Source organism: Candidatus Hydrogenedentota bacterium (assembly GCA_019695095.1).
Lineage (GTDB): Bacteria > Hydrogenedentota > Hydrogenedentia > Hydrogenedentales > SLHB01 > JAIBAQ01.
Genome location: JAIBAQ010000025.1, coordinates 1 through 46,579, shown reverse-complemented (window position 1 = coordinate 46,579; position 46,579 = coordinate 1). Strand labels below are relative to the sequence as shown.

40 protein-coding genes are annotated in these 46,579 nt (G+C 58.1%); 29 read left to right on the top strand and 11 right to left on the bottom strand.

The window, feature by feature from the left end; translation table 11 throughout:
• The first annotated feature begins 558 nt into the window (after positions 1–558).
• The 3 genes from K1Y02_06645 to K1Y02_06635 all read left to right on the top strand — a co-directional run bounded on the left by K1Y02_06645 (position 559) and on the right by K1Y02_06635 (position 6,490).
• Complete coding sequence (locus tag K1Y02_06645; GenBank protein MBX7256023.1) at positions 559–1,803, top strand: hypothetical protein; 1,245 nt, start codon at positions 559–561, stop codon at positions 1,801–1,803.
• A gap of 172 nt (positions 1,804–1,975) precedes the next feature.
• A complete protein-coding gene (locus K1Y02_06640) occupies positions 1,976–3,337 on the top strand; it encodes a right-handed parallel beta-helix repeat-containing protein (protein ID MBX7256022.1) in 1,362 nt (453 codons plus the stop codon).
• 108 nt (positions 3,338–3,445) lie between these two features.
• Positions 3,446–6,490 carry a sigma-70 family RNA polymerase sigma factor gene (locus tag K1Y02_06635; protein MBX7256021.1) on the top strand — a complete coding sequence of 1,015 codons (3,045 nt, stop codon included), beginning with the start codon at positions 3,446–3,448 and terminating at the stop codon, positions 6,488–6,490.
• Between the two features lie 60 nt (positions 6,491–6,550).
• On the opposite strand, the gene K1Y02_06630 is transcribed toward K1Y02_06635, so the two are convergent.
• Positions 6,551–7,030, bottom strand: a complete 480-nt coding sequence (locus K1Y02_06630) for a CoA-binding protein (protein ID MBX7256020.1) — start codon at positions 7,028–7,030, stop codon at positions 6,551–6,553.
• 536 nt (positions 7,031–7,566) lie between these two features.
• Between K1Y02_06630 and K1Y02_06625 the strand changes: the two genes are divergently transcribed.
• The 20 genes from K1Y02_06625 to K1Y02_06530 all read left to right on the top strand — a co-directional run bounded on the left by K1Y02_06625 (position 7,567) and on the right by K1Y02_06530 (position 28,724).
• Complete coding sequence (locus K1Y02_06625; protein ID MBX7256019.1) at positions 7,567–8,457, top strand: prepilin-type N-terminal cleavage/methylation domain-containing protein; 891 nt, start codon at positions 7,567–7,569, stop codon at positions 8,455–8,457.
• Between the two features lie 166 nt (positions 8,458–8,623).
• Positions 8,624–8,839, top strand: coding sequence for a hypothetical protein (locus K1Y02_06620; protein ID MBX7256018.1), 216 nt, complete (start codon positions 8,624–8,626; stop codon positions 8,837–8,839).
• A 1,281-nt stretch (positions 8,840–10,120) separates the two neighbouring features.
• Positions 10,121–12,253 (top strand): glycoside hydrolase family 32 protein, encoded by a 2,133-nt coding sequence (locus tag K1Y02_06615; protein MBX7256017.1) that lies wholly within the window; start codon positions 10,121–10,123, stop codon positions 12,251–12,253.
• Positions 12,254–12,377: 124 nt separating this feature from the next.
• The gene (locus K1Y02_06610; GenBank protein ID MBX7256016.1) at positions 12,378–13,430 is read left to right on the top strand and encodes a C-terminal binding protein; all 1,053 of its coding nucleotides are present in this window, start codon (positions 12,378–12,380) and stop codon (positions 13,428–13,430) included.
• A 23-nt stretch (positions 13,431–13,453) separates the two neighbouring features.
• Positions 13,454–14,461 (top strand): LacI family transcriptional regulator, encoded by a 1,008-nt coding sequence (locus K1Y02_06605; GenBank protein MBX7256015.1) that lies wholly within the window; start codon positions 13,454–13,456, stop codon positions 14,459–14,461.
• Positions 14,462–14,519: 58 nt separating this feature from the next.
• Positions 14,520–15,350, top strand: coding sequence for a glucose 1-dehydrogenase (locus K1Y02_06600; GenBank protein ID MBX7256014.1), 831 nt, complete (start codon positions 14,520–14,522; stop codon positions 15,348–15,350).
• 60 nt (positions 15,351–15,410) lie between these two features.
• Positions 15,411–16,796, top strand: coding sequence for a sugar porter family MFS transporter (locus K1Y02_06595; protein ID MBX7256013.1), 1,386 nt, complete (start codon positions 15,411–15,413; stop codon positions 16,794–16,796).
• A gap of 20 nt (positions 16,797–16,816) precedes the next feature.
• Positions 16,817–18,001 carry a hypothetical protein gene (locus K1Y02_06590; protein MBX7256012.1) on the top strand — a complete coding sequence of 395 codons (1,185 nt, stop codon included), beginning with the start codon at positions 16,817–16,819 and terminating at the stop codon, positions 17,999–18,001.
• A gap of 20 nt (positions 18,002–18,021) precedes the next feature.
• Positions 18,022–19,050 carry a sugar kinase gene (locus K1Y02_06585; GenBank protein MBX7256011.1) on the top strand — a complete coding sequence of 343 codons (1,029 nt, stop codon included), beginning with the start codon at positions 18,022–18,024 and terminating at the stop codon, positions 19,048–19,050.
• Positions 19,051–19,065: 15 nt separating this feature from the next.
• Positions 19,066–19,731 (top strand): bifunctional 4-hydroxy-2-oxoglutarate aldolase/2-dehydro-3-deoxy-phosphogluconate aldolase, encoded by a 666-nt coding sequence (locus tag K1Y02_06580; protein ID MBX7256010.1) that lies wholly within the window; start codon positions 19,066–19,068, stop codon positions 19,729–19,731.
• The gene (locus tag K1Y02_06575; GenBank protein ID MBX7256009.1) at positions 19,728–20,900 is read left to right on the top strand and encodes a hypothetical protein; all 1,173 of its coding nucleotides are present in this window, start codon (positions 19,728–19,730) and stop codon (positions 20,898–20,900) included. Before K1Y02_06580 ends, K1Y02_06575 begins: the two co-directional genes overlap by 4 nt.
• Before the next feature lie 17 nt (positions 20,901–20,917).
• Positions 20,918–21,931 carry an Ldh family oxidoreductase gene (locus K1Y02_06570; GenBank protein MBX7256008.1) on the top strand — a complete coding sequence of 338 codons (1,014 nt, stop codon included), beginning with the start codon at positions 20,918–20,920 and terminating at the stop codon, positions 21,929–21,931.
• Between the two features lie 43 nt (positions 21,932–21,974).
• Positions 21,975–22,931 (top strand): C-terminal binding protein, encoded by a 957-nt coding sequence (locus tag K1Y02_06565; GenBank protein MBX7256007.1) that lies wholly within the window; start codon positions 21,975–21,977, stop codon positions 22,929–22,931.
• Positions 22,932–22,967: 36 nt separating this feature from the next.
• Positions 22,968–23,765, top strand: coding sequence for a fumarylacetoacetate hydrolase family protein (locus tag K1Y02_06560; protein MBX7256006.1), 798 nt, complete (start codon positions 22,968–22,970; stop codon positions 23,763–23,765).
• A 14-nt stretch (positions 23,766–23,779) separates the two neighbouring features.
• On the top strand, positions 23,780–24,583 hold the full coding sequence (locus K1Y02_06555; GenBank protein ID MBX7256005.1) for an MBL fold metallo-hydrolase: 804 nt from the start codon (positions 23,780–23,782) through the stop codon (positions 24,581–24,583).
• 11 nt (positions 24,584–24,594) lie between these two features.
• Positions 24,595–25,575 (top strand): alpha-ketoacid dehydrogenase subunit beta, encoded by a 981-nt coding sequence (locus tag K1Y02_06550; GenBank protein MBX7256004.1) that lies wholly within the window; start codon positions 24,595–24,597, stop codon positions 25,573–25,575.
• Between the two features lie 19 nt (positions 25,576–25,594).
• The gene (locus K1Y02_06545) at positions 25,595–26,551 is read left to right on the top strand and encodes a thiamine pyrophosphate-dependent dehydrogenase E1 component subunit alpha (GenBank protein ID MBX7256003.1); all 957 of its coding nucleotides are present in this window, start codon (positions 25,595–25,597) and stop codon (positions 26,549–26,551) included.
• 16 nt (positions 26,552–26,567) lie between these two features.
• Entirely contained in the window at positions 26,568–26,858 is a 291-nt protein-coding gene (locus K1Y02_06540; protein MBX7256002.1) for a hypothetical protein, read from the top strand.
• Positions 26,859–26,870: 12 nt separating this feature from the next.
• Positions 26,871–27,650, top strand: a complete 780-nt coding sequence (locus tag K1Y02_06535) for an SDR family oxidoreductase (protein MBX7256001.1) — start codon at positions 26,871–26,873, stop codon at positions 27,648–27,650.
• A 174-nt stretch (positions 27,651–27,824) separates the two neighbouring features.
• A complete protein-coding gene (locus K1Y02_06530) occupies positions 27,825–28,724 on the top strand; it encodes an alpha/beta hydrolase (protein ID MBX7256000.1) in 900 nt (299 codons plus the stop codon).
• Between the two features lie 21 nt (positions 28,725–28,745).
• Here the strand turns inward: K1Y02_06530 and K1Y02_06525 are convergent, their stop codons facing one another.
• Positions 28,746–30,128 (bottom strand): hypothetical protein, encoded by a 1,383-nt coding sequence (locus K1Y02_06525; GenBank protein MBX7255999.1) that lies wholly within the window; start codon positions 30,126–30,128, stop codon positions 28,746–28,748.
• 343 nt (positions 30,129–30,471) lie between these two features.
• On the opposite strand from K1Y02_06525, the gene K1Y02_06520 reads away from it, so the two are divergent.
• From K1Y02_06520 to K1Y02_06510, 3 genes are read left to right on the top strand one after another with little or no spacing between them, the layout of a single operon-like run.
• Positions 30,472–31,584 carry a glycoside hydrolase gene (locus tag K1Y02_06520; GenBank protein MBX7255998.1) on the top strand — a complete coding sequence of 371 codons (1,113 nt, stop codon included), beginning with the start codon at positions 30,472–30,474 and terminating at the stop codon, positions 31,582–31,584.
• A gap of 27 nt (positions 31,585–31,611) precedes the next feature.
• A complete protein-coding gene (locus K1Y02_06515; protein MBX7255997.1) occupies positions 31,612–32,043 on the top strand; it encodes a hypothetical protein in 432 nt (143 codons plus the stop codon).
• A complete protein-coding gene (locus tag K1Y02_06510) occupies positions 32,040–32,594 on the top strand; it encodes a hypothetical protein (GenBank protein MBX7255996.1) in 555 nt (184 codons plus the stop codon). Before K1Y02_06515 ends, K1Y02_06510 begins: the two co-directional genes overlap by 4 nt.
• Here the strand turns inward: K1Y02_06510 and K1Y02_06505 are convergent.
• Positions 32,584–34,086, bottom strand: a complete 1,503-nt coding sequence (locus K1Y02_06505) for a sodium/solute symporter (GenBank protein MBX7255995.1) — start codon at positions 34,084–34,086, stop codon at positions 32,584–32,586. The two genes, K1Y02_06510 and K1Y02_06505, sit on opposite strands and share 11 nt — an antisense overlap.
• 61 nt (positions 34,087–34,147) lie before the next feature.
• On the opposite strand from K1Y02_06505, the gene K1Y02_06500 reads away from it, so the two are divergent.
• Both K1Y02_06500 and K1Y02_06495 read left to right on the top strand, forming a co-directional pair.
• Positions 34,148–35,092: an aldo/keto reductase gene (locus tag K1Y02_06500; GenBank protein ID MBX7255994.1), complete on the top strand. Its 945-nt coding sequence runs from the start codon at positions 34,148–34,150 to the stop codon at positions 35,090–35,092.
• A gap of 37 nt (positions 35,093–35,129) precedes the next feature.
• A complete protein-coding gene (locus K1Y02_06495; GenBank protein MBX7255993.1) occupies positions 35,130–36,140 on the top strand; it encodes a Gfo/Idh/MocA family oxidoreductase in 1,011 nt (336 codons plus the stop codon).
• 5 nt (positions 36,141–36,145) lie between these two features.
• Here K1Y02_06495 and K1Y02_06490 read toward each other — a convergent pair whose 3' ends face one another.
• The 3 genes from K1Y02_06490 to K1Y02_06480 form a co-directional block, all read right to left on the bottom strand.
• Positions 36,146–36,931, bottom strand: a complete 786-nt coding sequence (locus K1Y02_06490) for an SDR family oxidoreductase (GenBank protein ID MBX7255992.1) — start codon at positions 36,929–36,931, stop codon at positions 36,146–36,148.
• Between the two features lie 50 nt (positions 36,932–36,981).
• Complete coding sequence (locus tag K1Y02_06485) at positions 36,982–37,896, bottom strand: Gfo/Idh/MocA family oxidoreductase (protein MBX7255991.1); 915 nt, start codon at positions 37,894–37,896, stop codon at positions 36,982–36,984.
• Positions 37,897–37,962: 66 nt separating this feature from the next.
• On the bottom strand, positions 37,963–39,300 hold the full coding sequence (locus K1Y02_06480; protein ID MBX7255990.1) for an aminotransferase class III-fold pyridoxal phosphate-dependent enzyme: 1,338 nt from the start codon (positions 39,298–39,300) through the stop codon (positions 37,963–37,965).
• Positions 39,301–39,455: 155 nt separating this feature from the next.
• On the opposite strand from K1Y02_06480, the gene K1Y02_06475 reads away from it, so the two are divergent.
• Positions 39,456–40,868, top strand: coding sequence for a hypothetical protein (locus K1Y02_06475; GenBank protein ID MBX7255989.1), 1,413 nt, complete (start codon positions 39,456–39,458; stop codon positions 40,866–40,868).
• Between the two features lie 45 nt (positions 40,869–40,913).
• On the opposite strand, the gene K1Y02_06470 is transcribed toward K1Y02_06475, so the two are convergent.
• The 5 genes from K1Y02_06470 to K1Y02_06450 all read right to left on the bottom strand — a co-directional run bounded on the left by K1Y02_06470 (position 40,914) and on the right by K1Y02_06450 (position 46,495).
• Positions 40,914–41,951 (bottom strand): Gfo/Idh/MocA family oxidoreductase, encoded by a 1,038-nt coding sequence (locus K1Y02_06470; protein ID MBX7255988.1) that lies wholly within the window; start codon positions 41,949–41,951, stop codon positions 40,914–40,916.
• 14 nt (positions 41,952–41,965) lie between these two features.
• Positions 41,966–43,240, bottom strand: coding sequence for a DegT/DnrJ/EryC1/StrS family aminotransferase (locus K1Y02_06465; protein ID MBX7255987.1), 1,275 nt, complete (start codon positions 43,238–43,240; stop codon positions 41,966–41,968).
• 33 nt (positions 43,241–43,273) lie between these two features.
• Positions 43,274–44,158, bottom strand: coding sequence for a dihydrodipicolinate synthase family protein (locus K1Y02_06460; GenBank protein MBX7255986.1), 885 nt, complete (start codon positions 44,156–44,158; stop codon positions 43,274–43,276).
• 181 nt (positions 44,159–44,339) lie between these two features.
• Positions 44,340–46,220 carry a cation acetate symporter gene (locus K1Y02_06455; GenBank protein ID MBX7255985.1) on the bottom strand — a complete coding sequence of 627 codons (1,881 nt, stop codon included), beginning with the start codon at positions 46,218–46,220 and terminating at the stop codon, positions 44,340–44,342.
• Positions 46,220–46,495 (bottom strand): DUF485 domain-containing protein, encoded by a 276-nt coding sequence (locus K1Y02_06450; GenBank protein MBX7255984.1) that lies wholly within the window; start codon positions 46,493–46,495, stop codon positions 46,220–46,222. Before K1Y02_06450 ends, K1Y02_06455 begins: the two co-directional genes overlap by 1 nt.
• Positions 46,496–46,579 lie beyond the last annotated feature (84 nt).

Here is a 46,579-nt window from a genome sequence, read left to right as displayed (position 1 = left end):
CGCTACTTGGACTACACCCAAATCCCGGAAGGCCACGCTCCTGGCGCGTTGACGCCCTACGACCGGCATCCTACTGCACAGTTGCATGAAGCGGTAGCGAAACGAATCGTGGAGGATCTGAAAATCGCGCATCAAGAATCGCCTACGGCCAACGCAGAGTGACCTTGATGAAGCAACGTCCGTGACGAATCGCGAATTGGCAAGTCGGTACGCAATTGAAGTAGTATCCCGCCGCGCACGAGAGGGGATCGTGTCAAGAAGTTGCAGAGCTGCTGGCTAGCCGGCGAATGGGGGCTATTTCACCAGAATTGACGACGGGGATTAAGACACGCTACTGAACTACGGCGTTGTTCCAAGCGGCCAGGCCGCGCAAGGCCATACTTCAGCTATTCGTGTTTGAATCGCGTGGACCTTCGCGAATGGATCGGACCAATACCGATTTTCTGCGGAAGGACATTCGTTCGTTGTATCAATCCCCGAGCCACTTCCCCCGTCGATGGCTTCTGCCTGCACGGATCCGCATTCCAAAGGAAATGCGGAAAGAAGGAAGTACGGCTAATGAAATCCCATTCTCTATTTCCATTCGCCGCAGTCACCACGCTCGCCATTACCCTCCTCTGTGTCGCGGCGCCGGCCCTTGAAGGTACCTTTGCGATCGGAGCCGGGCCAACCCACACGGCCTGGGTCGGCGCCGGAGTCTCTGAGCCGCGCGACGGCCTTTGGACAGCGTTGAACCCAGCAGCGATTGTCGACCTAAACCGTCGCCTGGACCTCTCGATTGCCGGTATCCTTACGGACATAACCATGTACCCGCGCGGCATTGGCGCTAACCCGCTGCACCGCGAGATTCCCGACGAAGACCTCTACGGCACTGGCACCGCGTCGCTCGTTGTGCCCACGCAATGCGGCACGTGGAGTGTCGCCTTCTGGACACCCTCAGGTGTGGGCGTCACATTTCCGCACTCGCGAAACCTGTTCTCCATGCTGCTCGGAAACCGCGACCGGCGACTCACATACGAACACGCACGTCTCGGCGCGGCCTACGCCTACGAGTTCGACAACGGCTGGGCATTGGGCATCGAAGCGCATGCCAGTATCTCGCGATTCAGGACCGATCATCTCACGTTGAAACTTACATCGGCTCAAGCGGACTATGACTATGATGAGGCGCTGGGCGGAGGTTTAGGCATTGGAGTGTACAAGACGTGGGAGAAACTCAGTTTTGGCGCTTCGTACCACAGCCGCGAGTGGGTCGACGAATTCAACGAGTACGACGACCTGCTGAAACACAGCGTCGATCTGCCTCAGTACTTTCAGACCGGTATCGGCTATGAAGTCGCGCCGTGGTTGACAATCATCGCCGATTACAAATGGATTGACTGGTCAGGCGTATCACAGCACGGCGATGCGCCCATGGGCGACGCCGCCGAACTGCTGTCGATGAATCCTGTCGCGGGCGGCTTTGGACGCGAAGATCAACACATCGTGAAACTCGCCTTCGAAAGCCCTCTCAACGGCAAATGGATCGTGCGCGGCGGCTATTCGCGCGCCCTGACCGACGTGATTCCGGACGATCAAGTGTTTCTGAATTCTCTCGTGCCCACCCTGACCCGCGACCACTTCGCACTCGGCGCCGCGTACAAAGTCAATGATCGATGGGAGATCCAAGCTACGTGGCTCCACGCCGTCGACCGCGAAATGGAAGAGAACGGCCGGGGCGACTTGCTTTCGAAACTGGGCAAGGGAAGCCGGATTGAATCTGGATCGGACGAAATTCTGCTCGGCTGCTCGTATACGTTCTAGCGCATTTTCGCGTTCTACAGTTTCGACTCAGAACCCTTCCGACATTTCATGAAGTGATATAGCCCTCTAGTCGCGTTTGTCGTCTCCGGATGCGTAGAATACGCAATCGCGATTGGCGGCGTATCCCCTTGATGGCGTGCGCGGTCGAGAGTACTTGGACAGGGGTCGTCGCATGGATCGTTGGACCACAGAAGCCCACCACAGACCGCGTCGCCGTCTTCGTGAGTTCGCTTTAGGACTGGCGCTCTTGGCAGTAACCTCTGCGTGTCCACCAAGCGAGTACGGGCAAGCGCCGTTCGACGACGTTCGCGACTATTCCAAAGACCTACCCGTCTTCCCCGGCGCAGAAGGCTTCGGCGCGACCACTCCGGCGGGACGCGGCGGCCTGCTTATCCGTGTCACCACGCTCGCTCCCGATGGCCCCGGCTCGCTACGAGAAGCTCTTGATTATGCAGGCCCGCGTGCGGTCATTTTCGAGGTGTCGGGAATCATCGAACTTGATTCTCCGCTCGTCATACGAGAGCCATTCGCAACCATCTCGGGACAGACGGCGCCGTCGCCCGGAATCACGCTGTCTGGGGCGGGTCTCATCGTCCAGACACACGACGTCTTGATGCAACACCTTCGCATCCGTGTCGGCGACAATCCGGATAGTCAAGCGGGCGACCAACGGGATGCCCTTGGATTGATAGGCGCGCCCGAGGGAACGCCGGAAGTCTTCAACGTTGTGGTTGACCATTGTTCGCTGAGCTGGGCCACCGACGAAAACGTTAGCACGTGGTATCACGGCGTCCACGATGTCACATTTCGACACTGCATCATCTCCGAGGGTCTCTCGCATTCCCTCCACCCCGAAGGGGAACACTCGAAAGGGATGCTCATCGGCGATCACAGCCGGCGAATTGCAGCCATTGGGAACCTCTTTGCCCACAACACGGAGCGTAACCCGCTGATCAAGGGCGATGTCAGCGCCCTGATTGCAAACAACCTCATATTCAACCCAAAACGCTTCGCGATACACCTCAGCGATCCCGAGAACTCGGGAGTATCGATGGCCACCATCATCGGCAATGTCCTGGTCCGAGGTAAGGACTCTAATCCCGGCATGGGGATAATTAACCTCCTCCTTTCCGCAAAGCCGGGCACGGTCGTATATGCCCGCGACAACGCCGTGCGCAAATCAGGCCCCCTCTCACCTGTTGCTCCGCTGGGAAATGACGACGCCATTCCCGTTTTACTATCCCCGCTAACACTCCAACCCACGAACGCGGTCACAAGTTGGGTCCTGGAACATGCGGGAGCGCGGCCTACAGACCGCGACAGTGTTGATGCCCGCGTTGTGAAAGATGTAAGTGACGGTATGGGGCGAATCATCGACAGCCCAACTGACGTGGGCGGCTTGCCCCCAACCACACCTGCTAGCCGCACGCTGTCCCCGCCCGCGAATCCGAATGCCGATGATGACTCCGACGGCTACACCAACCTTGAGGAATGGCTGCACGCTTTTTCGACTCCCCTCGACCCCATGCCGTGACCGTCCGCACGTCGTCTATTGCGCCCGTCGCATTCCCCATTGCGGTTTTCCCGGGTTGTGCCGACTGTAATGCGAACTGAATAATGCAGAGCATGGGGAGAGCTACTAATGGACAGGTCGGACGCCGTACTTCTTGAACAATGGCAACGTCACCGCGACGCGGACGCGTTTGCAGAATTGGTACAACGGCACCTTGGCATGGTGGTTGCCAGTTGCAGGCGTATTGTGGGCGATCCATCACTGGCGGAAGATGTTGCACAAGAGTGTTTCGTCGCGCTCATGAAAAGCCGCGAGTCGGTGCGCGTATCGCTCGGAGCATGGCTGCACAAAGTGGCCGTTCATCGCAGCATCGACTGCTTACGCAGCGATATCCGACGCCGGAAGCGCGAAGTCAGCTATGCCAACGACGCGCCTGCCGAGACCAGTTCCGACGCGTCGCACAGGGAAATCCTGTCCGCGGTGGATGAAGCCATCATCGAATTGCCGGAACACGTGCGCATTGTCGTGGTCGGGCGCTTCTTGGAGAATCGCACGCATGCAGACTTGGCGCGGCAACTAAACATGTCGGAGGCCAACGTTCGTTTTCGTGTCGATAAAGGCGTCAATCAGATTCGCGCCGCCCTGCGCAAGAAGGGAGTACTCACTTCGGCAACCGTCTTGGTCACAGTGTTGAGCCATCCGGCGGAGGCCGCTCCGGTTGAATTGGCGGGATCTCTCTGCAAGCTGGCAGCCTCGGGGACCATTACCGCGCCGCTCGCCGCGGGCATCGCTTCCAGTGCCTTCGTTAAGTTGGCCGCGTCGCTGCTTGTTCTCACCGCAGTCGGGGCGGGGTACTGGGCAACTGTCCACAACGACTCCGTACCCAATGCGGTGCGCGCAAACGTTGCACCCAGCCAGTCCACGGATACATCCCTACCGAAGCGCGCGGAAAACAACAGATCCTCAGATGCAGAACCTCGCAATGACGCCGCGGATTCAAAAGCAGCGATGCCAGATGCGAGCACCGTGGTTTCACAGCCTTTCTGCATCACGGGCCGTATCACCGATGCAGACACAGGGGAAGCCATTGAAGGGGTCAACGTCTACGTCTATCAGTCCATGTATAGCGACGCAATTGGTCAAAACATACTCAGCGATGCAAACGGCGTTTACCGAGTGGCTCCTCTTCCTGACGGCCAGTACATGCTCTCCCTGGGAGGGTTAGAACGTTACCCTGATGACAAAGATCGAATTCGCACCAGCGTGACGGTACAAAACGGCAAACCTGCAACTGGAATCGACTTCATTCTCCATAAGGGCCTGCCCGTGGCAGGAACGGTTCTGGACACATCGGGCAACCCCGTCGCTGAGGCCAAGGTGGCGGCAAGATCTGCGGATTCCAACTCTTTCAATACCATCACTGCTCAATCGGAATCAGACGGAAAATTCCTGCTGTACGCCCCCACCTCTATGGACCGCGTCAGCCTTCAAGCGCGAAATGCAACGATGGAAAGCACTCTTCAAGAAAGTATCGTCTTGGGAAAGGACGGTGTTAACGACCTCGTCTTGAAACTCGACCAACCCAAGAGCGCGTCGCTGAGTGGCAGAGTAATCGACGGGAACAGTGACCCCATACAAGGGGCGCAGTTGTACCTGCTGCGCAAAGACGAAAGCGTATTCGGCGTAGAGGAATCCGCAAGCACAGACACCAAAGGGCAGTTCCGATTCGCCAATCTCCCCCCAACGGAATTCGCCGTAGTCGTAACACCGCAATCTGCGAACGGATTCAGCACGAACGAGGAATACCTCCGGGTGAAACTGCTCCCCGGTGAGAACCGATCCGGCATCGAAATCACGTATGGCGAAAGTGGCGGCCTTTCCATAGAAGGCCGTGTTGTGGACAAGAACAAGCAGCCGGTCGTAGGTGCGCGGGTGTCGTGCATTGCGGCAAACGCGGAAACGGTATACTCGGACTCGCAAGGCAAATTCCGGATTACAGGGCTCGACGATCGCGAGTATCAAGTCTCAATCGAACGTGAAGGCTTCTCACAAACGCGAGAGACTGTCGATGCCGGCGCGACCGGCATAGAAATTGTCCTGCGAGGACATGGCCAACTTCAGGGCCGCGTGGTCGCCGAGGACACGGGGGCTCCGATTCAGGCCTTTTCACTGGGGTACTTGCTCGGACAGTCGCAGACTCTCAATGAGATGATGTTTTCGTGTGTGCAACCCTATCAGAGTGTGGACGGTACATTCTCGCAGGACCACGTCTCATCAGAGACAATTACGGTCGTCGCATTGGCACCGGGATACGCCCCCGTGTGGCAATACGTCGATATAGGGGAAGGTTCTCCCACGGAAATCGAACTCCGCCTAAAACCAAGTCCACGCGTTTCTGGTATCGTCGTGAACGAAGCGGGTGAACCTATCGACGGAGCCTACGTGTATTACGTCTCGGATGTGTCCGCCGATCGCATGGACCGCGCGGCAGCCGCGCGCACCGATGCGCAAGGCCGGTTCACGGTGGATAGCCTGCCTATCGACATCACTCGCCTCTATGCCTACCAAGCGGGATATGGTGTCGGCGAGTCTGCGCTAACTGGACAGAATCGTATCGTCCTCCCCGCGCAATCCACTATTGACGGAATCGTACATCAAGACGGAACAATTCTGGATCTCGTGGTGGACCTCCGTTACCCCGGTAACCGGACGCTGCCGCGTATGCGTCAAAACGTCTCGAAGTCAGGAAAGTTCCGGTTGGTGGGACTCTCAGCCGGTCCCGTCGAACTGTGCGTGCTTCCCAATCGAGGTGAGTCTCATCGACTCATAAAGAACTTCGAACTGAAGGCTGGTGATTCACTTTCGATGGAATTCACGTACACACGCGGCACGGGCTCTCTGGACGGCCATATTCTCAATGAAGGGGAACCCGTCGCCAATACCTACGTGAGACTCGTGCACGCATCCGCCGATTACACGGAGCAACTGAGCGGTACAACAGATGTAAACGGCAGTTTCCACTTTGACCGCGTATGGGCTGGCGAGAGCATGCTCATGGTCTACCGCGAGAACTCAGACAATCCCTATGAACCCAACTGGCACGAAGTCCCTTTCACGCTCCAAGAAGGCCAGGCCGTCAGTCAGGATATCGATCTTTCTACATCTAAATCGTAGTGGAGGTATCTGGATGACGGGTGTTGCGCCCCATTTCTTCAACGGCGGCGAATGATGTCTTCACTTGGGAAGGCTGCCGGTAGCGCGTAGCAACCAACGGCCACACTTGTGCGCCACATCCACCGGCTCAACAAACATCATAGGACACGCCCCGCGAATCACTTTTATCCCGCGCTCTTCACAAAACCGGACTGCTTCTTCGGAGACGCTCGTACCCAGCATTCTGAACGACTGATGCATCCACAACAGATCAATCCCGAGTTCCGCGCACTGCCTGGCCACAGACATTGTGGCCTCCGGTTGCGTAACCGTTACAACCGCTTCGGGCAATTCGGGAATCGACTTGAGGTCCGGGTAGCACACCTCCCCCTCCACCACTTCCGATTTCGGATTCACGGCGGACACCACATATCCCGAATCACTCAGCTTTCGATAGATTGCATTTGCCGGACTTCCCTTGCTATCACGCGAAACACCCGCAACCGCAATCCGCTTCCGCGAAAGGAATTCACGTATCAGCGGAGGCACCAAAGCTTGCATCAGCTAGTCTCCCCTTTACCGACCTCATGTTGCACCCGTTGCCCCCCCAGACAGTGTGGTTCCACATCACAAAAAAGTTCAAGCGGGAGGACCTCATTGCATACGGCAACCCTTATCTACCGACCGATTCCGTGATACAAAACGATGACGTTAATACGGAATCCGACACGACAAGGATGTCCAACAAAAAAAAGACAACGATAGACAGGCAATGCCAGGCACTTTTGCGTTTTGAGGAGACTTTTCGTCTAAGATCGCGCAAATCTAACCATTCGTAAATTATTATGCAACAATGATTTGTTTAGTTATAAGGAATAAGAAACCTTGCTCAGAGACGGTATTGACAGATTTCAGACGATCTGGTATAAATGTGTTACGACAACGATGTCATACCGGCGAAATCCCCTAACCGGTTGGGGGTACTCACCGATTGACCTCCGAGTCAGACCTCTCAAGAGACGGTCGCGCTGAAGGCGTTCCACTCTTGAGTATGCGTTGTGGTTGCGGAGTCATCATTGAAAAGAAAGGGAGATGTCATGAAGAAGAGAGGTTTCACGCTCATCGAATTGTTGGTCGTGATCGCCATCATCGGTATCCTGGCGGCAATTCTGCTTCCGGCGCTGGCCCGCGCCCGCGAAGCCGCCCGCCGCGCAAGCTGCGCAAACAACTTGAAGCAATGGGGCCTGATTTTCAAGATGTACGCCAACGAGTCCAAAGGCGAGAAATGGCCATTCGCCACTATCTACTGGGACTCGTCAAATGGACAGAGCAAGGATTCGAAATACATCCCGATGGGTGTGTATCCCGAATACCTTACCGACCCCAACATCCTCATTTGTCCGTCCGATGCTCAGGCGAGCGTTGACGATCTAAAGGATGCGAACGGGAACTATTGCTTCACGACGACCTGCACAGATTTCTCCGAAGGCGATACTCAGAGCTACTTCTACATCGGTTACATGCTGGACAAGATTGGCGCAAATGATCCCACCCTGGCAGCCGTATATCCTGGTGTGAGTTCCCAATTTGCCGCAATGTTCCTCACGGTCGATGATATTACAAGCACGACCTGGGTTTCGGCAGAAGCTATGTGGGGCGACCTCGAGCAGGATCTCGACCTGACCAGCGTTCCCACGGTCGTCGCCCTGAACGCCGTGGTCGGTAACGGCGGTGGCACAACCATCTACCGCTTGCGCGAGGGTGTCGAACGTTTCCTGATCAGCGACATCAACAATCCTGCCGCATCGGCAAGCGCCCAGAGCGAGAATTTCGTCATGTGCGATCGCATCTCCAACGAAATCGCCGATTACAACCACGTCCCCGGTGGCGGCAACGCCCTGTATATGGATGGTCACGTCGCGTTCCAGAAGTATCCCGGCGACGAAGGCCCATTCAGCAAGCCTGTCGGCCTGTTCTTCTCCATATAATCAAAGGCCCCGCTTGCGCGCAAGGTGTCACATGACGCCGGGCGTGTGAAGCGGCAAGCTAGACAGATTCAAAGAGCGATGCTCCCCCCGGCAACAGCCGGGGGGAGCATTAATTGTTTGGCGTAAGCCCCCGGCAGTGACGGGGCAAGGGGGGCGCCCCGGAAGAATGGTCACTCGCGCAAGCCGTCCGGGCGACGCAACCGGCGCAAACGTCAGTGGACATGGTTCTAGCCCTCGTATGAAACGCCCCGTATACATGCGCGAGTTCGTTGCACTCGGTCGAGGCAAGACGGGGATGCGGCGGATGGAGGGCGTGGCGGATTCGCAGGAGTTGCGGAAAGGTGGGTATGCCACACCGCAGCGGTTGAGGGACGGCGCGTGAAGGACAGACAACCACTTGTCATTCTGAGCGTAGCGAAGAATCTGGCTTGAACACAGTAGAAAGTGGAGTGCAGCTCCCGGTGGTTGGCGTAGTGCGTTAGTTGCCAGGTCCTTCGCTTCGCTCCTAAGAAACGGATCGTGTAAGTTGCTTTCGCCCTTACAGGGCTCACGTTGATTGGGGGCTGTAACCTGGGGTTTCGATTTACGTCGTTGCCGCGAATCTCACCCCAAGCTAGAGTCTGCCGTGCCTACGGCACTCAAGAGAAGAGGCCGTCCGCTTGGCTTCTGTTTCTACCACTGATATGCCACACCGCAGCGGTTGAGGAACGGCGCTTGAGAGACAGACAACCATTTGTCATTCTGAGCGTAGCGAAGAATCTGGCTTGAACAAAGCAGAAGGTGAACGCAGCACCGGATGGTTGGTGCAGTGAGTTTATTGCCAGATCCTTCGCTTCGCTCCTGAGAAACAAGCCGAGTCTCTTGCATGTGGTGCTCCTTCAGAGCGGCTATTAGGGTGGGCTGCTGACCTGGGGCGGCGTCCTCCTTCGCCCCTCGACTGCGTCTTGGGGCTTCGGAGGACTCTGCCCCAGGCTATTATGTTCTGCGCCGTGCGGCGCGCAAGAGGAACAGACGGTGTGAGTAGTGAACGAGATCACATGTTGTCCGATGCCGAGTCAGGGCCGACTCCCTGCCCGTCGTTTCTATCACCAAAACCCGCGCTCGCGCGGTTCCCCCGCTCAGGATGACAAGAGGGGATGCTGGCAGGTTGTTCCGCTCAGGATACCCAAGTGGGTCGCGCTACGAATACACGTCGCGGCGAGTTGCGTCCACCTCATACTTCTATTTTCCCGCCTTTCGCAGTCCGCAAGTCCCTCGTTTCGCGAGGTTGGTGTCGCTATCGTGGCATGCCCACCGCTGCGGAGAGTGCAACGGATTTGCGCATATAGATAGGAACGCATGGCTGGGAGACCCTGCCACAACATTTGGCGGTCGTTAGGAGTGGTCCGCCGCGGCGGACCAGGAGACTCTGCCACAACATGGGAAGTCATACGCGTCTGGTTGATCCTCTTATCGGCGTTAATCGGTGTTCATCTGTGGTTGAGTCAATTTGGTTGCGGTCATGCCGCGCTGTGCGTCCCTTGTGTTCTTTTGCGGCAGGTCCCTGCATTGCGTTTCGTGCCTTCGCCCTGTACCTTCTTATTGGTAATTGCGGACACGCGGGATCGGGGGACACAGTCAACGCGTCCGTTTGTCCAATCGAGCACGGTAGGGGAGGATACGTATGTTTCGGGCATGGATTGGGGCGATGGTGGTTGGGGTGCTGGCGTGTCTGCCTTCGTTTGCGGACTCGACGGTCCTGGCGGATTTTGAGGACACCGATTACGGCGCGTGGAAAGTGACCGGCGACGCCTTCGGCACGCACCCGGCGCGCGGAACGCTCCAGGGCCAGATGGACGTGACCGGTTTCAAAGGCAAAGCCCTCGTGAATTCCTTCCACAACGGCGACGGCGCTACCGGCACGCTTACCTCTCCCGAGTTCGTTATCGACAAGCCCTGCATCAGCTTCCTTATCGGCGGCGGCAAGTACCCCGGCGAAACCTGCATGGACTTGTTGATCGACGGTAAACAAGTTCGCACCTCGACAGGTCCGAACGATGTGCCTGGCGGTTCGGAACGGCTCCGTTGGCAGTCGTGGGACGTTCGCGAATTCGCCGGAAAGAAGGCCACAATCCAAATCGTAGACAAGCGTACTGGTGGTTGGGGGCATATCAACGTGGATCAGATCGTGTTGGGGGACGAACCGATGAATAGCGAGCAGCGGCGTAGTATCCAGATCGACAAGCCTTTTCTGAATCTGCCGATTAAGAATGGGGCTTCGAAATCGCTGTTGCGCGTTCTGCGCGGTGACGAGATTTTGCGCGAGTACGACATCGAGTTGACCGATTCGACTCCGGACTTTTGGGTAGCCATCGACATGACGGCGTTCAAAGGCGATACGCTGACCCTGTGGGCCGACGGTTTGGAGACCGACGCAGCCCTCAAACAGGCCACACTCGCGGAATCGCTTATAGGCGGAGAAAACCTGTACCAGGAGAGACTCCGTCCGCAATTCCACTTCTCGCCACAGCGCGGATGGAACAACGATCCGAACGGACTCGTCTACTACAAGGGCGAGTATCATCTGTTCTTTCAGCACAATCCCGTTGGTTGGAACTGGGGAAACATGACGTGGGGTCACGCGGTCAGCAAGGACCTTGTGCACTGGACCGAGTTAGGCGATGCCATTCACCCCGATAAACTTGGGACCATCTTCTCTGGTTCCGCCGTCATTGATGAGGCCAACACGACGGGATTCAAGACTGGCGACGAGTCTCCGATTGTGTGTGTCTACACGTCGGCAGGCGGAACGGGCCGGTGGTCGGAAGACCAACCGTTTACGCAGTCGCTCGCGTACAGCAACGACCGCGGCCGCTCCTGGACCAAGTATTCGGGCAACCCGGTGCAGGCGCATATCAACGGCGGCAACCGCGACCCGAAAGCGTTTTGGTATGCGCCGGGCAATTGCTGGGTGATCGTGCTCTATCTCGACGACAAGCGCATGGCCATCTTCAATTCGCCGGATTTGAAACAGTGGACACAGCAAAGCGAGTTGACGTGTTTCCACGAGTGCCCCGAACTCTTCGAACTGCCCGTCGACGGCGATGCCAACAACAAGAAATGGGTGCTCTACGGCGCGTCAGGCGAGTACTACATCGGCACGTTCGACGGCAAGACCTACACGCCCGAAACACAAATACTGCCCTTCCAGTTCGGCAACTGCTTCTACGCGTCGCAGACCTATAACAACATCCCTGTCGAGGATGGCCGCCGCATCCAGATTGCTTGGGGCACCATCGGCGACCAGTCGATGCCCTTCAATCAAATGATGGATTTCCCCGTCGAACTGACCCTTCGTACGACGTCTGACGGCGTGCGGATGTGCGCGTGGCCCGTTCGCGAGATCGAGTCGCTCTACGCAAACAAGAAGGAATGGAAAGACGTTGCGCTTTCCGCGAACTTGCTCGAAGGAGTCCAGGGCGACTGCTTCGACATTGAGGCCGTTCTTGTTCCCGGCGACGCGAAAGAGGTAGGTTTCATCGTTCGTGGCATTCCTGTCCAGTACGATGTGGCCAAGGAGCAACTGACCTGTGCCGACAAGTCCGCGAACGTAAAGCTCGAAAACGGCGAACTCTCACTGCGCCTGCTCGTCGATCGGATGTCTATCGAAATCTTCGCACAGCGCGGCGCGGTCTACATGCCTATGGGTCTTCATTTCGACGAGTCAAAGCAGGCCTTGGAGGTAGTCTCCAAGGAGGGCAAGGCCCAAGCCAAGTCACTGGCGGTGCGCGAACTGCGGTCGGCTTGGACGCAGTAACTCGGCGTATCCAAAGAGGTTAGGCGTCTCCCTTGACAAACGCATCTTGTTAGACTATGCTTCGGACACGAGTCCGGTACCGTGTTCGGCACGGAATTGGGCGGGTTACGGGCCCCCGGCCAACATGTGCGGCTGGTTGGAATCGGGGCTGGGGCGGGGTGCCGCAGACCGGCGCATTAAGGCATTTACCGTGCACAAACGCGTGGTGGTTATAGATACGGGCTACGATTCCTTTGACCAGGAGCAGGCCATTTTGGGGGCTTCGGGCTATTCCCTGGACGTCTTTCCGGGGGATCGGCACGACTGGGCTGGCAAAGCGGCCTTTGCCCACGGGGCCGACGGGTTGCTGGTCAGGTGGACGAACGTCAATGACGCCTTTCTCGATATCGCGACGACCCTGAAAGCGATTGTCCGGTACGGGGTGGGTTACGACAACATCGACCTTGCCGCAGTCACCGCGCGGGGCATTCCCGTCTGCAACGTTCAAGGCTACGCCAATCACTCCGTATCGGATCACGCGCTGGCACTCATCTTCGCCTGCGTTCGCGGCCTTCGCGCGGGCATGGCGGGTTTGCGCCCGCACTACGCCGCCGCCCCAACGTTTCACATGCCCGAGTTGCACGAGTTGACGCTGGGCATAGTCGGTCTTGGCCGTATCGGCGGCGCCCTGTGCGCCAAGGCGCGGGCGTTGTTCGGAAGCGTGGTCGCGTGCGACCCGTATATCCCGCCGACGCGCTTCTCGGAGCTCGGTGTCGAGTCATTCTCGTTGGAGCGGCTCCTGGACGTTAGCGACGTCGTAAGTCTCCACTGCAATCTCACCGACGAGACGCATCATCTAATCGACGCTAAAGCGCTGGGCGCCATGCGGCCCAACGCGATTCTTATCAATACCGCGCGAGGACCCGTCGTGGATGAAGAGGCCCTGACGGAGGCGCTTACGTCGGGCCGCGTTTTTGCCGCGGGCCTCGACGTATTCGAAGACGAACCGCCCAAATCGAATCGAGACGAGATGCTTGCGCATCCGCGTGTGGTTGCCACGGGGCATTATGCGTGGTACAGCCAACGCGCAAGCCGCGAGCTGCAACGCCGCGCAGCGCTCAATCTTGATGCATTGCTTCGGGGGGAACTTCCCGAAGATTGTCTGAATAAGAACGTGATTCGAGTATGTAGTGCGTAACCAAAACGTGTGTGAGGAAGCTCATGGCGTGTACGGTCAATGACATTGCGCGCGTGGCTGGAGTGAGTCGCTCAACGGTATTGAGGGCGCTCTCAGGCAAGCCGGACATTTCCATCGGAACGAGGGAACGCATTCAATCCCTCGCCACATCCATGAAATATCGTCCCAACTATATTGCCCGCAGCCTGACCCATGGAAAGACCAACCTGGTCGGCGTGCTGGCAAAACCCAGCATCTACTACGCGTCACATACGGGTATCGAGGCGGTGGAGCGCGGATTGCGCGCGGGCGGATATTCCACGCTGCTGCTCATGAGCGAAAACGAAACGGGCAAAGACGACTCGGTGCTCGATCGCCTTATGAAGAATCGCGTGGACGGCGTCATCGCCGTTCCTGGGGCGATGACCGATCCCGAGGCTTTTCGAGAGTTGATCGAAACCGGCGCCAAGCTGGTGATTCTCGACAGCCAAATCGACGGAGTTTCCGTTCCTCAGATCACGGGGGACAACTACGGAGCGGGGAGGCTGGCGGCTCAGCATTTGATCGATCTGGGGCATCGGCGAATTGGCTATCTGGGTATTCCCCGGATTACCACGGTTGGAAAGCAGCGATTGAGGGGCGTGGAAGACGCGTTTTCCAGTTCGGGAATTCTGCTGGACCGGCGCTTCTTTGTGGAAGTCGATTTCAGTGAATCCGCCGCCGAAGCGTGTGTGGCAGACATGCTTAAGGCGAAGGATCGCCCGACGGCATTGCTCACGCGTCATGACGTGGTGGCGCGCGGGGCGATGCGCGCGATATTCGCGGCGGGGCTGTCGATTCCCCGAGACATTTCGCTCGTGGGGAACGGAGATATGCCTGGCACCGATATGCTTCGTGTTCCGTTGACGACGGTTCGTTTCCCGGCGAAGCAGATTGCCGATCTGTGCGTGCGCACGCTTCTGGATATGTTGGCAGGCAAAGAGGTGCCTCAAGGAACCACGAAGCTGGGCGTTGAACTGGTGGTTCGCGAATCGACTGCGCCGCTGGAATGAGCGGGGAGAATTTGTCCGGCGACACATCACGGTAGGAGGAGGGGGCATGAGTGCTGCGATGAAGATGGCAGGGAAGCGGGCGCTGGTATCCGGTTCGGGCACGGGAATCGGACGCGAGATCGCGCTGGAATTCGCGCGCCAAGGTGCGGATGTGGTGTTGCACTACGCGCACAGCGACGCCGGCGCGAAAAGCGCCGTTGAAGAGATTGCCGCCATGGGGCGGAGGGCTGCGGCATTTCGGGCGGACTTCGATAACGTGGATGACGTTGAAGCGCTGGGTAAATCCGCGCTGGAGTTTCTGGGGGGTGTGGATTGCCTCGTGAACAACGCAGGCATCACCTTTAACAAACCCTTTCTGAAGGTCACGCGAGAGCAATTCGACCGGATGTATCACGTGAATATCCGGGCACAGTTCTTCCTCACGCAACGCATCGTTGAAGACATGATGGAGCACGGCGGCGGCGCCATCTGCAACATCACGTCGATTCACGGCGTACAGGGTGCGCCGGAACACTCGGTATACGCGGGCACCAAGGGCGCAATCATTGCGTACACGCGGGCGCTTGCCGTCGAATTGGCGCACAAAGGCATTCGAATCAATGCCATCGCACCCGGCTGGGTCACGGTCGAAAACTACTACAAGGTACTACCCGGCTTCAGCGAAGTGGGCGCCAAGAAGGATGCCGCCGAAAAGGTGCCGTTGGGACGTTCGGGGGTGCCGTTGGATATCGCCAAATTGGCGGTGTTTCTGTGCTCCGAAGATGCCGGGTATGTGGTCGGGCAGACCATTGTCGCGGATGGAGGCACCACTTCGTTGATGTCGTTGATTTCCGATTTCCGCAACGAGTCTTCGGCTCGTTTCGGAACGGGATACCTGCCGGGAATCTGATTCAGCACTGCACGGGCATGAACGGTTGACGTTGGAGAACTACTGAGGGGAGGGAGTCTCATGGGCCCAGGCAAGCAGGCCGCCGGTAACGGCGAGTCCAAGCTGTATGCATTTGCCGTCGCGTTTGTCGCATCCGTAGGAGGGTTCCTCTTCGGATACGACCTGGCCATTGTTTGCGGGGCCAATCTCTATTTGAAAGAGGTGTTCCAACTCACGGAAGTGGGATTCGGTTTTGCCACGGCAAGCGCTTCATTGGGTTGCATCATCGGGCCGTTCATCGGCTCGTGGTTGTGCGACGCGATTGGACGAAACAAGACCATGATGGTTGCGTGCGCGTTGTTGGGCATAGGGTCCATCTTCACCGCGATTCCGAATGATATCGTTACATTCAATGTCTTTCGCATCGTCGGCGGCGTGGGCGTTGGACTCTGCTCCGTGGCCTCGCCCATGTATATTTCCGAACTCGCGCCGCCGAGGATGCGCGGCGGACTCGGGGTTATGTACCAGCTCGCCATCGTGGTGGGTAGTGTTGCGGCGCCCTTTGTCTCCTTCTTAATTGTGAAATACACCCCTGAAGACGTGTGTTGGCGTTGGATGTTCGCATCGGAACTGCTTCCCGTCGCCGTGTTTATCGTCCTGCTTGCGATGCTGCCTGAAAGCCCGCGTTGGCTTGCGAGCCGTGGCCGTCACGAGGAGGCCCAGGCCATCCTCACGCGCGTCGACGGACCTGCATCGGCGGAGTCCGAAATGGCGGCCATTCGCGAATCGCTCCAAGAGGACACAGGCAGTTGGTCGGACCTGTTTGCTCCGGGTATGCGCTTTGCCCTTTTCATCGGACTCATGCTCGCGATCTTCAACAATTGGACCGGTTGGAGCGTCATGGGTGGTTACATTCCCATGCTGTTTGAAGCATCCGGCTTGCAGGACCGCTCCATTGCATTCTTGCAGTTTGCGGTGACCTATGGATTCATGGGCATTGTCACTGCGATTGCGTGTTGGACGGTCGACCGCGTGGGGCGGCGTCCGCTGTGGTTATTCGCTTCGGTTCTTATGGCTATTGTGACCGCGTTGGCCGGAGCCGTCTTCCACTTCCACCTTAGCGGTGGCCTTGTGTTGCTCGTGATCATTCTTTGCACCATTCCCCACGGGTTGGCTCTTGGACCGCTGCCGTGGCTGATGATGTCAGAGATTTTCCCAACGCGTCTGCGCGCCAAAGCGGTATCGATTACGACAGCGTTTCTATGGTTCACCATTCTCAGCGGGACGTGGGTGTTTCCCATCATCACGGGCTATTCAACGCGCATGACCGGTTCTGTCGGCGGCGCGTTCTGGTTATTTACCGTAGTCTGCATTTTCTCTTTCTTCTTCGGCCTGTGGGTCTTGCCGGAGACAAAAGGACGTACCTTAGAAGAGATATCGGCTTCGTGGAAGCGTAAGCAATCCTGATTGAAAGGGAGGGTCTCGCCATGAAGAGTCGCAGAGAGTTTCTCGAAGTGTCCGTGAAAGGCGCCGGCGCTTTGTATATGGCGGCTGTGGCGTCTCCAGCGTTAGCCGCCGAGGCACAGGCGGGCATAGTGCCAATTCCCAAGGCCAGACTCATTGAAGTGCTCACCAAGGTTGGCAAACCGCCACGGGTGATCACGAACCCCGATGGCACTACCGTGCTTCTGCTTCCCTACGGCGGCCGCGTTCTTGGGTTGTTTGCGGTGGGTAGCGAAGAGAATTTCTACTGGACACATCCTGCGCTCGCTTCGGTTGATACGGCCAGAGAATTCTACGCAAGCACGGCATGGAAGAACTCCGGCGGCGATCGCACCTGGCTCGCGCCGGAAGTGGACATCTTCTTGCCCGAGTACCCGGAAACATCCACTTACTTCCAACCTCGCGAGTTGGATCCCGGCAATTACAGCGTCGTGGAGCAGGACGGAAGACAGTATCTCGTCAACGAGCTGAAACTGCATCTGTCGCGACCCAACCGCGACGTCGAGCTTCGCATCTCCAAGTGCGTAGTCCCTGCGGCGAATCCCCTGCGCTACGAGAAGAACGTCGATCAGTCGGGCGTCGCGTATGCGGGATACACGCAGTTAACGCAGTTGGAATTCATCAAGACGCAACGTGAACTTCTGGGCGCGGACAAGTCGGAGACGCCCCAGGTCGGTTTATGGAACCTTGTGCAGATGCCGCACGGCGGCGACCTGGTCATTCCAGTGTATAGCAAGACGACGCCGAAGATTTGGTTCGGGGAGATATCGGGGGACGACCTCATTGTCGGTGACCGGCTCATTCGATACAAGATGCGCGCGCAAGGCGAGCACAAGCTGGGTGTGCGAGCCATCGCGACAGCCGGCCGTGTCGGATACCTGTACAACACGGGCGACGTTTCCTCGCTTATCGTGCGCAACTTTACGGTGAACCCTTCGGGCGACTACGTCGACGCGCCGTGGAAAGACCCGAACGATCTTGGATACTCCACTCAGGCCTGCAACGTAAACAGCTCGCTGGGAGCGTTCAGCGAACTCGAGTACCACATCCCCGCTATCGGCGGGACCGGCGCGCTTCGATGCGACGATGCCGCGCAAGTCTGGGCATTTCGTGGACCCGCGGACCGTGTGCTGAACATCGCGCATACGCTTTTGTCCGCGGACGTGTAGCGCGGAACTTGGAAGGACATATGAACTCGAAATCGGATAAGGCCGTAGTTACGTTTGGCGAGTTGCTGTTGCGGCTCGACCCGCCCGCATTTCAGCGATGCACCCAGGCAGAGACGTTCACCGCGCGCTATACCGGCGCGGAGGCGAACGTGGCCGCTTCGCTCGCCGAATTTGGCATCGAAGCCTATGCCGTATCCAAAGTGCCCGAACACGAGATTGGGCAGGCCTGTGTGAATTACCTGCGCCGGTTCGGCATACGCACGGACTTTATTGTGCGCGGGGGCGATCGCCTTGGCATTCTTTACGTGGAAACCGGGTTTTCGCAGCGCCCATCCAACGTGATTTACGACCGCAACCACAGCAGCATTCGCGAGGTGACTACGTCCGAGTTTGACTGGAAGGCCATTCTTTCGGGCAAACAGTGGTTCCATTTCTCGGGTACCGCGCCCGCACTCGGCGCGAACGTCGTTGCCGTACTCGAAGACGCATTGGATGCGGCGCGGGCTGTTGGGGTTGTCGCAAGCTGTGACTGCAATTACCGCAGCAAGCTGTGGAGTCCCGAGGAGGCCGGCCGCGTACTCTCCAGATTGATGGGACGTGTAGACGTTCTCATTTGCGGCATTGAAGACGCGCGAAAGTTGTTTGGAATCGAAGCGCCGGCGGGACTTGCTGGCGACGAGGCGGCGCATAGCGCCTATGTCGCCGGGCAATTGCGCGACCGATTTGGCTGCTCGCACGTCGCCATGACGCTGCGCGGAGGGCAGTCGGCATCGCTGACGCAGTATGCGGGAATGCTCAGCGGTCGTGATGGAAACGGTTTCAGCAAGACATACGAAATAGAAGTCGTTGACCGCGTTGGAGCCGGAGACGCGTTTGCGGCGGGCATCATCTATAAGCTGCTGCTGGGCGCGTCCGTTCAGGATGCTGTCGAGTTTGCCGCCGCATCCGCATGTCTCAAGCACACGATACCCGGTGACTTCAATTTGGTGAGTCTTGCCGAAGTAGAGCAATTGCTCGCGGGCGGCCAGGGTGGCCGCGTACAGCGTTGAGTTAAGGAAACAGCCGTGAACAAAGAAGTACTGCTGAAACGTATTCATGAGGAGTGGTTGGTCCTTATTCTGCGGGGCGACACGCCCAAGCAGACGGAAGAGACATTCGATGCGCTGATTGAAGGCGGCGCGACGCTCCTGGAAGTTCCATTCACAACCGAGGGCGCGCCGGGGATTATCCGGCGATTGCGCGAGCGGCACGGCGACCGCATCGTTGTTTCCGCGGGAACGGTCACGACGCGCGAGCAAGCGAAGGCGGCCATCGATAATGGCGCGCAGGGCATTGTGTCGCCGAACCTGTATGCGCCGGTGGTGGAAGAAGCAGTGAACGCGAACGTTGTGTCTGCGCCCGGCTGCTTCTCGCCCAGCGAAGTTGCCGATGCCATGCGCATGGGCGCGGATCTCATCAAACTCTTTCCGTGCGACATGGTTGGACCGCGATTCGTCTACTTCATGCAGGGACCGTTCCCGGGTGTGCGCATCATGCCCGCGGGCAGTATTACCATCCACAACATGAACGACTACTATGCCGTCGGCGCATACGCCGGCGTTGCGGGCGTGACTACCGAGATGCCTTTGGCGGACGCTGTCAAAAACCGGCGCTTCACGGAGATCACAGATTGCGCGCGGGAATGGACGGCCGCAGTGCGACGTATGAAAGCAGGGGAGAGCACGTCTTGAATACCGTCGAAGTTGCAGACTTCAGACACCTGCCGATTCAGGAGATGGAATTTCGTATCGCGGCATTTGAGGCGCGATTGCACGCGTCGCAGCGTTCGGCCCCGGACTCCAAACTATGGGTCAGAGATGCGTTGCGCCGCAAAGGGGCTCCGCGTTGTCCCGTTCGCAACAAACGCCTTTCCCTGGACATCATTCTGAAGTACGGCGATATGCTCGCTGACCTGTTCGATTTATATCCGGACGACGTCATCGCCGTGATTCCCTACGACATCACCGTTGGGTATCAAGCGCCTGAGAAATCGCCGCGAATCAACACCGTGGAAGCGTTGATGCGGAGCATGGAATGGGTCGATGAATGGGGTACTCGCTGGGGTCATGCGTTTGGCGGAGTCGGCGCGACTCCCATGGATCATCCGCTTAAGGACTGGTCCGAACTCGACACGTATCTGCGTGAGACGATGCCCAAGGCGGATGTGCCTGGCCGGCTCGCTGAAGGCGAGCGCATCTTGTCGATGCACAAAGACTCGAAATACTGCTTTGGGATAGTCCATCTCGCGCTGTTCGAGCGGCTTCATTCGTTGCGCGGGATGGAGAACGTATTTACTGATTTCTACATCTACGAATCGGAGACGCGCCGGCTTCTGGACGCGCTTGAAGAATACCTTCTTCAGATGATCCGGCAGTGGGCCGCGCTTGGCGCGGACGGCGTGTTTATGACCGACGATTGGGGTTCGCAGAGCGGATTGATGATTTCGCCCGAACTCTGGCGGTCTATCTTTAAGCCTTACTACAAGCGCGCATTCGACGAGATTCACGCGCTCGGTATGGAAGCGATCTTTCACAGTTGCGGCAATGTAACGGACATTGTAGGCGACCTCGTCGATATCGGTTTAGACGTATTGGACCCCGTGCAGCCGGGGGCGATGGACATTGAACACCTTGCAAGGGAATTCGGCGGCTCACTTGCGTTTTGCGGGGCGGTGGACATTCAGGACTTGCTTCTGAACGAGACTCCCGCGCGCGTAAAGGACGAAGTGCACCGCATCATTGACACATTGGGTACACCGTTTGGCGGCGCGCTGCTTCTTGGACCGGCCAATGTCTTGACTCCGGATATTCCGTTCGAAAACCTGGTGGCCCTCTTTGAAGCCGGCCACAACTCGAAATAGAAAGCGAAGCTCACCCTATGAACGTACGTGCTGCCGACCTCAAAGCGCTTGTGGAATCGATTTTTGCCGGCCGTGGATTGTCTGCGCGCGACGCAGGCGTTATGGCCGATTGTCTGGTGCATGCGAACCTGCGAGGCACGGATTCGCACGGCGTCATGCGTATTCCTCACTACGTTTCGCGTGTCGATGCTGGATCCATCAATCCACGGCCCAATACCGTCATTGAGCAAACGGGTCCCGCTACGGCGACCGTTGACGGGGACCACGGGTTTGGTCCCGTCACGACGTGGGACGCGATGGGTGTTGCGATTGATCTCGCGCGTGACGCGGGTGTTGCGTTCGTGGGCGTCAATCACAGCAACCATTGCGGGGCACTGTCATTCTTTGCGCACCGCGCCATGGATGCCGGAATGATCGGATTCGTCTTTACGCAGACCGACAAAGGTGTTGTGCCCTTCGGCGGCCGATTGCCGTTCTTCGGGTCGAACCCGCTGTGTATCGGGGTGCCGACGCGATCGGGATCGCCGGTTGTTCTGGACATGGCCACAAGCACCGTCGCGGGCGGGCATGTCTACAAAGCGCGGATGGAGAACAGACCGATTCCGCCTACGTGGGCGCTGGACAGCGATGGCAAGCCCACGACCGATCCGCACAAGGCCACTTTCTGGACGCCCGCGGCCGGAGCCAAGGGATACGGCCTTGGGGCTGTCATTGACGTGCTGACCGGCCTGCTCTCCGGCGGAGCATTCGGTCCGAACATTCCGATCATGTACGGTGACCTCGACAAGAAACGTAATCTGTGCCACCTGGTCGGAGCGTTGGACTATCACCGGTTCGCGGGCGGTGATACGTTTCGCGATCAAGTCGCGGCGATGGTTACGGCATTGCACGCCGCACCCACGGCCGAAGGTTTCGAGCGCGTGCTGGCTCCGGGCGAACCGGAGTACTTGCGATCGCTTGAGCGCTCTGAGAGCGGCATACCCTTGGACGAGCAACTCTGGAACGAACTGAACGCGCTGGCCCCAAAGTAGTCTTGGGCAGCTAAGCAATTATTCACGAAAGGGAGGAGTACCCGTGAAGAAAGTCATCATTACCGATCATGGATTCCCAAACATCGACTTCGAACGCAGGATCATCGAGTCGGCGGGATTTGAACTCGAGACCGTTCAACCCATCTGTAAGACGGAAGACGATGTCATTCGCACGTGTGGCAATGCCGACGTGCTTCTCGTCCAGTGGGCGCCTGTCACGCGGCGCGTGCTTGAAGCGTTGCCAAATGTGCGCTGCATCGTGCGGTATGGTGTCGGCGTCAACAACTTCGATCTCGAAGCCGCGAAGGACCTCAAGGTCGTGGCGGCAAACGTGCCCGACTTCTGCGTCGAAGAAGTCGCAAACCACGCGCTGGCCATGATTCTCTCGCTGTGCCGGCGCATACCGCAGGACCACGCTCAGATCCTTCAGGGCGGCTGGGGCGTGAACCCGTTTCGGCCGATTCCCGCCCCGACCGATCTGACCCTGGGGTTGGTGAGCTTTGGCAAGATAGCCAGGAATCTCGCGCGCAAGGCTGCCGCGTTTGGATTCAACATTGTGGCGCATGATCCCTTCCTCAAGCCGGAAGCCTTTGCGGAATGCAACGTCAAGCCGGTTGGGTTCAAGGAACTCCTGGCCAAGTCGGACATCGTTTCGCTGCACTGTCCGCTCGTCAACGAGACGACGCATTTGATGAACAAAGATACGCTGGCCGAGATGAAGCGCGGCGCCATTTTGATCAACACGTCGCGCGGACCGGTCGTTGACGAGCCTGCGTTGATTGAAGCCCTGAGATCAGGTCAGCTTGGCGGCGCGGGGCTGGACGTGTTCGAAGTCGAGCCGCTACCCGCTGGCAGTCCGTTGCGCGAATTCAACAACGTGATACTTACAAGCCACGCCGCATCGGTGTCGGAGAAGGCCGTGGACATGCTTCAGACGAAAGCGGCCGAGGCGGCACGCGATTTTCTGCTTGGCAAAGACCCCGTCTCGCGGCTTGTGTAACGAAACAACATTAGAACCTCAAGAGGAGTTATAGATATGAAGTTTGTTCGATTCACAAGTGCGGGGCATCCCAAAGGCGTTTATGGTTTGGTGGGTGACCAGGGTGAGATACGTGTCCTGAAAGGCGGCTTGTTCGATAAACCGGAACCGACGGGTGAGGTCCTTGCCGAAAAAGACATCGTCCGTTACCTAGCCCCAGTCGATCCTCCCAACATACTTTGTGTAGGCCGCAACTATCGCGAACACGCCGCGGAAACGGCGGACGAACTGCCATCGGCACCTTTGCTGTTCATCAAGGCCACTTCGGCCTTGAATGCGCACGAATGCGACGTCGTCATCCCCGCAATAGCTCCCGAGTTCATCGATTACGAGGGAGAGCTGGTAGCCATCATCGGCAAAGCGGCGAAGAACGTCTCTGTCGAAGATGCGCTGAGCTATGTCTTTGGCTACTCCTGCGGTAACGACGTCTCGGCGCGCGATTGTCAGAAGAGCGATGGACAATGGGCGCGCGCGAAGAGCGTAGACACCTTTGCCCCCATCGGCCCCTACGTGGTCACGGACGTGGACGTGAGCGACGTGCGCGTGCGCATGCTCTTGAACGGCGAGGAAATGCAGAACCAGTCGACCAAGGACATGGTATTCAGCGTCGCATATCTTGTCAGCTATTTCAGCAAAACGATGACCTTGCTTCCCGGAACGGTGTTGTACACCGGTACGCCGAGCGGCATCGGCCTTGCCCGCAAACCGCCCCGGCTGCTTCGCCCCGGCGACGTGTGTGAGGTCGTTATCGACAAGGTGGGAACGCTTCGCAACCGGATGGTGGCCAGTTCATAAACTCGAGAACTCAAATGAAGACACTCGCAACCGAAATAGACGACACACGCGTGCCAGAGGGCGGCGTGGCCCTGTGGTGGCTTGCGCAAGCGGGATTCGTATTCAAGAATGCCGCGGGCAAGGTCATCTATGTAGACCCGTACCTCTCCAACGTCGTGGAGAAGGCATTCGGCTTCAAGCGGCTTTCGCTCGCGCCAATCGCGGCGGAGGACGTGCGCGCCGACTGGCTTGTGAGTTCGCACGAGCACCTCGATCACCTCGACACAGATGCGTTGCCCGTGATCGCGAGCAACAACCCGGCGTGCCGGTTTGCGGGCACCATCGCGTGTGTTCCCGAGTACGAGAAGATGGGCATTATGCCGGATCGCCGTATCCTGCTGGAGGCAGGCGCGTGCTACGAACTGGATGGTGTGAAGGTGCACACCGCACGCGCGGACCACGGCGATCTCTCGCCGACGGCGCTTTCGCTGCTCTTCGATTTCGGCGGTGTGCGCGTACTGTACACGGCGGATACGGCACTTAATATCCCGTTGATGCAGCCACTGATCGACCGCAAGCCCGATGTCCTTCTGACATGTATCAACGGCCGCTTCGGAAATCTCGATGCCGAGCAGGCCGCGGAACTCACGACGCTCATAGCGCCACGCGTCGTTGTCCCCTGTCACTTCTGGATGTTCAAGGAGCACAACGGCGATCCGGAATCGTTCATCCAAGCATGCAGCCGGCGGTGTCCGCACGTTCCCGTGCGGTTATTGACTCCCGGTGAAGGTTTTCGTTGTACAACACAAGACATTGCGGCGATCCGCCCGGTGTCGTAGAAGGAAATTCTATGAGCAGAAGGATACGTTTTGTCGAGGCGCTGCGTGAAGGCATGCGCCAGGAGATGGAACGCGACCCCTCGGTCTTCGTGATGGGCGAAGGCGTGGGGCCGCACGGTAGCGCGTTTAAGCAGACGGACGGCTTGTGCGCCCAGTTTGGCGAGGAGCGCCTGCGTGATACGCCGATTTCGGAGCTGGCCATTGCGGGAACAGCCGTGGGCGCGGCCTTGTTGGGGATGCGGCCCATCGCCGATCTGATGTGGATCGATTTCTCCATGCTCGCCATGGACCAGATCTGCAATCAGGCAGCCAAGCTTCGCTATATCTCGAACGGCCAGGTACAGGTGCCGGTTGTCTACCGCATGTCGACGGGCAAATCGAAGTCGAATGCCGCGCATCATTCCGGCTCATTCTACTCGTGGTTCATCAACACGCCGGGCTTGAAGGTGGTGCTGCCGAGCACGCCCCACGATGCAAAGGGACTCATTATCGCGGCGATTCGTGATAATGACCCCGTCATCTATCTCGAACACAAACTTCTCTTTAACACACGCGGCGAAGTCCCTGAGGAACCCTATGAGGTTCCGATTGGAGTCGCCGAGGTGAAACGCGAGGGAAAGGACCTCACTATCGTGACGAACGGGGCCATGGTCGGATTCAGTCTGACGGCCGCCGAAACGTTGGAAAAGGAAGGTGTGTCTGTCGAGGTGATCGATTTGCGCACGCTGATGCCCTACGACGGGGAAGCGGTTCTCACGTCGGTTCGCAAGACGGGTCGCCTTCTAGTTGTTGAGGAAGGTTTTCGATTCTGCGGACTTGGGTCCGAGATCATCGCGCATACGGTGGAGAACGCGATGGATGCGCTGCGCGTTCCGCCGAAGCAACTCACAACGATGCACACAACAATACCTTTCAGCCCACCCTTGGAGGATTATGTGTTTCCCAACCCCGAGCGCGTCGTGGATGCCGTGCGCGCCATGATGAGCGCTTAGGCTCGAGGAGACTACGACTATGGATAAGACAACCAAAATCCGGCTGCTTGACACGATGCTGCGGATCCGCAAGGCGGAGTTGCAGTTGGCAATTCTCTACAAGAACGGCAAGGTGCCGTGCGCGGCGCACCTCTACGAGGGACAAGAGGCGATAGCCGCGGGCATCTGCGATCACCTCACACACAACGATTGTCTCACGAGTACCCATCGCGGACACGGACACTGCATCGCGAAGGGCATGGACATGAAGGAAATGGTCGCCGAGGTGTGCGCGCGCAAGACCGGTTGTTGCAGCGGTAAAGGCGGCACGATGCACCTGTTCAAGCCGGAGATCGGCGTTATGGGCACCATCGGCATTGTCGGTGCGGGCATTCCAATCGCCGCGGGACTCGCGCTTGCCATGAAGATGAAGAAGACCGATCACGTCGCGGTGAGTTTCTTCGGCGACGGCGCCGTTAACAACGGCGCGTTTCACGAGAGCCTTAATCTCGCGTCGCTTTGGAAGCTGCCCGTCATATTCGTTTGTGAGAACAACCACTACGCAACCTCCGTGGCCGTATGGCGATCCACGTCCATCCACAAGATCGGCGACCGCGCGGCGGCCTACGAAATGCCCGGCTACAGTGTTGATGGCAATTGTGTCGACAAGGTCTACGAAGCAATGGGCACCGCCGTGAAGCGCGCGCGCGCAGGCGAAGGTCCGACGCTTATCGATTGCGAGACCTATCGCGTGCGCGGGCACTACGAAGGTGACGACGCCCTCTATCGCAAGAAGGAAGAAGTGGTGGAAGCGCGCAAGCATGACCCCATCGAATACTGGAAGCATGAATTGATAACAGAAGGTGTTCTTACTGAGCAGGAATTCGAGGACATGGTTGCCAAGGCAGACGCCGAGGCGGAAGCCGCCGGCGCTTTTGCGATTGAGAGTCCCTTCCCAGAGCCAGAAGAAGCCTTGATGCTCACCGCCAAAGGATAGAGGAGAAGAAACGGTTATGGCGCACGTTATCGTAATGCCCCGGCTGGGGCAGACCATGGAAGTTGGTGAAATCGTCGAATGGCTGAAAGCCGAAGGCGACAAGGTTCAGAAGGGCGAGCTCCTGATGAACGTTCAGACCGACAAGTCTACGTTGGAGGTCGAGTCGGATTTCACGGGGGTTCTGTACAAGATACTTGCCACACCCGAGGATGGCGAGATCGAGTGTTTTGAACCTATCGGCATTATCGCGGAGCCCGGCGAGGTCGTTGATGTAGAACAGGTATTGGCCGAGTTTGGCAAGAAGTAAGGGACGTAGCTCATGCAAGCAGATTTGAGCGGGAAGATTGCGATAGTCACCGGCGCCGCGCAAGGGATTGGACGGGCTGTCGCGGAGACCTTTGCGCGCAACGGGGCGATCGTTGCATTGGCGGACATACAAGAAGAGAAGGGGCGCGCCGCGGCCAGAGAGATCGGCGGCGCCGCTACCTTCTATCCGTGCGACGTCTCCAACGCGGCGCAAGTTCGGGAAGTTTTCGCGGCGGTAGTGAAGGCGCATGGGCGTCTCGACATTGCGGTAAACAACGCAGGTATCAACACGGGAAAACCGGAAGAGCGCGTGAACATCGATCAGTATCCCGACGAAGTGTGGCGTCGAATCATCAGTGTCGATCTCGACGGAGCCTTCTATTGCTGCAAAGCGGCAGCGTCCTACATGGTTCCCGCGAAGTCGGGCGTCATCGTCAACACGGCGTCAATCGCGGGCGTTATTCCTTTGCGGCTTCAAGTCGGTTATGTCGCCGCAAAGGCCGGCGTGATACGCATGACGGAAGCCATGGCCGCGGAACTGGGGCCGTTGGGTATTCGCGTGAATTGCATTTCGCCCGGTTCGACCCTTGTAGAGGGTACGCGACAACTTTTCTACAGCAACAAAGAGGTTGCAGATCGGCTGACTTCATTTATTCCGCAGCGACGGCCCGGTGAAGCACAAGAAATGGCCAATGCCGTGTTGTTCCTGGCATCGGATGCCGGCTCGTATGTTAACGGACACAACTTGATCGTCGACGGCGGCTGGACATGTGGTTTCTCCCGGGATTTTTAGTCCGCAATTTGCGCTGGCGCAAATTGCTCACGTGCAAGATTTTGAGGTTATGCCATGAGGATTTCTCGCGAACACACGTTGTCCTCGGAGAATCGCCTTCTCGCTCGCCTCAAGTCTCGCAAACGTTCTGGTTACGAGACAGGTGCGGGTGTGTTCGTGAGAAATCCAGACTAGATGGACGAATCTTCAACTGAAGGTGAGAGTCTTTCCTCCGAAGTCACCGCGCTTCATCCGTTGCATGGCCGCAGGCCGAAACGTATTCTTCTTCGCGCGGCGATCCTGCTTGGCATCGCGTACGCTGGAGTAACGCTTGTGTTCACTTTCCTTCAGGATTCGCTCATCTTCCCTGCGTTCGGAAAAGTGTGGAGGACCCCCGCCGATCCGGATTATCAGTGGGCGTACGAGGAAGTCGCTCTTCAGGTAGACGGACACACCACGAGAGGATGGTTCATACCCGAGGACAATGCGCGCGCAACGCTGCTCTTCTCGCACGGCAACGGTGGTACCATTTCCGATCGGCTGGACTTCGTAGTCATGTTCAAGGCAATGGGTCTCAACGTCCTTCTCTACGACTACGGCGGTTACGGCGACAGCACGGGACGTCCCTCGGAGCAGCGGTGCTATGCCGATGCGCGCGCCATGTGGCAGTTCCTCACGGAGGAGAAGAAAATTCCGCCATCAGAGATCATTCTCTATGGCGAATCGCTTGGCGGCGGAGTAACCGTCAACCTCGCCACGGAAGTTAAGCCGGGAGCGGTGGTGCTGCAGAGCACGTTTCTGTCCGTCACCAAGCGCGCGCAGGAGATGTTTCCTTTTCTTCCGGTGCGACTACTCCTCCGGCATCACTTCGATAATGCGTCGAAGATAGGAAACATTGCGGCTCCGATTCTCGTCATTCACAGTCCTGACGATACGGTCATCCCGTTTCGTCACGGCCGGGGACTCTTCGAACTGGCTAACGAGCCCAAGACGTTTCTGCAACTCAAGGGCGACCATAACGAGGGTCCATTCGAGTCCCAGCGGAAATACATGAAGGGGCTCGCGGACTTCGTGGACGGTGTGTTCAAGAAATAGACTGCATAATATCGACGGCGTTCACTGGATTCGCCATACGTGGATCACGGGTTTTACGCCGTCTGCGAAAGGCTCCAGGACATAGAGCAGATCGTGCGCCCGATCGTAGGCCACGGATCCGATTCGGAAGCGGCGTTGAACACCCGCGCCGATCATCCCCTCTTCTACATGAGCTGGATTCAACAGTAGATTATCGTCAATACCGATGGACGCGTACGGTTGAGGTTGCCACGGTTTGCGTTCGCCACGCGCCACCGCAGCCAAATCGTCCGGACTGTACAGAATGAACTGCGCGGCGAAACGCGAACTCCACCATCCTCGGTAATCGTTGTGACCTTCGCAGCCTTTCAGGTCTTCTGCCGGGCAGGGCGAGCCGTTTGCCAAGCGGCATGTAGTGAACTGGTTTACAAACTCCGTCTCTATGCACGGAAACTCCGGGCCCGCGGGATTGACCCATCCATACCAGTACTTGGCGCCAACGCCCTTGGTGCCCGCAAATAGCACGGCGGTCTTACCCTTGCTTGTCGTGATCCAGGCCCCGCCTTCCCATTCATCGCAGTGCTGGTAGCCTTTCATTGCTTTGCTGATCACGTCTTCGCTTTCGCGTGAGCTTTCATACTCAAGCAACACCGTTGACTTGAGGTGCGCATTGGATGGTGGCGCCGCGCCGCCGTCATCGGCCCACGGCATGTATGCATAGAGAGCCGGTCCTTGCCCCGACCAGCCGCCGTCACGATAGCGGCCCGTGGCAAGAAATTGCCCATCCACATTGCCCTTGGCCCATGCTTCCGGAATCTCAAAGAGATACCCGTTCACGCTATACAGCGAATGGTCGCCGACATACCACGATCCTTTCGGTTTGGGTGCGGTCAAGGCCGGCTCAATCCACGCATGCGTTGCTACCTGCTTCTCGGCATCTTCGTGGAAGTGCTGTCCCCATGCGAGGTAGATGTGAGGACCTGACGGTTGCCGGTCAACATACTCCATGCCGACGCGTGGAATTTCGTCATACGCGGTGAACAATCCCCTGGCGGCATCTTGGAGTGGCTGAATGAACTCCGCACTATTCAGTGCTGAAGGGTCCTTGGCCTTCTTGGGCTCCGGAATGGACACCTCGGCAATTTGATTTCCGTTGGGCAGCTCTCCGTAAGGAAGCCGATCATGCCCCATTACAAACAGCGACCCCGGACAACCATCCGCGCTGCCGCCGGGATCTCCGTCCGCACGAAACGTCATCGCGTTGCCGCCGTAAGCGAACGTTTCGGGCCGGTCTTCGCCGCCAGGCAGGCGAAACGACCCCAAGTAGGTGAAGTCGCCGGATTGTACGAGGTTGGTTTGAGCCGATGCAGATGCGGCAAGCAAGGACGTGAGCGCCAAGGCGGTGATCGAAACACGAGTAATCATGGTACGTTCCCCTCCATCGGCCGTGAGTTAACTTCTTCACGGCATGCCCAAATACATCAGGGTCAAATCCGAAACGGATGAATACGCACCATGACCGCAGCACGCGCGCGTACCGCGGGACCAAGGCTAGTATAGCACCTGCCGCGACATTGGGATGTCCACAAGACTCGCAGCCAAAGGCAATGTTGCTCGCCGCAAACAGTTTGTGTTCGAGAAAGATCCTCATGGGATAACTTCAACGTCTTGCACATGAGCAATTTGCGCGGGCGCGCAGTTGCGCCGGTTCAAATTGCGGACTAGACTCATTCAGTTCCGTGGACCTACAAGTGGCCGGAGGGGGGAGATGAATATTCACGTCGCAGAAACAGGGATTGTTTATCGGAACCCGTCGCCCAATATCTGGAGCAGGCAAGCCTTCTTTCCGTCTGTACTTCAAGCGCCGTCGGGCGATTTGCTTGCCTCATTCGATATGGGAATCGCGATGGAAAATGCCGACGTCAGGACGTACCTGTGCCGCTCTTCCGATGAAGGCAAGACATGGTCGCAACCCGTCCGCATCCACGAACCCGACTGCAGCCAATCGCCGGTGTCCACGTTGGGGCGCGTGAGCCTGCTTCGCGACGGTACTCTTCTTGCGCTCCAGCTTTTGTGCGATCGTTCACGAAACGAGTTTGGACTCGCCAATCCAAAGACAGAAGGGTATGTGGAGACTCAGTTCTGCTTTCTCAAATCACACGATGAAGGAAGAACGTGGTCGAAGCCTAAATTGATCATGCCGCCACTCGCGTGGAATGCCTTTGAAATCTGCTCACCCATTATCTCCGTCTCCGATTCGCGGTGGTTGCTTCCGACTTCGCTGTGGCGGAACTGGGATGGCGACTGTCCATTTGGCATGAAGGCGGTTTCCTTTCTCTCAGACGATCAGGGAGAGACCTGGCATCGCACTGTTGATGTCATGAATCTCTGGGAGCAGCAGACGGTATGTTGGGAGCAGAAACAGACGGAATTGTCGGATGGCCGGAGGATGGCCGTTTGCTGGTGTTACGATTACGCCAAGAACTCAAGTCTGCCGAATCGCTATGCGTTCTCGACTGACCACGGCGAATCGTATGGACCCGCGTTGATATCGCCGCTTGCCGGTGAAACGTGTACGCCGTATGGGTTGCCGGACAATCATGTCCTCTGTATCTACCGGCGCGTGGATGAACGGGGACTCTGGGCGCATCTCGCGTGTATCGAGGGAGACACCTGGGTGCCGCTCAAAGACGAACCGCTTTGGGGTACGGCGAGATCGTCGTATGGGTTGCAGTCGTCAAGCAAAGTCGAAGAGATGGCCGCGCTTCGATTCGGTTACCCGCAGCTAATCCGATTGCCGGACGGCGATTTCTTCGTCGTATTCTGGTGTGTGGAGGAGTGCGTGGCCCAGATTCGATGGATTCGGCTCCGTTTACAATGAACGATACACAAGACCAAGGGGAATGCCATGGCAGCCGGTGATTTCTATTTTGCCATCAATGCCACGTTCCGATTCATCTTGCAGCAATTCGGAGAGCAGGCGCTTATCGATTACTGGCGCGCCATGGGCGAAGAGTACTACGCGCCGTTGAGCAAACGTTTTCGCGAGGGCGGCCTGGAAGAAGTGGAACGGTATTGGCGGGAGTTCTTTGCCGTTGAGCCGGGCGGCGATGTTGTCGTAACTGCGAGTGACGACAGCGTAGAGATCGATGTGCGCGAGTGCCCCGCCATTCGCTGGTTGCGAGTACATGGCAGAGATATCGTGCCCCACTACTGCAACCACTGTCATCACGTGTCGACGGTCATCGCAGAGAACGCGGGATTGGCATTTGCGGTAGAGGGAGGCGGCGGTTCTTGCCACCAGGCGTTCAGCGCAAAACGCGAGGAGGCCGTCCTATGATCGGCGTTCAGGATTTCTGCGGTCACTACGATTGGACCTTTGAATATCTTCGCCGCACCTTTGGCGAGGAAGCCGTGCAGCGATACTGGTCGCAAGCGATCGCCTTCGATTCACAGTCGCATGCTGTCGAGCTCATTCAAGGCAAGGGTTTCGATGGTATGGACGAATACTGGGGACACACGCTGACCCAGGAAGAAGCAGGATACGCGATCACCCGCACCAGCGACGTGTTTCGCATTGATATGCACGAATGTCCCTCGAAGGGATTCCTTATCAAAAACGGTCTTGAGGCGTATCACGACTATTGCGCGCATTGCATGGGCTGGATTGGCCCCGTCGCGACGAAAGCGGGCTTCACGATCGACCACGTGCACAACCACTGCGGACAATGCTGGTGGGAATTGCGCAGGGAAGGTTCGACGCCGGATTCCGGCGAAGCCCGCGAGAAGGCAGGCAAACACAATGTTGAGCTGCGGCCGGACTGGAACGACGGCCAACACCACACGTACCGCGACTGCAAGCTACTGCCGCCCGATTCCGCTACCGAGTAGATTGCTCCGAGCGGTTCATTCCCCACACGGTCAGTTCCAGTGGCGCGGCCTTACTGCGTAAAACGGCGCTGGCCGCCAGCGACGCGATAAGGCTCACCGCGAAGCTGAATGGGAAGTAGTAGATGAAGTGAACCGAAGTCTCCTTCTGGATCCAAATCGTTGCGGGCAGGCCCACGGCAACGCCTATCAACCACCCGGCAAACGAACCGCGCCGGGTCAGTATTCCAAGCAGGAACAGGGCTAACACGGGCCCCGAGAACAACCCGAGAAATACCTGGGCCGTCTCGATAATGTTGCCGATCCGGGATGCGAAGAAAGCCACGACGGTTGCAAAGCCGCCGAATACCAAGGTCAGCACGCGCGCCGTGGTTACATCTTTGTCCTCCGATACCGCTGTTTTTCGCAGGGGCTTCAAGATGTCGTTCACAACAACAGTGGACATGGAATTGATACCCGAGTCCAGGCTGGACATGGCCGCCGCGAAAATGCCGGAGATTACCAAGCCCGAAATGCCGCTGGGCAACGCATGGACGACGTAGTACGGAAAGATGCGGTCGCCCGCGAGCCCGTCGGGTAAGCGATCGGGCCATGCTTGATGGTAGGCGTACAGTCCAAGACCGATGAAAGCCAGCACGCCAATGATCACGACGGAAAAGAGGGCATTGAGCACCGTAGCCCAAACCATCCCCGAATACGTCTTGCTGGCCATCAATCGCTGAACGGTCAATTGGTCCACACCGTAATCGTGCATGAATTGCAGCAGGTAGGAAACGGCCACAGCGGTGATGGTCATCTGGGTTAGGCTCAATCTCCACTCCCCGAAGTTCAAACGGCCTGACTCAGACGCCACACGAAGGATCTCCGATAACCCGCCGGGCACACCATTGAGCAGCGAGACCGCGACCAACAACGCGCCGCCCGCAAGAATCAGGAATTGCGCAACGTCTGTCCAAATGACGGCTGCCAAGCCACCCATTACCGTGTAGACCGTGGCCAAAACGCCAATTAGCACTATCGCCAGCCACAACGGAATTCCGGTGACCACGGCCAACGCGAGCGCGGGCGCGTAGATGACCGTGCCCAACCAACCGAGACGCGCAAGCAGGAAAAGCGACGACACGCAGTATCGCGCCGGGAGGCCAAAGCGCCGGTCGATGTACTCGTAGGAGGTCGTTACCTCGAGTTTGCGGTAGAAGGGCAGAAAAAGGAGGATGATGAACGGCGCGGCAACGGGCATCATGAGGATGCCTACGTAGATCGACATGTTCTCCGAGTAGACGAGTCCCGGCACGCCCATGTACGTGATGGCGCTGGTGATCGTGGCGAATACGCTCATCGCCACCGCAATCCAGGGCATGGTTTGCCCGGCGAGGAAGAAGTCCTTGGTCGTCTCTTGTTTCCCGGCTAGTCTGATGCCAATCCACACCATGAACGCGAGATAGACGGCCAAAACGGCATAGTTCAGAGCGCCAAACGAAAGTTCCCCTTCCACGCGCCACCTCCGAGTTGAATCCCAAACCCCCGTACCGCAGACTTCTAGGAGGAGCCGCATTGTGACACAACGGGGGCCGGCATGCACGCCGGTTGCGACGATGGATAATGAAGAACAACCACCGCGCTTGATTCTGGGCACCGTGCAACTGGGCATGCCCTATGGCATCGCCAACAGAGAGGGGCGCCCATCGCCCGGTGAAGCCCGGCGTATACTCGAAGTCGCGCTTGCCAACGGCATCCGGTACTTCGATACCGCGCAGGCCTACGGTGACAGCGAGCGCGTGCTTGGAGATACCCTGGCCGAGTTGGGCGCGCTTGATACGGTCTTTATAACCTCCAAACTTCGCGCGACACTTGACCCGCGCGACACGAACCAGATCGCGCAGTCCATTGAAGAATCGCTGGAGCGCCTGCACCTCGATTGTCTCTGGTGCATGTTGCTGCACACGCCCGCGTGGCTTGCGTGCTGGGACGAGGGGTTGGGCGATGTACTCAAGAGTTTCAGGAACCAAGGCCGGATCAAGCATCTTGGCGTATCTCTCGGAAGCGCCGAGGATGCGCCGCAGTGCCTGGCAAACCGCGATATGGAAGTCGTGCAAGCTCCCTGCAACGCGTGGGACCGGCGCATGGTGAGAAACGGGCATTTGCCGGAGTTTCAACGCAAAGGATGCCTTGCAACCGTCCGGAGCATCTATCTGCAAGGTCTGCTCACCATGACGCCTGAGGCGGTAAAAGAGCGCTTGCCTCGCGCCCATGACGCATCGGTGCGATGGCACAATCTCGCGCGGTCCATGGGCCTCACCGCCACGGAACTGGCGATGCGTTTTGCCCTGACACTGAAAGCTCCGCTGGTCGTGGGCGTCGAGTCGGTGGCGCAACTGGAAGACACCATCCGTCTTTCGCAACTCGAACCCCTCACGCGAGGCGATATTGACGCGATTGCCGATGCGGTCGATCCTGCACTTACTATCGACATTCTTGAGCCAAAGCGTTGGGAACAGTGACAGTAGTCCGTTGCATTTATCGTAGGGGGGATCCTGTATGCGCTTTCTGATTGTTGGGTGCGGTTCCATGGGACGCCGCCGTGCGCGCTGCTTGCGAAAACTTGGGTATGACACGATCCATGCGTTTGATCTCCGCCCCGATAGGCTTGAAGCGATTCAACGCGAGTCGGGCGTGAGGACCGTTCCCGGTTTCGAAGATGCGATTAAGGCGGGAGTCGACTTTGTGCTCGTCTGCACGCCCCCTCATGTGCACACGCCCTATCTCATGCGGTGCATCGAGCAGCGGCTTCCTGTCTTCTGTGAAGCGCCGATTACACTCACGCCGGACGATGCCGACGCCGTGATAGCGCAGGCCGAGGCGGCAAGTGTGTTCATTGCGCCAAGCTGTACCTATTTGCACAACCGTATCCATCAGGAGATCAAGCGCTTTCTTGACGATAACGAGTTGGGTGCGCCCATGGCTGCCGTATCTCACGTCGGGCAGCACGCGGCGGACTGGCACCCCTATGAGGACTATCGCGAGTTCTACGTTTCGAAGCGGTCGCAAGGGGGCATGTGTTTTGACATGCTCCCCCACGAGTTGCACTTGTTCACGCACTTCTTTGGCGAAGTGCAGAGTCTTAGCTGCATGGCACGACGAAGAAGCCGCGAGCTCGTGAGCGACGAAGGGGCTTGCGACGTCTACGACGTTCTGCTTGATATGAGCGCGGGCGTGAGCGTCGCGTTACATCAAGATGTCGTGCAACGACCGTGGGGCGAGTATCGCAAGATCGCGTGCGAACGCGGCGCGATTGAGTGGAATTGGCACGGATTGCGCGTCACGCGCTACAAAGGGCCTCAATTCCTCGGAACTCCGGAGTGGGAGACGATTCCATTCGCCGACTATGATTTTGAAGACATGTACGTTGCGGAAGTCGCGCATGCCATCGAGTGTATTCAAAGCGGGGGGGGCTATTTAATGCCCATGCGGCGCGAACGGCATATCCTCGATCTCGCGTTGGCGTGCGAGCGCAGCTCGGCCTCGGGCCAGCACATCACATTCGATTGATGCGACTATTTCGCCGTGTAACCGCCATCGACCGGCAAGTTGACACCCGTGATGTAGGCCGAGGCGTCGCTGGCGAGAAATACTACCGCGCCCATCAAGTCCGTATCGTTCCCGAGACGTCCCAGGAACGTCCGGTCGCTGTAGTGCTCAACAAAGGGCGCGGGATGATCCGGCGTTTGGTAGCCGCCCGGCGACAGGCAATTGCACCGGACATTGCTTGCGCCGTAGTAGCTCGCAAGGAATCGCGTGAAGTTGATCATTCCACCCTTGTGGAAGAAATAGTCGGGATACCACCCGCTCATGGATGTTCCGCGGTAAATGGTCGGGTCCGGGCCGATCATCCCCTGAATGGATCCGATATTCACGATCGATCCGCTCTTCTGATCCGCCATTGCATCGCCAAACGCGCGCGACACCGTGAATAGGCCCGTCGCGTTTATTTCCATGCTCTGCGTAAATGCGGCGGCGTCATCCTTATATCCCTTCTTCATCGGGCGAAGCACCGCGTTGTTCACGAGCGCGTCAATGCGTCCACTCTGCTTCAAGATGGAGTCGCGCAGCGCAAGCACGGAAGACTCATCGCCTTGGTCGTATTGCATGGGGACGATGGCCAAACTATCTTGCGCGAACGTATCCGCCAATGCCTTCAGGCTGTCCAAATTGCGTGATGCTACATAGGCCGTCGCTCCCGCCTCCGCGACGGCGCGCACAATCTGTCTGCCGTAAAGCCCCGCGCCTCCGGTGACCAGTACCACCTTGCCCTTCAGCGAGAACCTGTCAAGTACGCTCATACAAGCTCCATCCTCTCATGCGATGCGGCGATTGGATTCAGCCGCCGGCCTCAACCAATATCCGCGAGACGAACTGGACTTCCCCCGTTCTCTCGGCTTTTGATGCCCCCTATGATCATCTGCATTAACTCGACGGTTTCGGCAAAGCGCGTGGTCGCCTGCCCCGTTCGCAAGTACTTCACGAAGTCCAGCAATTGCGCGCGAAACGCATAGTAGGTGTCGTGAAACGACACAAACGCACTGTCCTTCGTGCCGCAGATCATCGATTTCATGAAACCGCCATACATGTCGTCAATCGCCGTGACAACGACCTCCGCTCCGTTCCGGTGCGTGAAGTGTACAACGGCACGTTCGCTGGCCCCTGTGTTTCTTGCGACCTCGAAACCCGGACCTAAAATGGGATAAATGGCCGACAGCGCATGAATGCCGTAGCGTTCCCATGACTTCATGGTCGTTACGGTGGCGTAGCGAATCGCTCCAAGATCATAGGTAGACTCCCGATACGGCAGGAACTCTTTCGCGTACGCCATGCAACTGCTCGACATAATGGGATGACCCTCGGCATGCCAGCGCCGAAACGTGCGCAAATCGTCTTCGTTATCCACCATCGGCTTGTCCACGAAGAGGGGCAGGCCTGCGTCCACAAAGGGCCTGCAACGTTCCACATGCTCGCTTCCAATGTCGGTTGCGATGATTACGGCGTCGACCTGCCCAATCACGTCTTCGGGGCGATCCACTACATTCGGGATTAACGATGCTTTCGCAACCTTGGACGCGTCCGCGGGATTGTCGGTCCAAATGTGCGTGACCTTGGCACCGGCGACCCCCAGCGTTTCTTTCGGCTGCTTACCGAGGTAATCGGGGATGGTCGCGTAGGGGCAAGCTTTCATGGCCTCGGCATCGTATCCGTTGAAAATCGCGCTCCACGAATACGGATGACCGTTGCCCTCCACCATGCCCAGCATCGCTATCGAAAGCTCTTTATCTCCAAACCCCGAGAATCCCACGGCTAATGTGTCCTTATCGTTGTCTTACAGTAGACGCTTGAAACCTTCGTGCGCTGCGGGTCCGCGCAATCGTTGCGACACCGCGCCGTCGTGCAAAGCCTGTGAAAGCACGGCGAAGGTCGCGTCGACGGCCGCGGTGAAATCCGCGACAATCGCGTCCGTATGCGCGAGCGTCGGATAGATGGCAAGCCCGGCCAGGTATCCTCGCTCCAGCATCTCCTGCGTATAGAGCGAACGGAGTGCATTCGCTTCGGGATGGTCGAATCGAAAATGGGCGAGACACGGATAGCCTTCTGCGACAACGACCGGCAACTGATGTTTGCTGCCGCATGCGGCCCAAGTCTTCTTTATCTCCGTTCCGATGCGCTCCACGTGGCTTGTGACATCTTTTTCGCACAGCTTGTCCAACGTCGCCAGTGCCGCCGTTGGCCCCACGCCTTCTGTCCAGTAGGTGCTGCTGATGAATGATTCGTGTGCGCCTGACATGGCATCGCGCGTTCCAATCACCGCGCCGATGGGATGCCCGTTGCCCAGCGCCTTCGCGAAAACGGCGATGTCGGGCGTCACACCCAAACGCAGATGCGCCCCGCCGTGCACCAAGCGCCATCCGATCGTGATTTCGTCAAAGACCAGCAAACCGCCCTTGGAATGGACGCCATCGCGCACAAACTCCAGAAACCCAGGTTGTGGGTCTTCGTACCGGCACGGCTCCATAATCACGCCCGCCAACCGATCGCCAAAGTCATCGAGAATCTTCTGAAACGCCACCCGATCGTTATACGCAAACGTCACCGCGGTTCCGCGCAACTCGCGCGGCACACCCAGCGGATCGAGTCCAGGCAATAGGTGTCCTCGAAGTGCGTCAGAATCGCCAAGGTTCGCCGCGAGATACCAATCCTGCCAGCCGTGATAGCCGCAGATCGCGATGACCGAGCGATCCGTGGTCGCGCGCAGGATGCGGGCCGCAACCGCGCAGGCTTCTCCGCCGCACCGCGTGAACCGCACGTTTTCGGCCCACGGGTGGATTTCGCACAAGCGGTCCGCCAGCGCGACTTCCTCGGGCGCGTTGAGCGTGCACATGCTGCCCTTCTCGACCCGTGCCACCACGGCGCGCGTCACATCAGGGTCGGCGTAGCCCAACAAACAGGAACCAACGCCGTTGTGGGTCATGTCGAAATAGTGCTTGCCGTCAAGATCCCACACTTCGCAACCGCGTGCTTCGCGCGCATACGCCGGCCATTGATCGGGAAGGAACATCTCAGGCCGCTTGCTTAGCAGTTGCGTTCCGCCTGGGATTCTGGATTTGGCGTGACGATACAGCGCCTGCGTGGCGCCAGGCTCCGGACTACTCTCAGCATTCATGGAAGATTTCCCCCTCGCGGGCAAGTCCCGCACCGCACCCGATAAGGATAGGAACTTCCTGACGAGAATGGCAAGCGCTTGATATTCGTATCGACTCCGGTTCAGCATGAGCAGGGGAGGGGACCCCTCGCAAAACGACAAAGGATACCTCAGCTATGCTCACCGTCGGATTCTCGACTCGCAATATCACGCCGTCAATTGGCGCTTTCATTCCTGGGCTCTTCGAACGGCGCAAAGCGACGGGGGTTGCCGATGACCTTCTCGCTCGCGCGGCGGTGCTCGATGACGGCGCGCAGACCATTGCCATCGTCCAAGTGGACACCATTGCCTTGCCCAACAGCGTGGTGCTTGACGCGCGCAGGCACATTCAGCGCGAGACGGGCATTGCGCCGTCCTCGTGCTTGCTTGCGGCCACGCATACGCATTCCGGTGGGCCCGTGGCGGATCTGTTCTCGACGCCGTGCGACCTCGCCTATCTCAAGCATCTCGGTGAACGTATCGCGGAAGCTGTCATCGAGGCGCATGCCAATCGGCGCAAATGCGTGGTGGGCACCTCGGTTTCTCACGCTCCGGGAGTTGCGTTTAACCGGCGGTTCGTTATGAAAGACGGCACACAGGTCACGCATCCCGGCAAGATGAATCCGGCTATCGATTATGTGGCCGGCCCCGCAGACGACACCGTGACGGTGATCGGTTTCGCCGATCCGAAATCCCGGCGGCCTTTCGGTTGCATTGTTCAATTCGCGTGCCACGCCACGCACATGAACGGTTTCGAGTTTTCAGCCGACTATCCCCATTGGATCGCGCAGACTTTGCAGGGAGCCTACGGAGAAGAATTCGGCGTCGTGTTCTTGAACGGTCCCTGTGGTGACATCACGCAGGTCGATAACCAGAGTTCGCGTCCGTTGGAATGCGGACCGTACTGGTGCGAACGCACAGGCCGCGCGGTAGGCGGCGCGGCGCTGCATGCGCTGGCTATCGCCGACTACTTCTCGTCAGCGAGCATCGATACGGCCACGGTCGGTGTGAGCGCGGCTATTCGCCAGGCGTCCACGAAGGATCTTGAGAAGGCAAAGCAGCGCCTGAAAGGAGTCGCCACGGATTGCGAGGATGTCGACGTGTCGTATGCCCGCGAAATGTTGGCCGTCGACGCATTGAGACGGAAATGCGCGACCGCAAGTTTGGAGATACAGGGAGTCCGTATCGCCGACACCTTTCTTTGGACAGCTCCCGGTGAAGTCTTTCAGGCCTTCGCGACGGACGTACGTGCGCGCTCTCCATTCACAAAGACCATCGGCGTTGAACTCGCCAACGGTTACTTCGGTTACATATGCACGCCGGAAGCGTACTCAGGTGGTGGCTATGAAGTGAGGCTGGCTCGAAGCAGCATGCTCGAAGAGACAGCCGGTCACACAATCGCCGATGCTGCGTCGCGTCTCGCCGAACTTATGCACGGCCGCGCGCGCAAAGAACTCTCACGGCTTTCGAAGAAGCGCACGTGGCCCACGGTCGTGGATACCGCCCTCGATGCCCTCAACGAGCTGGAGCGCCGCCGCCGCACGAAATAGAAACGGCAGCCGAGGGCGGCTGCCGTACCTCGTTTGCGATTGGAACTAACCTACTTCTACAGCGCGCCCCGTGCGTGCCGACTCATAGCAGGCCGCCATGACCTTCTGGTTCCAGAGGCCGATTCTGCCGTCCTGCGGCGGCGCGGCATTGTCGAGCACGGCTTGCGAGAAGGCTTCAACTTCCGCGCGATACATGTTTACCGGCGCAGGTGAAATGACTTCGCTCTTTCCAGAGACGCGCTCTTGCTGCGCTTCGTACCCCTTTGCCGATTCCTCGATGTACGCGGTCATTTCACCCAGTTCGCCCTGACCGATCGTGCCTTCCGCGAGGATGCACCCTTGCGTGCCGTACAACTCCAACCGGTTGCGTGAACTCGCGTCGGGTACGTTGAACAAGACATCGACGACGCCACGCGCGCCATTTTCAAACTCGGCAATGACGACCGCGGTATCTTCACTCTTGTACTTGTGTACCAGACATGCCACGCTGCACGAGACACGCACGATTTGCCCGAAGAACATCTCAAGCAAATCGAGGCAATGGCTACCGAGGTCGGCGAGGCTTCCACCGCCGCCCTTCGCGGGGTCCTGCCGCCACGCGCCTTCGATGGGCGGATACCAGCAGGACAACTGCGCGCGCGCGAACACCGGCTTTCCGAGTCTACCTCCGCGCACAATTTCCAGCGCGGCTTGATGCTGCGCATGAAACCTCATCATCAGGCCCGTGCCCAATTTCACGCCATTTGCCTTGCACACGTTGACCATCGCGCTGGCCTCGTCGACGGTAACGCCCAAGGGCTTCTCGCAAAATACGTGCTTGCCCGCCTCCGCCGCTCGTTTGGCTTGGGCCAAGTGCAGGTTAACCGGAGTGGCAAGATAAACGATGTCGCAATCGCTGGCCAGCAGTTCCGCTTCCGATATGCAGGCCAACGCGCCGAACTCCTTGGCAACCGCATGCACCGCGTCCGTATTCGTGTCCATCACGGCGGTCAGCTCGGCATTGCTTGCCTTTGCGATTCCCTCGGGTATCGTGCGGCGGCGGGCAATGCCCCCGCATCCCAATACGCCCCATTTCGCTTTCATCGCTTCGCCTCCGATTACTTTGCGTACGCGCCGATCACTTTCTTAATCCCCTTCGCGATGCCCTGCATGTGGACCTCTTCATACGTCGGGAAAATGAACGTGATGAATGTGTGAGTCTGGTGCCAGACGGCGTTCGGCACGGAAACCTTCGAATAGTCCACCGCGCCGGGAGTTGTGTACTCTTTGCTTGTGAAGGGGAATCCGGAATTGCCAAATCCTCGATGCTTCGTGAACGCGCCTTCCGTGTGGCACTGCGGCCAGAACACCTTCCAGCACGGCGCGCCCTCCGCGCCCAACGCATCCAAGAACGTCTTCATGTCACACGTCATGTTTTCTACGTCGAGGGTAATGGGGAACACGTACCAGCCGTTTCGCCGTTCCGGCGAATCGACGGGAAGATGCAGGATCTGCGGAATCCCCTTCAGCGCGTCCATGAGGATGTTCGCATTGCGGCGGCGGCGCGGCAGATTCCACGAATCCATGCGGTCCAATTCGGCCAAGCCAATCGCAGACTGCATTTCCGTCATACGATAGTTCCAGCCGAGCATGTCATGGATGTACGAGAGTTTCTGTTCCATTTCGAGCAGGCGCAAGCGATCCTGCACGTTGTAGCCGTGGTCGCGGAAGCTGCGGCAGCGCCAGGCGACTTCTTCGTTGTCCGTCGTCACCATGCCGCCTTCGCCGCCGGTGGTAAACGTCTTGTTCTGACAAAAGCTGCACGCGCCGATATCGGCCAGCGAACCGGTCTTCTTGCCCTTGTACTCGCCGCCAAACGCTTCCGCGTTGTCTTCAATAACGAACAGGTTGTGCTTCTTCGCGAGCGCGACGATCGGATCCATGTCCGCGACGTTGCCGTAGAGATGCACGACCATAATCGCCTTCGTGCGTTCATTGATCAGTTTCTCGGCCGATTCCACGCTGATGCAGTGATCGTCGCGATTCACGTCGGCAAACCGAGGTATGGCGCCCGCCTGAAGAATCGAAAACGAACTCGCGATGAATGTGTAGCTCGGCACGATGACTTCATCGCCCGGCCCGATGCCCAGCGCGGCCAACGCGGTGTGCAGAGCGCTCGTGCCGTTGGTGGTGCTGATGGCAAATTTCGAGCCCTGCCACTCGGCAAATCGTTTCTCGAAATCCATCCCTTTGTGGCCGGTCCAATAATTGACCTTGCCGCTGCGCAGCACGCCTTCCACGCCTTTGATCGCGTTCTCATCGAAACAAGGCCACGGGGGCAAAGGCCCCTCCACGCTCTTGGGTCCGCCTTGAATCGCCAGCTTCTCACTCATGGTAATGCCCCCCACGGTTGGCCTTGGTTTCAATTACAGGAGTCCGAGTTGTTCCATGTCTTTCCGTAACGCGGGAATCCCATCCTCTGGGAATGGCAGATTGGGCCGGCGCGCCGCGCCCACGTCATACCCGCGTAACGTCATCATGGCTTTTTCTGTGGCGCGATTGCCACCGTGCTTGAACAGAACTTCGACGACCTTGTTCACCTTGTCTTGCCACAACAAGGCCTCTGCGTGATCGCCGCGTTTTGTGGCTTCGTACAAGGCTACAAAGTTCTCGATTTGGTAGTTGTACGTCGAGCCGATGCCGCCGCATGCGCCCGCCATCAAACCGTGGTACAACTGTTGATCGCAACCGTACAGCGCATGAATCGTGCGCTTCGGACGCTCCAACACGCCCCACAGAAGGAACAGGTCAGGCGACGAATACTTCAGTCCAACGAGTCCCGGAATGGCTGCGACCATTTCCGCGACTTCGTCGGCGGTGATAATCACGTTGGTGATTATCGGAAGGTGATAGTAGTACGTGGGCAACTCGGAGGCCTCCGCAATTGCCTGAATGTGCTTGATGATCGCGGGCCACGGCTGCTTGAATACCAACGGCGGCATGCTGGCAACGGCATGAGCGCCGGCCGCGCGCGCATCCTTTGCCAAAGCAACCGACTCGTCGGTCGACATCGAACCGACGTGCGCAATGACGGTGGCCTGGTTTGCGCATTCGCTCGCGACGATTTCCAGGACCTGCTTGCGCTCGGAGGGCGTCATGTATACGCCTTCGCCCGCGCTGCCGCATACGAAGAAACCGCGGCTGCCCTTGTCCAGGAGGTACCGCGTAAGCTTCTTCAACATCGGTACGGAGATCTGCCCGTTGGAATCGAACGGAGTCAACAAGGCAGGGATAATGCCCTCGGGTTTCACGATGGTGTTCCTCCCCTCAATACGTGCCAAACCAATCGATGCCCGTGTCCCCACTGGCCCACAGGTATCGCTTAGCATAGCCGCCAGCCGCCAAGACTGCAAAAGGGGATTATCCGAATCCTCGAGTGCTAGCGAGCTATCCGCTCAGTTCATCAGAGTCTGCAGAATCGGCGCGCTTTCCCTACGTCTCCGCCAGTTCTTCGGCGACCGAATGGGCAGGTTTTGGCGTCAGCAACGAAACGACGATCAGCACCAGGAAGCCCAACGGGATTGTAACCAGTCCTGGCTGGCTGAACGGCACGATAGATGTCTTCGGGTCCCATCCATAGACCTTCGAATACGTGTCTGCCGATAAGAGAATCCACGCCAGCGAACTGAGCATACCCACGGCCACGGCACACGCGATGCCCTGCTTCGTGGTGCGCCGCCAGAACAGCATCATGACCAGCGCGGGTAGATTCGCAGACGCCGCGATGTTGAACGCCCAGCCCACAAGGAAGCTCACGTTGAAATCCTTGAACAAGATGCCCAGCACCATCGCGCCACCGCCCAACAAAGCAGCGGCTCCCTTGCCGAAGAGCACCTTCTGGTGGTCCGTCATTGGGATTCGGAAGAGATTCTCCAAGAGGTCATGCGCGACGGCGCCGGCCCCCGCCATAATCAACCCCGAGACCGTCCCAAGCACCGTCGTAAACGCGATGGCGGAGATCACGGCAAACATGAGTTCCGAGAACGAACGCGCGAGCAAAGGCGCGGCCATGTTGTTGTCGGTGACATCCATCGCTCCGCTGGTCATCGCGCCAAGACCCAAGTACAGCGTGAGTACGTAGAAGAAACCGATGGCCGCGATGCCGACCACGGTGCTCTTGCGTGCCGAAGATTGGTCCTTCACGGTGTAATACCGGATCAGGATGTGCGGCAGTGAGGCCGTGCCGCAGAACAAGGCGATCATCAACGAAATGAAGTCGAGCTTGTCCGTGAAGTTCGGCGACTTCATACCTTTGAAGTATCCACCGGGCTTGAGCAGGTCCTCGCCCCGCTGAACCGCGGGCGTGAATACGGTGGTCGACGCGCCACTCTCGTCCTTCAGGACCTCCTTGGACCACGTGACAACCTTAGACTGTCGCAGCGTGTCGAAGAAATCGAAGGGCCCGAGTGAACCGGTCTTTTCGGCTCCGCCCGGCAGTTCCGCCAACGTTCCGATGGGCCGCAGATCGTTGTCTTTGGTCTGAGGTTTTCCGTTCACCAGTTTGGTCCCGTCGGACTTGGCAACAACGGTCTGCGTTTCGACCCAGCCCGCATCCGTGATCTTATAGACCGACTCGACACCCTCCGCGTTGATGACCTTGGCGTAGGGCTTGTCTTTCCACGCGTTCTCGACAATTCGGACTCCGGGCTTCGCGCGGAGTTCCTCAGGATTGACCACCGTGGGCGAACCCTTTGCCGTGAATCCGCGCATCAGGATCATGATGGTGAGCGCGGCGCAAAAGATGACGAGTAGCGTTCCTTTAATAAACTGCACCCACGTTGTCGACACCATGCCCGCCGTCACCACGATCAGCGTAACCGTCACGCCTACTAGCAATACCCCTGCGTAATGGGGAAGCCCGAGCAACGGTGTGATCAACGCGCCCGCGCCGACCATCTGCGGGATGAGATAGAACGCACTGACGACGAGCGTGGAAATGGCGGCCGCCAGTTTGATGCCGCGCGAATCGTAATGGCTATCGAGGGCGTCGGTGAACGTGAACTTGCCCAGGCGCTTGATCGGTTCCGCAATGACGAGCAGCGCGACAATCCACCCCGCGAGATATCCGATGGAATAGAGGAATCCGTCGTATCCGTACGATGCAATCAATCCGCAGATGCCCAGGAAGGATGCCGCCGACAGGTAATCGCCGGCAAACGCCATGCCGTTGACCGACCAATGAATTTGACCGTGGGCGGCGTAGTATCCCTTGGCGGTCTGCCCGCGGCGGCCCAGATAGAACGAAAGCGCAAGCACGCCCAATACGAAGAAAGCGAAGACGGCAATGGCCATGATTGACGTGGAGTACAGCATTATCGCGAGCCCTCCACATTCGATTCATGCACCACGGGGCGGCGGCATAACGTCATATAGATGAGCGCCAATACCAACGCGGCGACAATCAGTCCGAACCCGTACCCGATAGCCAGGTTCATTCCTCCAGGAATCACTTTGCTCATGATGTCCGTGCGAAATACGGCCAGGAAGATGAACCCGGCGTACAGCAGAACGTAAACGGCAAACAGAATCAGCCCATACCGCGCATTTCTGCTGACCAGATGCGGATGGTCCTCGTGATGAGAATGCATATCCCAGGACTCCCTCAGTTACATGCCTTGCAGTGGCGGCGGTAGTAAACAGGATGCGGCTGTGGGAGTCAAGGGGAAAGAGAC

Bases quoted from the DNA above. Each gene is read 5' to 3' on its own strand.
- K1Y02_06620 (MBX7256018.1), top strand. From the start codon at position 8,624: ATGGTCACTCGCGCAAGCCGTCCGGGCGACGCAACCGGCGCAAACGTC.
- K1Y02_06495 (MBX7255993.1), top strand. From the start codon at position 35,130: ATGCGCTTTCTGATTGTTGGGTGCGGTTCCATGGGACGCCGCCGTGCG.
- K1Y02_06520 (MBX7255998.1), top strand. From the start codon at position 30,472: ATGAATATTCACGTCGCAGAAACAGGGATTGTTTATCGGAACCCGTCG.
- K1Y02_06560 (MBX7256006.1), top strand. From the start codon at position 22,968: ATGAAGTTTGTTCGATTCACAAGTGCGGGGCATCCCAAAGGCGTTTAT.
- K1Y02_06600 (MBX7256014.1), top strand. From the start codon at position 14,520: ATGAAGATGGCAGGGAAGCGGGCGCTGGTATCCGGTTCGGGCACGGGA.
- K1Y02_06595 (MBX7256013.1), top strand. From the start codon at position 15,411: ATGGGCCCAGGCAAGCAGGCCGCCGGTAACGGCGAGTCCAAGCTGTAT.
- K1Y02_06550 (MBX7256004.1), top strand. From the start codon at position 24,595: ATGAGCAGAAGGATACGTTTTGTCGAGGCGCTGCGTGAAGGCATGCGC.
- K1Y02_06610 (MBX7256016.1), top strand. From the start codon at position 12,378: ATGTGCGGCTGGTTGGAATCGGGGCTGGGGCGGGGTGCCGCAGACCGG.
- K1Y02_06510 (MBX7255996.1), top strand. From the start codon at position 32,040: ATGATCGGCGTTCAGGATTTCTGCGGTCACTACGATTGGACCTTTGAA.
- K1Y02_06625 (MBX7256019.1), top strand. From the start codon at position 7,567: ATGAAGAAGAGAGGTTTCACGCTCATCGAATTGTTGGTCGTGATCGCC.
- K1Y02_06525 (MBX7255999.1), bottom strand. From the start codon at position 30,128: ATGATTACTCGTGTTTCGATCACCGCCTTGGCGCTCACGTCCTTGCTT.
- K1Y02_06490 (MBX7255992.1), bottom strand. From the start codon at position 36,931: ATGAGCGTACTTGACAGGTTCTCGCTGAAGGGCAAGGTGGTACTGGTC.
- K1Y02_06635 (MBX7256021.1), top strand. From the start codon at position 3,446: ATGGACAGGTCGGACGCCGTACTTCTTGAACAATGGCAACGTCACCGC.
- K1Y02_06640 (MBX7256022.1), top strand. From the start codon at position 1,976: ATGGATCGTTGGACCACAGAAGCCCACCACAGACCGCGTCGCCGTCTT.
- K1Y02_06530 (MBX7256000.1), top strand. From the start codon at position 27,825: ATGGACGAATCTTCAACTGAAGGTGAGAGTCTTTCCTCCGAAGTCACC.
- K1Y02_06535 (MBX7256001.1), top strand. From the start codon at position 26,871: ATGCAAGCAGATTTGAGCGGGAAGATTGCGATAGTCACCGGCGCCGCG.
- K1Y02_06590 (MBX7256012.1), top strand. From the start codon at position 16,817: ATGAAGAGTCGCAGAGAGTTTCTCGAAGTGTCCGTGAAAGGCGCCGGC.
- K1Y02_06465 (MBX7255987.1), bottom strand. From the start codon at position 43,240: ATGAGTGAGAAGCTGGCGATTCAAGGCGGACCCAAGAGCGTGGAGGGG.
- K1Y02_06540 (MBX7256002.1), top strand. From the start codon at position 26,568: ATGGCGCACGTTATCGTAATGCCCCGGCTGGGGCAGACCATGGAAGTT.
- K1Y02_06615 (MBX7256017.1), top strand. From the start codon at position 10,121: ATGTTTCGGGCATGGATTGGGGCGATGGTGGTTGGGGTGCTGGCGTGT.
- K1Y02_06570 (MBX7256008.1), top strand. From the start codon at position 20,918: ATGAACGTACGTGCTGCCGACCTCAAAGCGCTTGTGGAATCGATTTTT.
- K1Y02_06545 (MBX7256003.1), top strand. From the start codon at position 25,595: ATGGATAAGACAACCAAAATCCGGCTGCTTGACACGATGCTGCGGATC.
- K1Y02_06455 (MBX7255985.1), bottom strand. From the start codon at position 46,220: ATGCTGTACTCCACGTCAATCATGGCCATTGCCGTCTTCGCTTTCTTC.
- K1Y02_06515 (MBX7255997.1), top strand. From the start codon at position 31,612: ATGGCAGCCGGTGATTTCTATTTTGCCATCAATGCCACGTTCCGATTC.
- K1Y02_06645 (MBX7256023.1), top strand. From the start codon at position 559: ATGAAATCCCATTCTCTATTTCCATTCGCCGCAGTCACCACGCTCGCC.
- K1Y02_06485 (MBX7255991.1), bottom strand. From the start codon at position 37,896: ATGCTGGGCATGGTGGAGGGCAACGGTCATCCGTATTCGTGGAGCGCG.
- K1Y02_06555 (MBX7256005.1), top strand. From the start codon at position 23,780: ATGAAGACACTCGCAACCGAAATAGACGACACACGCGTGCCAGAGGGC.
- K1Y02_06470 (MBX7255988.1), bottom strand. From the start codon at position 41,951: ATGAAAGCGAAATGGGGCGTATTGGGATGCGGGGGCATTGCCCGCCGC.
- K1Y02_06450 (MBX7255984.1), bottom strand. From the start codon at position 46,495: ATGCATTCTCATCACGAGGACCATCCGCATCTGGTCAGCAGAAATGCG.
- K1Y02_06605 (MBX7256015.1), top strand. From the start codon at position 13,454: ATGGCGTGTACGGTCAATGACATTGCGCGCGTGGCTGGAGTGAGTCGC.
- K1Y02_06480 (MBX7255990.1), bottom strand. From the start codon at position 39,300: ATGAATGCTGAGAGTAGTCCGGAGCCTGGCGCCACGCAGGCGCTGTAT.
- K1Y02_06585 (MBX7256011.1), top strand. From the start codon at position 18,022: ATGAACTCGAAATCGGATAAGGCCGTAGTTACGTTTGGCGAGTTGCTG.
- K1Y02_06630 (MBX7256020.1), bottom strand. From the start codon at position 7,030: ATGCAAGCTTTGGTGCCTCCGCTGATACGTGAATTCCTTTCGCGGAAG.
- K1Y02_06475 (MBX7255989.1), top strand. From the start codon at position 39,456: ATGCTCACCGTCGGATTCTCGACTCGCAATATCACGCCGTCAATTGGC.